Annotated in this window: 44 protein-coding genes, 1 tRNA gene and 1 pseudogene (2 of these 46 only partly in view); 24 read left to right on the plus strand and 22 right to left on the minus strand. The window is 58.1% G+C overall.

The genetic code is table 11. The features are described 5' to 3' along the window. Together PY308_RS05050 and folD are read left to right on the plus strand one after the other, a co-directional pair. On the plus strand, positions 1-904 hold the 3' portion of the coding sequence (locus PY308_RS05050) for a GumC family protein (RefSeq protein WP_275788931.1). 1,169 nt of this gene lie to the left of the window's left edge; only the last 904 of its 2,073 coding nucleotides appear in the window; the start codon falls outside the window, past its left edge; it ends in the stop codon at positions 902-904. Positions 905-1,102: 198 nt separating this feature from the next. Beyond that, on the plus strand, positions 1,103-2,002 hold the full coding sequence (folD, locus tag PY308_RS05055; RefSeq protein WP_275788934.1) for a bifunctional methylenetetrahydrofolate dehydrogenase/methenyltetrahydrofolate cyclohydrolase FolD: 900 nt from the start codon (positions 1,103-1,105) through the stop codon (positions 2,000-2,002). 7 nt (positions 2,003-2,009) lie between these two features. Here folD and PY308_RS05060 read toward each other — a convergent pair whose 3' ends face one another. Continuing rightward, on the minus strand, positions 2,010-3,041 hold the full coding sequence (locus tag PY308_RS05060) for a substrate-binding domain-containing protein (RefSeq protein ID WP_275788937.1): 1,032 nt from the start codon (positions 3,039-3,041) through the stop codon (positions 2,010-2,012). A 310-nt stretch (positions 3,042-3,351) separates the two neighbouring features. Here PY308_RS05060 and PY308_RS05065 point away from each other — a divergent pair, with 310 nt between their 5' ends. The 6 genes from PY308_RS05065 to PY308_RS05090 all read left to right on the plus strand — a co-directional run bounded on the left by PY308_RS05065 (position 3,352) and on the right by PY308_RS05090 (position 10,455). Further along, on the plus strand, positions 3,352-4,692 hold the full coding sequence (locus PY308_RS05065) for an ABC transporter substrate-binding protein (RefSeq protein WP_434064240.1): 1,341 nt from the start codon (positions 3,352-3,354) through the stop codon (positions 4,690-4,692). A gap of 218 nt (positions 4,693-4,910) precedes the next feature. Beyond that, the gene (locus tag PY308_RS05070) at positions 4,911-5,921 is read left to right on the plus strand and encodes a carbohydrate ABC transporter permease (protein ID WP_275788940.1); all 1,011 of its coding nucleotides are present in this window, start codon (positions 4,911-4,913) and stop codon (positions 5,919-5,921) included. 1 nt (position 5,922) lies between these two features. Continuing rightward, positions 5,923-7,071 (plus strand): carbohydrate ABC transporter permease, encoded by a 1,149-nt coding sequence (locus PY308_RS05075; RefSeq protein WP_275788941.1) that lies wholly within the window; start codon positions 5,923-5,925, stop codon positions 7,069-7,071. A 30-nt stretch (positions 7,072-7,101) separates the two neighbouring features. Further along, entirely contained in the window at positions 7,102-8,766 is a 1,665-nt protein-coding gene (gene bglA, locus PY308_RS05080) for a beta-galactosidase BglA (protein WP_275788943.1), read from the plus strand. Positions 8,767-8,818: 52 nt separating this feature from the next. Next, entirely contained in the window at positions 8,819-9,907 is a 1,089-nt protein-coding gene (locus PY308_RS05085) for an ABC transporter ATP-binding protein (protein ID WP_275788946.1), read from the plus strand. Between the two features lie 137 nt (positions 9,908-10,044). Beyond that, a complete protein-coding gene (locus PY308_RS05090) occupies positions 10,045-10,455 on the plus strand; it encodes a hypothetical protein (protein ID WP_275788948.1) in 411 nt (136 codons plus the stop codon). Positions 10,456-10,500: 45 nt separating this feature from the next. Here the strand turns inward: PY308_RS05090 and edd are convergent, their stop codons facing one another. From edd to PY308_RS05115, 5 genes are all read right to left on the minus strand, one after another. Further along, positions 10,501-12,321 (minus strand): phosphogluconate dehydratase, encoded by a 1,821-nt coding sequence (edd, locus tag PY308_RS05095; RefSeq protein WP_275788950.1) that lies wholly within the window; start codon positions 12,319-12,321, stop codon positions 10,501-10,503. A gap of 51 nt (positions 12,322-12,372) precedes the next feature. Further along, the gene (pgl, locus tag PY308_RS05100; RefSeq protein WP_275788952.1) at positions 12,373-13,104 is read right to left on the minus strand and encodes a 6-phosphogluconolactonase; all 732 of its coding nucleotides are present in this window, start codon (positions 13,102-13,104) and stop codon (positions 12,373-12,375) included. A gap of 11 nt (positions 13,105-13,115) precedes the next feature. Then, positions 13,116-14,591: a glucose-6-phosphate dehydrogenase gene (gene zwf / locus PY308_RS05105; RefSeq protein WP_275788953.1), complete on the minus strand. Its 1,476-nt coding sequence runs from the start codon at positions 14,589-14,591 to the stop codon at positions 13,116-13,118. A 130-nt stretch (positions 14,592-14,721) separates the two neighbouring features. Further along, entirely contained in the window at positions 14,722-16,008 is a 1,287-nt protein-coding gene (locus PY308_RS05110; RefSeq protein ID WP_275788955.1) for an NAD(P)/FAD-dependent oxidoreductase, read from the minus strand. Between the two features lie 17 nt (positions 16,009-16,025). Continuing rightward, positions 16,026-17,459: a glutamine synthetase family protein gene (locus PY308_RS05115; protein WP_275788957.1), complete on the minus strand. Its 1,434-nt coding sequence runs from the start codon at positions 17,457-17,459 to the stop codon at positions 16,026-16,028. Between the two features lie 158 nt (positions 17,460-17,617). Here PY308_RS05115 and PY308_RS05120 point away from each other — a divergent pair, with 158 nt between their 5' ends. From PY308_RS05120 to PY308_RS05135, 4 genes are all read left to right on the plus strand, one after another. Continuing rightward, positions 17,618-18,802 carry a BaiN/RdsA family NAD(P)/FAD-dependent oxidoreductase gene (locus tag PY308_RS05120; RefSeq protein WP_275788959.1) on the plus strand — a complete coding sequence of 395 codons (1,185 nt, stop codon included), beginning with the start codon at positions 17,618-17,620 and terminating at the stop codon, positions 18,800-18,802. 185 nt (positions 18,803-18,987) lie between these two features. After that, entirely contained in the window at positions 18,988-19,137 is a 150-nt protein-coding gene (locus tag PY308_RS05125; protein WP_275788962.1) for a hypothetical protein, read from the plus strand. Positions 19,138-19,414: 277 nt separating this feature from the next. Beyond that, on the plus strand, positions 19,415-21,940 hold the full coding sequence (locus PY308_RS05130) for a methyl-accepting chemotaxis protein (protein ID WP_275788964.1): 2,526 nt from the start codon (positions 19,415-19,417) through the stop codon (positions 21,938-21,940). 230 nt (positions 21,941-22,170) lie between these two features. Next, positions 22,171-24,012, plus strand: coding sequence for a methyl-accepting chemotaxis protein (locus PY308_RS05135; protein WP_275788967.1), 1,842 nt, complete (start codon positions 22,171-22,173; stop codon positions 24,010-24,012). A 69-nt stretch (positions 24,013-24,081) separates the two neighbouring features. Here PY308_RS05135 and PY308_RS05140 read toward each other — a convergent pair whose 3' ends face one another. Then, entirely contained in the window at positions 24,082-24,333 is a 252-nt protein-coding gene (locus tag PY308_RS05140) for an SMc00767 family acetate metabolism repressor (protein ID WP_275788968.1), read from the minus strand. 101 nt (positions 24,334-24,434) lie between these two features. Further along, positions 24,435-25,724 (minus strand): isocitrate lyase, encoded by a 1,290-nt coding sequence (gene aceA / locus PY308_RS05145; RefSeq protein ID WP_275788969.1) that lies wholly within the window; start codon positions 25,722-25,724, stop codon positions 24,435-24,437. A 226-nt stretch (positions 25,725-25,950) separates the two neighbouring features. Between aceA and PY308_RS05150 the strand changes: the two genes are divergently transcribed. From PY308_RS05150 to PY308_RS05175, 6 genes are all read left to right on the plus strand, one after another. Further along, on the plus strand, positions 25,951-27,360 hold the full coding sequence (locus PY308_RS05150; RefSeq protein ID WP_275788971.1) for a helix-turn-helix domain-containing protein: 1,410 nt from the start codon (positions 25,951-25,953) through the stop codon (positions 27,358-27,360). A 221-nt stretch (positions 27,361-27,581) separates the two neighbouring features. After that, positions 27,582-28,676: a polyamine ABC transporter substrate-binding protein gene (locus tag PY308_RS05155; protein WP_275788973.1), complete on the plus strand. Its 1,095-nt coding sequence runs from the start codon at positions 27,582-27,584 to the stop codon at positions 28,674-28,676. Between the two features lie 98 nt (positions 28,677-28,774). Continuing rightward, positions 28,775-29,917, plus strand: a complete 1,143-nt coding sequence (locus tag PY308_RS05160) for an ABC transporter ATP-binding protein (RefSeq protein WP_275791020.1) — start codon at positions 28,775-28,777, stop codon at positions 29,915-29,917. A 4-nt stretch (positions 29,918-29,921) separates the two neighbouring features. Then, the gene (locus PY308_RS05165) at positions 29,922-30,833 is read left to right on the plus strand and encodes an ABC transporter permease subunit (protein WP_275788975.1); all 912 of its coding nucleotides are present in this window, start codon (positions 29,922-29,924) and stop codon (positions 30,831-30,833) included. A 2-nt stretch (positions 30,834-30,835) separates the two neighbouring features. Next, positions 30,836-31,651 carry an ABC transporter permease gene (locus PY308_RS05170; RefSeq protein ID WP_275788977.1) on the plus strand — a complete coding sequence of 272 codons (816 nt, stop codon included), beginning with the start codon at positions 30,836-30,838 and terminating at the stop codon, positions 31,649-31,651. A gap of 449 nt (positions 31,652-32,100) precedes the next feature. After that, positions 32,101-34,053, plus strand: a complete 1,953-nt coding sequence (locus PY308_RS05175) for an acetoacetate--CoA ligase (protein ID WP_275788979.1) — start codon at positions 32,101-32,103, stop codon at positions 34,051-34,053. Positions 34,054-34,338: 285 nt separating this feature from the next. Here PY308_RS05175 and PY308_RS05180 read toward each other — a convergent pair whose 3' ends face one another. Then, positions 34,339-38,151 (minus strand): PAS domain S-box protein, encoded by a 3,813-nt coding sequence (locus PY308_RS05180; RefSeq protein ID WP_275788981.1) that lies wholly within the window; start codon positions 38,149-38,151, stop codon positions 34,339-34,341. 248 nt (positions 38,152-38,399) lie between these two features. Between PY308_RS05180 and PY308_RS05185 the strand changes: the two genes are divergently transcribed. The 3 genes and pseudogenes from PY308_RS05185 to PY308_RS22950 form a co-directional block, all read left to right on the plus strand. Beyond that, positions 38,400-38,849 (plus strand): phasin, encoded by a 450-nt coding sequence (locus tag PY308_RS05185; protein ID WP_275788983.1) that lies wholly within the window; start codon positions 38,400-38,402, stop codon positions 38,847-38,849. A gap of 166 nt (positions 38,850-39,015) precedes the next feature. Then, positions 39,016-39,092 (plus strand) — tRNA-His (locus tag PY308_RS05190). A 162-nt stretch (positions 39,093-39,254) separates the two neighbouring features. After that, positions 39,255-39,368 (plus strand): annotated as a pseudogene (locus tag PY308_RS22950) (DUF6538 domain-containing protein); the annotation flags it as partial. Between the two features lie 210 nt (positions 39,369-39,578). Here the strand turns inward: PY308_RS22950 and PY308_RS05195 are convergent. From PY308_RS05195 to PY308_RS05225, 7 genes are all read right to left on the minus strand, one after another. Further along, positions 39,579-41,099 (minus strand): type 2 periplasmic-binding domain-containing protein, encoded by a 1,521-nt coding sequence (locus tag PY308_RS05195; protein ID WP_275788984.1) that lies wholly within the window; start codon positions 41,097-41,099, stop codon positions 39,579-39,581. Next, a complete protein-coding gene (locus PY308_RS05200; protein WP_275788986.1) occupies positions 40,996-43,680 on the minus strand; it encodes a tape measure protein in 2,685 nt (894 codons plus the stop codon). The genes PY308_RS05195 and PY308_RS05200 overlap by 104 nt, the downstream gene beginning before the upstream one ends. Positions 43,681-43,692: 12 nt before the next feature. Further along, positions 43,693-44,112 carry a hypothetical protein gene (locus tag PY308_RS05205; protein WP_275788988.1) on the minus strand — a complete coding sequence of 140 codons (420 nt, stop codon included), beginning with the start codon at positions 44,110-44,112 and terminating at the stop codon, positions 43,693-43,695. 99 nt (positions 44,113-44,211) lie between these two features. Then, positions 44,212-46,677, minus strand: coding sequence for a DUF5906 domain-containing protein (locus PY308_RS05210; protein WP_275788989.1), 2,466 nt, complete (start codon positions 46,675-46,677; stop codon positions 44,212-44,214). 891 nt (positions 46,678-47,568) lie between these two features. Then, a complete protein-coding gene (locus tag PY308_RS05215) occupies positions 47,569-48,609 on the minus strand; it encodes a hypothetical protein (RefSeq protein WP_275788991.1) in 1,041 nt (346 codons plus the stop codon). Between the two features lie 158 nt (positions 48,610-48,767). Continuing rightward, complete coding sequence (locus tag PY308_RS05220) at positions 48,768-49,826, minus strand: hypothetical protein (protein ID WP_275788992.1); 1,059 nt, start codon at positions 49,824-49,826, stop codon at positions 48,768-48,770. A gap of 111 nt (positions 49,827-49,937) precedes the next feature. Then, positions 49,938-50,288 carry a hypothetical protein gene (locus tag PY308_RS05225; protein WP_275788994.1) on the minus strand — a complete coding sequence of 117 codons (351 nt, stop codon included), beginning with the start codon at positions 50,286-50,288 and terminating at the stop codon, positions 49,938-49,940. Positions 50,289-50,399: 111 nt separating this feature from the next. Here PY308_RS05225 and PY308_RS05230 point away from each other — a divergent pair, with 111 nt between their 5' ends. Beyond that, positions 50,400-50,573: a hypothetical protein gene (locus PY308_RS05230; protein WP_275788996.1), complete on the plus strand. Its 174-nt coding sequence runs from the start codon at positions 50,400-50,402 to the stop codon at positions 50,571-50,573. A 30-nt stretch (positions 50,574-50,603) separates the two neighbouring features. Here PY308_RS05230 and PY308_RS05235 read toward each other — a convergent pair whose 3' ends face one another. Both PY308_RS05235 and PY308_RS05240 read right to left on the minus strand, forming a co-directional pair. Further along, positions 50,604-51,212, minus strand: coding sequence for a hypothetical protein (locus PY308_RS05235; RefSeq protein WP_275788997.1), 609 nt, complete (start codon positions 51,210-51,212; stop codon positions 50,604-50,606). A gap of 720 nt (positions 51,213-51,932) precedes the next feature. After that, positions 51,933-52,880 (minus strand): glycoside hydrolase family protein, encoded by a 948-nt coding sequence (locus PY308_RS05240; protein WP_275788999.1) that lies wholly within the window; start codon positions 52,878-52,880, stop codon positions 51,933-51,935. 154 nt (positions 52,881-53,034) lie between these two features. Between PY308_RS05240 and PY308_RS05245 the strand changes: the two genes are divergently transcribed. Beyond that, positions 53,035-53,238 carry a hypothetical protein gene (locus PY308_RS05245; RefSeq protein ID WP_275789001.1) on the plus strand — a complete coding sequence of 68 codons (204 nt, stop codon included), beginning with the start codon at positions 53,035-53,037 and terminating at the stop codon, positions 53,236-53,238. A gap of 98 nt (positions 53,239-53,336) precedes the next feature. Here the strand turns inward: PY308_RS05245 and PY308_RS05250 are convergent, their stop codons facing one another. The 4 genes from PY308_RS05250 to PY308_RS05270 all read right to left on the minus strand — a co-directional run bounded on the left by PY308_RS05250 (position 53,337) and on the right by PY308_RS05270 (position 55,080). Further along, positions 53,337-53,621, minus strand: coding sequence for a MerR family transcriptional regulator (locus PY308_RS05250; protein ID WP_275789002.1), 285 nt, complete (start codon positions 53,619-53,621; stop codon positions 53,337-53,339). Further along, a complete protein-coding gene (locus tag PY308_RS23060) occupies positions 53,614-54,168 on the minus strand; it encodes a helix-turn-helix transcriptional regulator (protein ID WP_434064201.1) in 555 nt (184 codons plus the stop codon). Before PY308_RS23060 ends, PY308_RS05250 begins: the two co-directional genes overlap by 8 nt. Positions 54,169-54,319: 151 nt before the next feature. Continuing rightward, complete coding sequence (locus tag PY308_RS05265; RefSeq protein WP_275789003.1) at positions 54,320-54,532, minus strand: hypothetical protein; 213 nt, start codon at positions 54,530-54,532, stop codon at positions 54,320-54,322. 164 nt (positions 54,533-54,696) lie between these two features. Then, positions 54,697-55,080 carry a translation initiation factor 2 gene (locus PY308_RS05270; RefSeq protein ID WP_275789004.1) on the minus strand — a complete coding sequence of 128 codons (384 nt, stop codon included), beginning with the start codon at positions 55,078-55,080 and terminating at the stop codon, positions 54,697-54,699. Between the two features lie 466 nt (positions 55,081-55,546). Between PY308_RS05270 and PY308_RS05275 the strand changes: the two genes are divergently transcribed. Next, positions 55,547-57,671: the 5' portion of an RHS repeat-associated core domain-containing protein gene (locus tag PY308_RS05275; protein WP_275789005.1), read on the plus strand. It continues 4,163 nt past the right edge of the window; only the first 2,125 of its 6,288 coding nucleotides appear in the window; it begins with the start codon at positions 55,547-55,549; its stop codon lies off the right edge, out of view.

Below are 57,671 nucleotides of genomic sequence, written 5' to 3' on the forward strand. Positions count from 1 at the left end.
GACGGGGTCATTTCCCGAAGAACTGAGTTCGATGACGCTGCAGGAACTGCGCAAGCAATATTCGGAGGCGCGCGCGCAATTGGGCGCGCTCGACACCAGCCTTGGACCCCGCCATCCGCAGAGAATGGCGGCATCGCAGGCGCTCGAGGTCGCGCGCGCCGAAATCGGCAACGAACTGCGTCGTATCGAGGCCGCGGCGCAGACCGAGTTGAAGCGCGCCGTGGATACGGAGAAGGACCTTGTCCAGCAACTGGCTATCCGCAAGGCCAATCAGGTGAATTTCTCCGGCAACTTCATTACGCTGCGCGAGCTTGAGCGCAAGGCAAATGCCACGCAGGCGATTTACGAGTCCTTCCTGAAGCGCGCGAGCGAAACCGGCGAGGAAGGAAAGTTGACGAACAGGAACATCCGCGTCATTTCCCGGGCAGAGCCACCGCTGCAGGCCAACGGCCCGTCGCGAAAGCTGATTGCAATCGGCGGCATGATGGCAGGTTTGATGGCGGGCATTGGGCTGGGTGTCATGCTCGGCGCCTATCGCAGCCTGATTCATCGCCTGCAACGCCCGGAGCGCCGTGATGAACCCCCCGTTGAAGACGTGCCGTCGGACGGCAGCGACCCCCATCCCGACGGCCCAGGACGCTCCCCGCGTCTGCCGGAACATGTTCCATCCATGGTTCGTCAGCCGCGCCGGGAACCGGCCGCGCATCATGCCTCCGCGACCGCTGCCGCACTCTCCGCATTGCAGGCGGGCAAACGTGACGAGCCATCAGAGTTGCGTTCCTATCTTCGCGAAATGCAGGAAAAGGACCGTGAAACCGAAGGTTTCGAACAGGTGCAGGCCGAGATGCGCGCGCTCCGCTCCCGCGTTGAAGATTATGCAAGATTGCGCGCCGGCGGACGGTAGCCTTCCAGTTCGGCAATCCCCGGCTCTGTTGTCGGGATCCCCAGCCTCACGGTACAAGCTGTCACTCCTGCCGGTTTTGTATTTGCTTTCTCCTGCCGGGCTTGAATTTGTCTGTTCTGGACAGCATAGGACGCATTGAGGCTATTGCGCCTGCGTGCCGCAATTAAAGTGAACGAAAACAGATATTGGGAGAACACCGTGACGACCGTGATTGATGGCAAGCAGATTGCCGCGTCGATTATCGAAACCGTGAAAGTCGCCTCAAGGGACCTCATGGAGCAAACGGGTGTCAGAACCGGTCTGGCGGTCGTCATCGTCGGGGACGATCCTGCAAGCCATGCCTATGTTTCCGCAAAGAGCCGGACAGCCAAGGAATGCGGCTTTAACTCCGTACAGCATACATTGCCCGAAAGCACGTCGCAGGCAGATCTTGCAGCTTTGGTGCAGAGCCTGAACGCGGACGACAGCCTGCACGGTATTCTGGTACAGCTTCCCTTGCCCAAACATCTCCAATCCGAGCCGATCATCCAGTCGATCCTGCCGGAAAAGGATGTCGATGGGCTCAACATCGTCAATGCCGGAAAGGTCGCCACCGGCGATCTGGCAGGCGGACTGATTTCCTGCACCCCGGCCGGGGCGATGGTGTTCGTCAGGCGATTGCACGGCGAGGATCTGTCGGGGCTGAATGCCGTGGTGATCGGCCGCTCGAACCTCTTCGGCAAACCGATGGGCGCTCTTCTTTTGAATGCCAATGCGACGGTGACGATTGCCCATTCGCGGACAAAGGATCTGGCCGCGGTCTGCCGTGGCGCAGATATCCTTGTCGCCGCCGTCGGGCGGCCCGGCATGGTCAAGGCCGACTGGGTGAAGCCCGGTGCCACAGTGATTGATGTCGGCATCAACCGCGTGGCAGCCCCCGAAAAGGGGGAGGGTAAATTCCGTCTTGTCGGCGATGTCGCCTTCGAGGAATGCGCTGAAGTTGCCGGCGCCATCACACCGGTGCCGGGCGGAGTGGGGCCGATGACCATTGCCATGCTGATGGCCAATACCGTGATCGCCGCTCATCGTAAGGCCGGTCGTACGCCGCCGACGTTCTGAACGCGGCTTATCGCCTCGGGGCGGGGCCGGTAGAGGCCCTTACGATCAGTTCGGCCCGCCAGAGCTCCTGTTCGGGATAATCGCCCGTCTTGAGGATGTGGGAAATCAGCCGCGCCGCGATGCGCGAGCCTGCCGCCCTGAGCGAGGATCGCGTTGTTGTCAGCGGCACCATGAAGTTTTCCGGTTTCAGCATCGGCAGCACGTCGTCATGGGCGATGAGCGAGATATCCTTGCCAAGTTCAAGGCCCGCCCTGTTGATTGCCCGGACCGCTCCGAGCGCCATCACGGTGCTCGAGCAAAGCACGGCAGTCGGCGGTGCCGGATGGCCGAGAAAGCGCTGCATCGCGCTGTATCCGTATTCATCCGTCATGATCGAGTGATGGGCGAGGTCGTTGTCGAAAACCAGCCCGTTTTCTTCCATTACCCGCTGCATTCCCCTGCGGCGTCGAAACGCGAATGTCAGATTCTCCGGGCCGTTGATCAGTGCAATGCGCCTGTGGCCGAGCTGGATGAGAAACCGGGCCGCATCGTAGAAGGCGGCTGTGTTGTCGATATCGAGAAAGGGATAGGTTGCCGGCTGATCGATGCTGCGGCCGTGCACGACGAAGGGGATGGGGAGCGATTTCAGCATGGAGATGCGCGGATCGCCGACACGGATATAGGCGAGGAAAAGCGCATCCACATTGCCGCTTGCCGCCAGTCGCTGGAATGTCGCCTCCTCGTCGTCTGGCGCGCTGGGATTGATGACGAAATGAAAATCATGGCGGACGGCTTCCTCCCCCAGTCCGGCGAGGAACTCGCCGAAATGCACGTCGGAATCGATCCCCTGGGCGATTGGCATGACAAGGCCGATCGATCCGGCGCGGCCCGTTGCCAGCCGTTGAGCTGCGCGGTTGGGCCTGTAGCCGGTGTCGCGCACCGCCCGCAACACCCGCTGACGGGTCTCGTGGTTGACTTCGGGATATCCGTTGAGGGCCCTGCTGACGGTCGTCTGCGAAAGACCGAGCATTTCGGCAAGCTTTTTGAGATTAACGTTCATTCCGCAACGCTCCTCCCAAAGCGCTTTGAATTCTGGACGGCTCGACGTCGCATTGGAGCCTGCGGTAAAGGTTTTGTAACATTGGTACAACTGAGCAGCCACAGGAAATCGTTCTGCCGCAGCGCAAAACTTGTGTTGCACTGCGGGCGGTTGAGGATTCGCGCGTGAGTGGAAAGCTCTTGACTCGACGCCGGGCGAAATGATTTGTTAGCAAACTCAAAGCGCTTTGAATTCGAGCGTGTTGTCATGCGCCCGGCCTTGTCGCGCCGGGAATTTCTTGGGAGGAGATGACGTGAAAAAGACGTTCCTGATGGGGGTAGCGGCGCTTGCGCTCGTTGCCGGTCCCGCAACTTCGGCTGAGCTGAAATTCAAGCCCGGGGAAGACGGGAAATTCAACTGGGCAAGCCTTGATGATTTCAAGAAAGGTCACGACCTGAAAGGTCAGACGTTGACGATTTTCGGTCCATGGCGTGGCGAAGACCAGGTTCTGGTCGAATCGGTCCTCGATTATTTCCGCGATGCGACCGGCGCCGAAGTGAAGTATTCCTCATCCGAAAATTACGAACAGCAGATCGTCATCGATACGCAGGCAGGCAGCCCGCCGGATGTCGCCATCCTGCCGCAGCCGGGCCTGATCGCCGATCTCGCGTCGAAAGGCTATCTGACGCCCCTGGGTGAAGAAACCCAGAAATGGCTTCTCGAAAATTACGCCGCCGGTCAGTCCTGGGTCGATCTCTCGACCTATGCAGGCAAGGACGGCGCGAAGGCGCTTTACGCCTTTCCCTACAAGATCGACGTGAAGTCGCTCGTCTGGTACGTGCCCGAAAACTTCGAGGATTCGGGCTATGACGTTCCGAAGACGATGGAGGACTTGAAGGCGCTGACCGAAAAGATCGTCGCCGACGGCGGGACGCCCTGGTGCATCGGTCTCGGTTCCGGCGGTGCGACAGGCTGGCCGGCGACGGACTGGGTCGAAGACATGATGCTGCGGACCCAGCCGGCCGATGTCTACGACAAATGGGTAACCAACCAGATTCCGTTCACGGATGCGGCCGTCACCGGCGCGATCGATGAGTTCGGTTTCTTCGCCAAGACCGACAAATTCGTCGATGGCGGTGCTGCGGCTGTTGCCTCCAGCGATTTCCGCGACAGTCCGAAAGGTCTCTTCGCCTCGCCGCCGAAATGCTACCTGCACCACCAGGCATCCTTCATTCCATCCTTCTTCCCTGAAGGAACGGTTGTCGGCGAGGATGCGGATTTCTTCTACATGCCGCCCTATGCGAGCAAGCCTGACCTCGGCAATCCCGTCCTTGGCGCCGGCACGCTGGCTATGATCACCAAGGACACACCGGCATCGCGAGCCTTCATCGCGTTTCTGCAGACGCCGATCGCCCATGAAGTCTGGATGGCGCAGTCGAGCTTCCTGACGCCTTACAAGGGTGTCAACCAAGATACTTATGCCAATGGTCCGATGAAGAAGCAGGGCGAAATTCTCATCAATGCCACGACCTTCCGGTTCGACGGATCGGACCTGATGCCGGGCAAGATCGGCGCCGGTGCGTTCTGGACGGGCATGGTCGATTATGTCGGGGGCAAATCGGCCGCTGATGTTGCCACCGGTATTCAGACTGCCTGGGACTCGATCAAGTAAGGATGCATGGCAAGTAAGGATGCCGGGCGGCCACCGCCCCTGTCCTCCGGGATATCTCCCCTCACAGGGGGAGGTTGGCGGCGAGCTTTTTTGCGCTCGTGACAGTTGAGGACAGGCGGCGGAAAAGAACGATCTTCCCCTTGTGGGGGAGATGTCACGAAGTGACAGGGAGGAGTAAAGCTCTCCTCCAATAATGACCCCTGGGGAGGGACGTTTCCATGCAGCAGTTGCTTTTCGCTATCGTGACGATGGCAGCGGGCGTTCTCGCCTGCGCTGCCTATTTCTTCGGGACCAACTGGCTTCTGGACAGGATCTTTCCCTCCAAGGGCCGGTCGGGTCCTCTTGCATCGCGCAACCTGCGCATCACCAACGCGGTCAGACCCTGGCTTTTTCTCGGCCCGGCCATGATCTCGCTCACTGTCTATCTGATTTATCCAGTGATTGAATCCGTCTGGCTCAGCCTGCACGACAAGTCCGGTCAGGCCTTTGTCGGCCTGCGGAATTTCCAGTGGATGTTCGGCGACGGCGAGTTTCGCCAATCCATCTACAACAATTTCCTCTGGCTGCTCGTTGTTCCCGCCGCCGCCACCTTCTTCGGGCTGATCATCGCGGCGCTGACCGACCGCATCTGGTGGGGTAATATCGCCAAGACGCTGATCTTCATGCCCATGGCGATCTCCTTCGTCGGCGCTTCCGTCATCTGGAAGTTTATCTATGACTTCCGGCCCGAAGGCTCCGAGCAGATCGGTCTTTTGAACGCGCTGGTGGTCTATTTCGGCGGATCGCCCGAAGCCTGGGTGACCCTGCCGTTCTGGAACAATTTTTTCCTGATGGTGATCCTCATCTGGATCCAGACCGGGTTCGCGATGGTCATCCTGTCGGCTGCATTGCGCGGTATCCCCGAGGAGACGATCGAAGCCGCCGTCATCGACGGCGCCAACGGTCTTCAGATCTTTTTCAAGATCATGATCCCGCAGATGTGGGGCACGATCGCCGTGGTCTGGACGACGATCACGATCCTGGTACTCAAGGTCTTCGATATCGTGCTCGCCATGACCAATGGCCAATGGCAGAGCCAGGTTCTCGCCAACCTGATGTTCGACTGGATGTTCCGTGGTGGCGGCGACTTCGGACGGGGCGCCGCAATCGCCGTCGTCATCATGGTGCTGGTCGTTCCGATCATGATCTGGAACATCCGCAATGCTGCCAAGGAAATGGAGGGCCATTGAGATGATTGCTTCCGCCCGCTCCCCGCTCATCTGGGTCGTCCATCTCTCCGTCGCGCTGCTTGTGCTTCTCTGGACGTTGCCGACCGCAGGTCTTCTGATTTCATCGCTGCGCGACAAGGACCAGTTGGCCGTCTCCGGCTGGTGGACGGCGCTTTCCACTTCGACGCAGACATTGGTCTTCAGGGCGCCAACAGCTGACAAACAGGTCGAGAAGAACGGCAAATTCGTCATCTCCGGCAATATGCTCGAAGGTCAGTCCGCCGGCCAGGTATCCGCTTTTGGCTTCAACAGCCGCGAGCCGGCGGCTTTCCAGCCCGGGCAGACGGCAGACCTGAACGGCGGCGAGAAGCTGACAGTTCAGGCCGATGGTTCGTTCGAGATCATTTCGGACAAGGCGATGGAGGGCACACGCGGCCAGCGCATCTTTTTCACGGCCGCCGTTCCGCCGCGCTTCACGTTCGACAACTACCGCGAGGTCATGCGCGCCGAAGGGATCGGTGCCTCCTTCATCAATTCGCTGACGGTTGCCATTCCGGCGACCATCATTCCGATCCTTGTCGCGGCTTTTGCGGCCTACGCGCTCGCCTGGATGAAGTTTCCGGGTCGTGCGATCCTGATCGCCGTCGTTGTCGGCCTCCTCGTCGTGCCGCTGCAGATGTCGCTCATTCCGTTGCTCAAGCTCTATAACGGGGTAGGCGCCTTCCTCGGCGTACCCGCCAAGACCTATGTCGGCATCTGGCTTGCCCATATGGGCTTCGGTCTGCCGCTCGCCATCTATCTCCTGCGCAATTACATGGCAGGCCTCCCGCGCGAGATCATGGAATCGGCGCGGGTGGATGGCGCCAGCGATTTCGACATCTTCATCAAGATCATTCTGCCGCTGTCCTTCCCGGCGCTTGCCTCCTTCGCAATCTTCCAGTTTCTGTGGACCTGGAACGATCTTCTGGTCGCAATGGTCTTTCTGGGCGCTGGTAACAACGAACTGGTGCTGACGGGCCGTCTCGTCAATCTGCTCGGCTCGCGCGGCGGCAACTGGGAAATTCTGACGGCCTCGGCCTTCATCACCATCATCGTCCCTCTGATCGTCTTCTTCAGCCTGCAGCGCTATCTGGTGCGCGGCCTGCTTGCCGGCTCGGTCAAGGGCGGCTGATTTTCTTCACGCATAGGAATTTGAATATCTATGACCAAGAGCATGACCCAGACGGGCAGTTCCGCCCTTGTGGCAGACCGGGACTGGTGGCGCGGCGCGGTGATCTACCAGATCTATCCGCGTTCCTATCAGGATTCCAACGGTGACGGCATCGGCGACCTCAAGGGCATCACAGCGAGGCTGCCCTATGTCGCCTCTCTGGGCGTGGACGCAATCTGGATCTCGCCGTTCTTCACCTCGCCGATGAAGGATTTCGGCTATGACGTGTCGAACTACAAGGGCGTCGATCCCATTTTCGGTCTGCTTGTCGATTTTGACGACCTGATCGCTGAGGCCCATCGTCTTGGCATCCGCGTCATGATCGACCTCGTGTTGTCGCACACGTCGGACCAGCATCCCTGGTTCGTGGAAAGCCGCTCAAGCCGTTTCAATCCCAAGGCCGACTGGTACGTCTGGTCGGACTCCAAGCCCGACGGAACGCCGCCGAACAACTGGCTGTCGATCTTCGGCGGTTCGGCATGGCAGTGGGATCCGACGCGCCTGCAATATTACATGCACAATTTCCTGACGTCGCAGCCCGATCTCAATCTGCACAATCCGGAGATTCAGGACGCGCTTCTTGCGGTCGAGCGCTTCTGGCTCGAACGCGGCGTCGACGGCTTCCGGCTGGACACGATCAACTTCTATTTTCACGATCTGGAACTGCGCGACAACCCGGCGCTTGCCCCGGAACGCCGCAATGCCAACACCGCGCCGGCGGTGAACCCCTATAACTACCAGGAACATCTCTACGACAAGAACCGGCCGGAAAACCTCGCTTTCCTCAGGCGCTTCCGGGCCGTCATGGACGAGTTTCCGGCAATTGCGGCCGTTGGCGAGGTCGGGGACAGCCAGATCGGTCTTGAAATCGCCGGGCAATATACCTCCGGCAACGACAAGATGCATATGTGCTACGCCTTCGAATTCCTGGCGCCCGATCCGCTGACGCCGGCCGGCGTCGCCAAGGTGCTGCATGATTTCGCCCGCGCGGCACCCGAAGGCTGGGCCTGCTGGGCCTTTTCAAACCATGACGTGGTGCGCCATGTCAGCCGCTGGGGCTTCGACATCGCCGACCATGAGGCGCACGCAAAGTTTCTGGCAAGCCTGCTCATGACGCTGCGGGGGTCCGTCTGCATCTATCAGGGCGAAGAACTCGGGCTGACGGAAGCCGATCTGGCCTATGAAGATCTGCAGGATCCCTATGGCATCCAGTTCTGGCCGGACTTTAAGGGCCGTGACGGCTGCCGCACGCCCATGGTTTGGGATGACAAGTCGGTCAATGGCGGCTTCAGCGACGGCAGGCCCTGGCTGCCCGTGTCGCCGGACCATCTCGGCCGCGCGGTTTCGGTGCAGGAACAGGACCAGCGTTCGGTGCTGACCCATTATCGGCGCTTCCTGAACTTCCGAAAGCAATATCCGGCTTTCGCCAAGGGCGAGATCGAGTTTCGGCCCTACGAGGCGCCGGTTCTGGGCTATGAGCGCATCTTCGGCAATGAGACGATCCTGTGCCTGTTCAACATGAGCGGCGCACCGGTCACTGTCGAGCGGCCGATCGAGAGGCTCGAAGTCCTGGAAGGGCACGGGTTTGATTCGCATCTGGGCGACGACAGGATTTTCTTGCCGGCCTGGGGCGGCTTTTTTGCCCGCGTTGAATGATTGGATGAGCCCGCGCGGGCTCACGGAATGAGAAAATGAAGGGGAGGGCGACATGACAGGTCTGCAGCTAAAGAATATCCGCAAGTCCTATGGCGCGGTCGATGTCATCCACGGCATCGACCTGGAGATCAAGCAGGGCGAATTCGTGGTTTTCGTCGGTCCTTCAGGCTGCGGCAAGTCCACGCTGCTGCGCATGATCGCCGGGCTTGAGGAGATTTCCGGGGGCGAAATGTTCATCGAGGATCGCCTCGTCAACGATGTGCCGCCGTCGCAGCGCGGCATTGCCATGGTCTTCCAGTCCTACGCGCTCTATCCGCACATGACCGTCTACGACAACATGGCCTTCGGCATGCGCATCGCCAAGGAATCCAAGGAGGAGATCGACCGCCGCGTCCGCTCCGCCGCCGACATCCTGCAACTCACCCAATATCTCGACCGGTTGCCCAAGGCACTGTCCGGCGGCCAGCGCCAGCGCGTCGCCATCGGCCGCGCCATCTGCCGCAACCCACGGGTCTTCCTCTTCGACGAACCGCTGTCGAACCTTGATGCCGCGCTGCGTGTTGCGACCCGCATCGAGATCGCCAAGCTCAGCGAATCCATGGCCGACACGACGATGGTCTATGTGACGCATGACCAGGTCGAGGCCATGACACTGGCCGACCGCATCGTCGTTCTGTCGGCAGGGCACATCGAGCAGGTCGGTCCGCCACTGGAACTCTATGAGCGCCCGGCCAATCTCTTCGTAGCCCGCTTCATCGGTTCCCCGGCCATGAACATCATTCCCGCGAAAATCGTTGGAACGGGCGCTCAAACTGCGGTCGAACTGACGGGCGGCACCCGCGATGTTCTGGATATCCAGACGGCAGCCACGGAAAATGGCAAGACGGCCAGCTTCGGCGTCCGCCCGGAGGATCTGCGCGTTTCCACTGGCGAGGATTTCCTGTTCGAGGGAACGGTGTCGATCATAGAGGCCCTCGGCGAAGTCACGTTGCTTTATATCGAGGGTCTGGTCGCCAACGAGCCGATCATCGCCAAGATTCCCGGCATTCTCAGCATCGAGCGCGGCCAGAAGGTACGGTTCACGGCCGACAGGGCGAAGTTGCACCTGTTCGACAGCGAGGGGAAGACGTACCGGACTTGATCGGATTGGGCTTGAGATCGATCTGATCAGGCATTGTTGAGGCGGATTTTCCCCATGCTGGCGTGACCATTCCACCCTCTGTTAACCACCTTTGGTTACAATTCAGAGCAGAGAAGCGGGGACTGAGGACCGAGACTATGCGCAGCGCCGATGCTTTTGACCGTCCGACCTATCTCAGTCGCGAAGAGTCCTTCATGTATGATCGGGAAACACTTTTTCCGATGGAGGAGACGCGCAACGAGGCGCGGATCGAATATACCGAAAAAGGCATGCTGAACCTCTCGTCACGCCGTTGTCAGATTTTGCAGATATCGAAAAGCCGTGCGTTGATCGGCATCCTCACGCAGTTCAAGCTTCCGCAGACCTTCTACCTCGATATTCCCGGTGCCCGCATCGGAATGATCGGCTGCATCGTCCGGCGCGTCTACCCCAACGATACGATGGAGGCCCGGTTCCTGCGTCTCGTACCGGACGCCGATCTCAACCGGATTTTCGTTTACAGCACCCACCCGAACCACCGCAACCGCGTGCTCGACATCTATCGCTGACCCTCGCGGCGGCGATGTCTATCTCGACACTGGCGGACGCGCACTTCAATGAAAGAACACACTCGCCCCATGCTCAGCCGCTCCGACGGCGGCGCGGAAAGGAGCGAACATTTCCCTGCCCATGCCGTACTCGTTGGCGGACAGATCGGCTTCGACCGGGGTGCGGCGGGCAAGCTCGGCGGGGTCGACCAGAAGTTCTATCGTGCCGTGGATGGCATCGAGACGAATAAGATCGCCTTCTCGAATGAGGGCGATCGGCCCGCCATCCTTGGCCTCCGGCGTCATGTGGATGGCAGAGGGTACCTTGCCCGATGCGCCGGACATGCGGCCGTCGGTGACGAGGGCGACTGTCTGGCCGCGATCCTGGAGAATGCCGAGAACGGTGGTCAGCTTGTGCAGTTCCGGCATGCCGTTGGCCTTCGGTCCCTGGAAGCGCACGACGGCGATGAAGTCGCCTTCCAGCTTGCCGTCCTTGAAGGCGGACTGCAATTCCGACTGGTCGTGAAAGATCTTCGCCGGCGCCTGGATCACATGGCGCTCCGGCTTGACGGCCGAGATCTTGATGACGGCTTTGCCGAGATTGCCCGACAGCATCTTGAGCCCGCCCGTCGCCTGGAACGGATGCTCGACGGTCGACAGGACCTTCGGATCATGGCTCTGCTCTGGCGCGGGTTCGCGGTGCACGGTGCCGTTTACGCCGAGCTTCACGTCGATAGCATAGGCATCGAGGCCCTGGCCGAAGACGGTGCGCACGTCGTCATGCAACAGGCCCTTCTTGAGAAGCTGGCTGATCAGATAGCCCATGCCGCCCGCCGCGTGGAAATGGTTCACGTCAGCGAGACCGTTCGGATAGACGCGGGCGAGAAGCGGGATGATGTCGGACAGCTCCGAAATATCCTGCCAGGTGAGCACGATACCGGCTGCGCGGGCCATGGCGAGGAGATGCAGGGTGTGGTTGGTCGAGCCGCCGGTTGCATGCAGTCCGACGACGCCGTTGACGATCGAGCGCTCGTCGATCATTTCACCGGCCGGCGTGAACTCATTGCCAAGCGCTGTGATGGCCAGCGCCCGCTTGGTCGCTTCCTTCGTCAGCGCGTCACGCAACGGCGTGCCGGGATTGATGAAGGACGCCCCGGGCAGATGGAAGCCCATGATTTCCATCAGCATCTGGTTGGAATTGGCGGTGCCGTAGAAGGTGCAGGTGCCAGGGCCGTGATAGGACTTCGATTCCGCCTCCAGCAACTCGTCGCGGCCGATCTTGCCCTCGGCAAAGAGTTGGCGCACGCGCGACTTCTCGTCGTTCGGCAGGCCGGAGGTCATCGGGCCGGCAGGAATGAAGACAGCGGGAAGATGGCCGAATGTCATGGCGGCAATCATCAGGCCGGGGACGATCTTGTCGCAGACGCCGAGATAGACGGTGCTGTCGAACATGTTGTGCGACAAACCGATACCCGCCGCCATGGCGATCAGATCTCTGGAAAACAAGGACAATTCCATGCCGGGCTGGCCTTGGGTCACGCCGTCGCACATCGCTGGCACGGCGCCTGCCACCTGCGCCACGCCGCCCGCCTCATGGGCAGCCTCGCGGATAAGGGCTGGATAGGTCTCGAACGGCTGATGCGCGGAGAGCATATCGTTGTAAGAGGTGATGATGCCGAGATTGGGCACCACATCGCCCGAAAGGGCGAGTTTCTCGGAGGGGGAACAGACCGCGAAGCCATGGGCGAGGTTGCCGCAGCCGAGAACCGAACGGTGCACACCTGTGGCGGTCGCCTTGCGGACACGGTGGAGATAGAGTTCGCGGGAGGGTTTCGAGCGCTCGACGATGCGGGCGGTGATGGCGGCGATGCGGGAATCGGCGGACATGGCTATCCTGTTCCGGGGTCTCGTGACCCCTTGAGTTCAGCGTGTTTGCGATCATCCGGGTCTTTTGACGACCGGATCGGGCGTCAGGGGGGCCCAGTAAATCTGCAGCGGTGACGAGGTCCTGCGCAACATCGCCCGGATCGGCATCTCCGTCTCGTCGCCCGGTGCTTCAGCCTTGGCAAGAACGTCCCTCTTGGCGGTCCCTTCGATATGAAGAACCAGAAGTCCGGCATCCTCAAGGCTTGAGAATGTAAATGTCAGACGCGGCTCGCCGGCACCATCAGCCTCCATCGTCATTATGCCGCGTGGCGTCTTCGGATCAAGCGCTTCCAAAAGGCGCGATCCGCCCGGAAAGAACGATGCCGTGTGCCCGTCGCCGCCCATGCCGAGAATGGCGACGTCGAAAGGCGTGCCGATGCAGGCCATCTGCTTCGTCGCGGTCGCTGCGGCTTCCTCCGCCGTCGGCGTCGGATAATAGAGCGGCTGGAAGGCCGCCGCGGAAGCGGCAGCGGTCAGAAGGTTATCCCGGACAAGCTTCTCGTTCGAGCGGTCGCTGTCCGGCTCGACGAACCGCTCATCGACAAGCGTCACCATTACCTTTGGCCAGTCGATCGGCCGGGCGGAAAGAGCCTTGAAGAAAGCCTTGGGTGTCGAGCCTCCGGATACGGCGATCGTCGCTTTGCCGCGCACCGCAATCGCCGTGGTCAGGGCCGATGCGACGGCATCGGCCAGACCTTCAGCAAGCGCTGCGCCAGTGTCGAAAACATGCATCGCGGCTGCCATTTCCTCGTCCTTCAGATAACTTCGTGCCAGGTCCGGCCGTCGCGCTCGATCAGTGCGATCGCCTGACTGGGCCCCCAGGTACCGGCGGTATAGGGCTGAACCATCTGGCTGACGGCGTCCCAGCTTTTGAGAATGGGATCGACCCATTTCCAGGCCGCCTCGACCTCGTCGCGGCGCATGAACAGCGTCTGGTTGTTGCGTACCACGTCGAGCAACAGCCGCTCATAGGCGTCGGCGCTGCGGGCATTGAAGGCCTCCGCGAAGGTCATGTCGAGCGACACGTTGCGCAGGCGCATCCCGCCCGGGCCCGGATCCTTGATCATCAGCGACTGCTTGACACCTTCGTCCGGCTGGAGGCGGATGATCAACTGGTTGGCTGCGATGCGGCCGGCGGCATCGTCGAAGATAGAATGCGGAATGGGTTTGAAGGCGACGACGATTTCCGACATGCGGCCCGCCATGCGCTTGCCGGTGCGGATGTAGAAGGGCACGCCCGCCCAGCGCCAGTTGCCGATCTCGGCCTTGATCGCGACGAAGGTTTCCGTGTTGGAAACGCCACCTTCGAGCTCTTCCAGATAGCCCTTCACCGGACCGCCGGCAGAGGCGCCGGCCTTGTACTGGCCGCGCACCGTCAGTTTTTCGACATTGCCCGGGTTGATGGGCTTCAGAGCCCTTAGAACCTTGAGCTTTTCGTCGCGCACGGCTTCCGCGTTCATCGACGGCGGCACTTCCATGGCGACCAGGCAGAGCAGCTGCAGGATGTGGTTCTGCACCATGTCGCGTAGCGCACCGGCCTTGTCGTAATAGCCGGCGCGGCTCTCCAGGCCGACGGATTCGGCCACCGTGATCTGCACGTGGTCGATATACTGCGCGTTCCAGAGCGGCTCGTAGAGTGTGTTGGCAAACCGCAGAGCCATCAGGTTCTGAACCGTTTCCTTGCCGAGATAATGGTCGATGCGGAAGATCTGCTCTTCCTTGAAGACCTTGCCGATCGTGTCGTTAAGCTCGAGCGCGGACGCCAGATCGCGGCCGATCGGCTTTTCGACGACGATGCGCGTCATCTTGGTGATCAGCTTGTGATCCCGGATCTTTTCCGAGATGTCGCCGAAGATGGCCGGAGCGACGGCGAGATAGAAGGCGCGGACACGGTCCTTGTTTTCGTCCAAAAGCTGCTTCAGCTTGTCCCAGCCCTGATCTGACTTCGCATCGACGGGAACATAGAAAATCCGGTCGGTGAAAATCTTCACTTGGGCTTCGTCATACTCACCGGGCTTCAAATGCTCCTTGAGGGCATCCGCCGCGAATTTGCGGTAATCCTCGTGTGTCAGCGTGCTGCGGGACGCACCGATGATCCGTGTGGGATCGGTGAGCTGACCATCCAGCTGGCGATGATAAAGCGCGGGAAGCAATTTCCGCTCCGCAAGGTCGCCGGTGCCCCCGAAAACCACATAATCGAAAGGCTCGACAGGAATGATCTGGCTGCTCATCAGAAATCTCTATCTTCAACGGTTAGAGGCCGTTCTAATCTAATCGATTTAAAAAGGCCAGAGTGCGGTGCGATAAAAGTCATTTTATAGACGTGCCCGCCGCCAAGGGATAGCCTCTCTTCTGTGTTTCTCAGAAGCGGTCGCGCAGCGCGTACCAACTGAGGGCAAGGAACAGCAAAGCCGGGCGGAACCGGGCGCCGCCGGGAAAAGCCGGGATGTTCAGGTCGCGGAAAAGATCGAGATCGGAGCGGTTGCCGGTGATAAGCTGGGCATAGAGCTTGCCGCAGTAGTTCGACAGCATCACGCCATGGCCGGAATAGCCGCCGATCGAGGTGACGCCGGGCATGACCTCGCGCACGAAAGGCTGGCGCGGCAGCGTAATGCCGACGGAACCGCCCCAGGCATGGGTCATTTCGACAGTGGCAAGCGATGGATAGATTTCGCTGATCTGCCGGCGGATATGATCGGAAATATCCCGGGGATTGTCCGCCGTATAAGCTTCACGACCGCCGAACAGCAGACGTCCGTCCTTCGACTTGCGGAAGTAGCGCACGACGAAGCGGGAATCCGCGACAGCCTCGCCATCCGGCAGAATTGCTGGGAAATCGGAAAGAATCCGGGTCGCTCCAATGAAGGATCGGATCGGCATTACATGCCGCGCGGTCACCGGTTCGAGATCACCGATATAGGCGTTGCAGGCGATCAACGCGCGCTCGGCGCGGATCGTACCCCGGTTTGTTTCGATGACAATCCGGCCACCGGTACGATTGATCTTAAGGGCTCGGGTCTGCTCGTGCAATGCAGCGCCAGCAAGCGCCGCCTGCCTGGCAAGTCCGACGAGCAATTTCATCGGCTGGATATGGCCGGTTCCGGTGTCGCGGATACCGAACAGGTAGCGGGTGGAACCGAGCCGTGAGACGATTTCCTCAAGCTCCATGAAGCTCTGGTGCGGATAGCCGTAGCGTGTCGCGGCGATCTCGACGCTGTTGCGATAGTCCTTCTCGTAGCTCTTTTTGTGCGAGACGTTGAGCTGACCGGGCACATATTCGATATCTATGTCGTGGGTCGTGGCAAAGTCGAGAAGATAGGCCTTGGCGTCCTCTGCGAGATCGAACAACGCTTTCGAGCGTTCGAAGCCGAGTGTGTGTTCCAGGTCTTCGGGAGACCAGCGCTGGCCGGTGCCGAGCTGCCCGCCATTGCGGCCCGAGGCGCCGTCGCCGAAGCGGCAGGCATCGATCAGCGTCACGCCCACCCCTGCTAGAGCCAGATTATAAGCGGCCTGTAGGCCCGTGAAACCGCCGCCGATGATTGCCACATCGGTATCGGTAGAACCTGACAGCGGCACATAGTCGGGCCTCTCCGTCATCATGTCTTCGTACCAGGAAACTCCCGGCGAGATAGGGCTTTGCCAGGGCATGGCCATCACCTTTCGGGTCAGACGTTGAGAAGCAGATATTCGCGTTCCCAGGGACTGATCACCTGCATGAAGGTCTCGAACTCGCCGCGCTTCACGCCGGCATAGATGGCGATGAATTCCGGACTGAAGACCTCGGCGAAGCGCGGCTCGGCTTCCAGCAGCGACACAGCCTCCAGCAGTCCTCGGGGCAGGTCGATCGTGCCACCATTGACGGTGTCGTCCGAGGGGGCGGACGGTTCCAGTGCCTCCACGATACCGAGATAGCCGCAGCCGAGCGAGGCCGCGAGCGCAAGGTAGGGGTTGGCATCCGAACTTGGCAGCCGGTTCTCGACCCGCCGTGCGACGGGTTCGGAAACCGGAACACGGAACGCCGTGGTGCGGTTGTCGTAACCCCAGGCATTGTTGACCGGCGCCGACATGTCCGGCGTCAGGCGGCGGTAGGAATTCACATAGGGCGCCATCATCGACAGCGCCTTCGGAACGTATTTCTGCATGCCGCCGATGAAGGAGAAGAATTCCTTGGAGGCCGAACCGTCGGCATTGGAAAACAGGTTCCGCCCCGTGTTGATCTCGATCAGCGACTGGTGGATATGCATGGCCGAGCCTGCCTGTCCCTGCATGGGCTTGGCCATGAAAGTGGCATAAATTCCGTGCTTCAGCGCCGCTTCGCGGATCGTCCGTTTGAACATGAACACCTGATCGGCCAGTTCGATCGGGTCGCCGTGGCGCAGGTTGATCTCGAGCTGCGCCGGACCTTCCTCGTGGATCAGCGTATCGATCTCGAGACCCTGCTTTTCAGAGAAATGATAGATGTCGTCGATCAGCTCGTCGAATTCGTTGACGCCGGCGATCGAGTAGCCCTGGCCTCCCTGGATCGCTCGGCCCGAACGGCCCTTCGGCGGATGCAGCGGATAATCCGGATCCTCGTTCTTGGCGACGAGATAGAACTCGATCTCCGGTGCCACCACCGGCATCCAGCCCTTCAGCCGGTAGAGTTCGAGGACATGCTTCAGCACGTTTCGCGGTGTGTAGGGAACCTGTTCGCCTTGCGAGCCCGCGATGTCGCAGATCACCTGCGCCGTCGGATCGCTTTCCCAGGGAACGATGGAGAGGGTCGAAAGATCGGGAACCAGCTTGATATCGCTGTCGCGGCTGTCATAGCGGAAATTGCCGGTTTCCTCCGGATACTCGCCGGAAATCGTGTGGCGATAAATCGCGGAGGGAAGTGCGAGCGACGTGTTGGAGGTGAATTTCGAAGACGGCATCATCTTGCCGCGCGGCACGCCGGCTATATCGGGGGTGATGCATTCGATATCTTCGATACCCCGGACCTTGAGCCAGTCGGCGGCTTCCTTCCACGTCTTGACCCCTCGAGGGGCTTCCAATGCTGCAGGTATTTTTGGAGGTCTGCTCTTCGTTATTTTTTGGGTAACGCTTCTTCTGGCAGGCATAAATCACCGGTTTTGGGTTCGGATGGCGGCCATCATAGCCGGAGTTTGACAATTGGCTAGGCGCAGCCTGGCACTTTTGCGCCGTGTCCGTCCATTTCTCTTCGGCGATTGACAAGCAAGGCTGCTGCTAGGAAAGGAGGGAGAAACGGGATTTTGACGTGGCCGAACAGTTTGACACAGTGATCATCGGCGCCGGCGCTGCCGGCATGATGGCAGCAATCGAGGCCGGCAAGCGAGGGCGTCGCGTCCTTGTGCTCGACCACGCCAAGGCACCCGGCGAAAAAATCCGCATCTCCGGCGGCGGCCGCTGCAACTTCACCAATCTTCATACGGCGCCAAGAAATTTTCTCTCCGAAAATCCCCATTTCTGTAAGTCGGCGCTGGCGCGTTATACGCCGCAGGATTTTATCGCGCTGATCGAGCGGCATGGCATAGCATGGCATGAAAAGACGCTTGGCCAGCTTTTCTGCGACGACAGCGCCAAGGATATCGTCCGGATGCTGTTGACCGAAATGAAGAACGCCGGCGTGGTGCTGCGGCTTGGCACCGAAGTTCGATCCGTCGAAAAGTCACTGTCGGGTTTTCGCACGGCAACAGTCGAGGGGGACGTCGAAAGCCGGTCGCTGGTCATCGCCACCGGTGGCAAATCGATCCCGAAGATGGGCGCAACGGGTTTTGCCTACAGGATTGCCGAACAGTTCTCGTTGCCCCTCGTGGAAACCCGCCCCGGACTTGTGCCCTTGACCGTCGATCCCGCTCAACTCGAAAGTTTGAGCGCCCTGTCGGGCGTCGCCGTCGAGGCCGAGGTGCGCTCAGGCAAAACTGCGTTTGAGGAGGCCATTCTCATAACGCATCGCGGCTTGAGCGGGCCGGCTATCCTGCAGATTTCGTCCTATTGGCGCGAAGGCGGCGTCATCCGGCTCAGCCTTCTGCCCGGGAGCGACATTGCGGCGCACCTGAAGGCGGCCCGCCGCGAAAACGGCCGGCAGGCGCTGCAGAAACCACTTGGCGAGCATTTGCCCAAAAGATTGGCGCAGTTCTTCGTGGAGGCTGCAGGCATGAGCAACCGCCCGCTGGCAGACCTCTCAGACAAGGCGATCGACGCATTCTGTCTGCGGATCAAGGACTGGACGATCACGCCTGCAGGCTCGGAAGGATACCGCACCGCGGAGGTCACGCTCGGCGGCATCGACACGCGAGCGCTGGATAGCCGGACCATGCAGGCCCGCGACATGCCCGGCCTCTTTTTTATCGGTGAATGCGTCGATGTCACCGGCTGGCTCGGCGGTTATAATTTCCAATGGGCCTGGGCGTCCGGATATTCTGCGGGGCAGGCGGCCTGAAGCAAGGCGAAAGCGGTATGAGCCTTCAGCCATTCTTAAGATATCTGGCGGAACTTGCTCAAGGGAACACATGATCGACGCAGCCCGACATCGAATATTCTTCCTCGACAGAATTATGACATGAATTGGCTGGCAGTTGGGATGGACCTGAACTATCGTTGCTTTGGTCAGAAGGACATGATGCCATGAACCAGAATCGCAGCCATTCCAAAAGCCCTGCTGTCGCGATTGCGAAGGCAGAAGAGAGCAAAGCTTCGCTGGCGGTCAAGTTCAGCGTCATCGCGATGTGTGCTTTGACGGCGCTCGCCGCGCTGCCGGCGTTTTGGTCGTTCTGACGCTCGCCGATCCGACCTCGTTCCTGTCCTTTCCGGATTGACCGGGCCGCTGTCCGGTTCAATCGATTTATACAAATATTAAGCGTTGCGGGTGGAGAATGCACGGCAACGGAGTCTGCCGTGATTTCGCCCCTGGCAGGGCGGTCATGCAATGAATGCCTGGCAGGCTGACGGCGAGACGCCGTATGTTTCAGTCGAAATCCATCAGCCTGTTTGCGCGCCGGGGGAGCCTTTGCGGCTCGAGAGCGTAAACGCGGCTGCGAGCCGAGGTGCGTATATGTTCATCGACAAGATTCTTGCCCGCTTCAAGATCCAGACCAAGGTGCTGCTGTTCATCCTGCCCTTCGTCGTCAGCATCTGCGCTGTCGGCATCACTGGCCTTTACGCATCGGGCCTGCTGCAGGGACGCATGGAGATTTCCAACAGCGTTCTCCAGTCGCTGAGCGGCTTCAAGGATGTCTATGCAGGCATGAACGCCTTTCTCCAGGATGCGAGCGAGAAGAGCCGCGAGGATGTGCTGCGCAAGATCGTCGATCAGCGTGCCGTTCTCGAAGCTACCCGCGCCCAGATGGAAAGTGCCGAGGGCGCCAGCGAGCTCGACAGCGCCATTGACGGAACCGCCAGGATCGGAGATCGCGTCACCGGACTCTGGAAGCTCAACGAGGACGAAAAAGGCCTGCGCAAGGCGATCAACGCCAGCCTGCGCATCCTCTTGTCGACGCAGATGAAGCTGGTCGACGAGGCAATGTCGATGGAACGCACTGTCCGCAACGACGAGAATGCAGCAAAGAAGCTTCTCCGCGAGGCCGAACGGCTGACGGCGGCCAGCGAAAGTCTCGTGACGGTCAGTTCCGCATTCGCTCGCGCGGCCACCCCCGAAGACAAGATCAGGGTGGCAAAGGATAGCCTGGCCGAGTTGCAAAAACTGCAGGTGCGTATGGCGTCCGGACTGCCGTCCAGCCAGAAGGCCGTGATCGAAACGTTCAAAAATACTGTCGGCGAGATCGCCTCGCTACTGGGCAACGGCGATTTCAGTGACGAGAACGCAAAGACGATTGGCCGGCTGCTTGCACGCTTCCGCCAGACGAGCATTCAACTCAACGCCGCAGCCGGTATCAAGATGCGCGACGCAACCACCACCTTCGGCAAGCTTGATGCGCCGCTGGTCAAGGCCAATGCCGTGCTTGATAACACGCGGTTGATGGTCAGCGCCGTCTATTCCATCCGGCTCGCCGCTGCAAGTTTCCTCGAAACATCCGATGAGACGAGTCACACGCGTCTTCAGCGCGAACTCAGTGTCCTAATGCAAGAGGCGCAGTCTCTCTCTCATTCCGCGCCGGAACTCGATCTTTTCGCGACACTCGCGGAAAAGATCAAGCCGCTGACGGAGAAGATCGAGAGCGACAGCCAGTCGCTGATCGCTGTAAGCGCCGGACGGCAAAAGGAATTTGCCACCGCTGCAGCAACGATCGACAGCATCTGGGCACAACTCGTTACCTTCGCGGAAAACCAGAAGACAAACGCCGCCGTCGAGCGCGAGCGGGCAAACCGGGTCTCGGTGATAGCCACCATTGGCGGCGTTCTGATTGCGCTGGTTGCCGGCGGCGCGCTGGTCCTCACGCTGAAAGGCCCGATCGGCCGTATCACCGCGGCGATGCGCGGACTGGCGGACGGAGCGCTCGATACCACGATCGATGGCAATGGACGCCGCGACGAAATCGGCGACATGGCCCGCGCGCTCGGAGTGTTCAAGGAAAACGCCCTGTCGAAGGTCCGGATCGAAGTCGAGAGCGAAGAACAGCGCACCAAGGCGGAAGCCGACCGGAGGCGCAACGACGACGAAAAGCACGCTCTTGACCAGCAGATCGATTTTGCTGTCAGCCAGCTTGCCGCAGGCCTCGGCCGGTTGGCGCAAGGAGACTTGTCGCAGCAGATCGACACACCTTTTACAGGTCGGCTTGAACAGTTGCGCATGGATTTCAACGGCTCGATTATCCGTTTGCAGGATACGCTTCTGCAGATCCGCAACAATGCCCTGTCGATCCAGCGCAGCGGCAGCGAAATGCATGCTTCCGCGGACTCGCTGTCCAAGCGCACCGAAGCGCAGGCGGCCTCGCTTGAGGAAACCGCGGCAGCCGTCGATCAGATCACCGTCACGGTCCGCTCGTCCGCCGAGCGTGCCCATGAGGCCAATGTGGCCGTGAGCCATACGAAGAAGAGCGCCGATAGCTCGGCGGTCGTGGTGACCAGCGCCATCGCCGCTATGGGCCGTATCGAGGATGCCTCGCGCCAGATCGAGCAGATCATCGAGGTCATCGACGAGATCGCCTTCCAGACCAATCTTCTCGCTCTGAATGCCGGCATCGAGGCCGCACGCGCCGGCGATGCGGGCAAGGGGTTTGCCGTCGTCGCCCAGGAAGTGCGCGAACTGGCGCAGCGATCGGCGGGTGCCGCGCGCGAAATCAAGGAACTGATCAACAAATCGACGTCGGAAGTCAGTTCTGGTTCGCAGCTTGTTCAGGAAACCGGGGCCGTCCTCGCTTCCATCAGCCAGCAGATCGTTGCCGTCAGCGGCCATGTCGAGATGATCGCGACCGCCAGCCGGGACCAGGCTGCCGCGCTGCATGAGGTCAATGGCTCGGTTAACCAGATGGATCAGATGACTCAGCAGAATGCCGGCATGGTCGAGCAGGCGACGATGGCCAGTCGCGAGCTGGCCAATCAGGCGGATACTCTGATGATGCTGGTCGAGCAGTTCCGCCTAGAGCCGGTCAATGCCGACCGCAGGCTTCGCGCAGCCTGATGAACTCTTCCTGACGGCCGCTCGCCGGTCGAGATGAGCAATGCTTTCGACCCGCGCCTTTGCGGGTCGAAAGCATTTTAGCTCGATATCGCTGGCGCCTCACCTGATATGGTTTCGAGGGACAACGCGATATTCATGTCGAAGCTGCGAATGTTGGGCTTGGTTCTCATCTTTTTTTAAAGTTTTTAATTCAAATTTATTATTGATATTAGGTCCACGAAAGTTGCGCTATGTTCCGTTTTTTCCATTCTTCCGTCGTTACGCAGTTGGTCATCATCACGCTCGGTCTGATCTTCCTCAGCATTGCGACGATCGCAGTCTCCCTGAATTATAACTTGCGCAGCAATGTCATGACAGACGCGTCGCAGGATGCCCGCGATGCCAGTCTTGCCATGGCCGAGCTTTATACCTTGAAAATTTCCGATGCGAAAATCGAGGTGAGGGACGGCGTGCTTTCTAAGGTCACGCAGGACAGGATTGCCGCCCTTCCTGATCATGAGCTTGTAGATCGCACGGCGGAAACGATTGGCGGTGTTGCAACGATTTTTGACAAGCAGGGAGCCGACTATGTTCGTGTCTCGACGAATGTGAAAAAGGAAAACGGTGATCGCGCCGTCGGCACCAAGCTCGCCGTTGATCACCCGGCGCAGGCGGCCCTTGCGAAGGGAGAGGCCTATTACGGCCCAGCAGTGCTGTTTGGGCGTGATTTCATCACCGGTTATTTCCCGGTCAAGGATGCTGCGGGCGTCAATGTCGGCATGCTGTTCATCGGCATCCCAACGGAAGTTTATTTCACCAAGATCAATGACTTGCAGTATCTGATCCTGGCCATCGGAACGGGCGTGATGATCGTTATGGGCATTCTTGCCTATATCGCCGTGCGCGCATCGATGCGGCCGCTGAGCATTCTCACCGGCTCGGTCGAGACCATTTCCGCTGGAAATCTCGACGTCTCCGTGCCGTATCTCGTCAAGAAGAACGAGTTCGGCGGCATCGCCCGTGCGCTTGCCGTCTTCCGCGAAAATGCCTTGTCGAAGCGGCATATGGAGGTCGAAGGCGAAAAGCACCGGCTTGAAACAGACCAGGAACGCACACGCCGGGATGTGGAAAAACGTGAGATGGATGGCCAGATCGAGTTTGCGGTGAACGCGCTTGCAGATGGCCTTGGCCGCCTGTCCAAGGGCGATCTGACACGCCAGATCGATACGCCCTTCGTTGGCCGCCTTGAGCAGTTGCGCACCGACTTCAACAGCTCACTGACGCGCCTGCGAGAAACCTTGTCCCACATTCGCGACAATGCCCAGGAAATCCAGCGCAATGGCGGCCGCATGCTGTCGTCTGCAGACGCCCTGTCGAAACGCACTGAAGCGCAGGCTGCGTCGCTTGAAGAAACGGCGGCAGCCGTTGAAGAGATTACGGTTACCGTCAAATCCTCCTCGGGACGTGCGCAGGAAACCAACCGCGCTGTCGCTGAGACCAAGAGGAGCGCGGACAGTTCGGCCGGTGTCGTCTCCAACGCCATTGCAGCGATGGGCAGAATCGAGGACGCCTCGCGTGAGATTGAGCAGATCATCGAGGTTATCGACGATATTGCCTTTCAGACAAACCTTCTGGCGTTGAATGCTGGGATCGAGGCTGCCCGCGCCGGCGATGCAGGCAAGGGTTTTGCCGTCGTTGCGCAGGAAGTTCGCGAACTGGCGCAGCGTTCGGCTACGGCCGCCCGTGAAATCAAGACGCTGATCGAGAAATCCACCAGCGAAGTCAGCACCGGTTCGGCCCTCGTGCAGGAAACCGGAACCGTGCTTGCCTCGATCAGCACGCAAATCATGGCTATCAGCCAGAATGTTGAAATGATCGCGACTGCAAGCCGCGATCAGTCCGCCGCGCTGCAGGAGGTCAACACATCTGTCAACCAGATGGATCAGATGACTCAGCAGAATGCCGCCATGGTGGCCGATACGACCAATGCCAGCCGTGAACTGGCAGGTGAGGCCGATATGCTGATGAGCCTGGTGGAGCAGTTCAAGATCAGCGCGGACAGAGGCAACGATCGCCTGTCGAGAGCTGCCTGATCTTGATGAAGTGATGAAAAGCCGGCGGGACGGGCGTTCCGCCGGCTTTTATTTGCGAATGATCTTTCGTCAGCCGCGGCCCTGCGTCACAATGACGGGGATCAGCAGATCGCCCCAGTTTCCCTCGCCACCATGGTGTCGTGCCGAACGCACAAGCTCGACGGAAACGCCTGCATCCACGGCCTTCATGACCGCATGATTGAGTCTGTGCAGATCATTGGCCACCATGCGGATCATCGCCTGCTGTTCCGGTGTCATGGCGGAGGACTGTTCCTCGGCGCGTTCCTTGACCTGGGTCTTGATAGGGGCCTGGACTGTCATCGTATTTCTCCTCTTGTTCTATTCGGGGTTCTTGAATGTGTCGGTTTAAGGCCCCTCCCTAACACTCCCCCTTTTGGGGAGGGGTTGGGGAGGGGTTTTCTTTACTCCGCCGCAGGGCGGAACTGGTCGTGCTCGGTCGATTCGTGCATGGCTGTCGTCGAGGACTTGCCGCCGGTGATCGCCATCGAGACTGCATCGAAATAGCCGGTGCCGACTTCGCGCTGATGCTTGGTCGCCGTGTAGCCGTTGACCTCGGCGGCGAATTCCGCTTCCTGCAGCTCCGAATAGGCCGCCATTTGGCGATCCTTGTAGCCGCGCGCCAATTCGAACATGCCGAAGTTCAGCTGGTGGAAGCCGGCAAGCGTGATGAACTGGAACTTGTAGCCCATGGCGCCCAGCTCGCGCTGGAACTTGGCGATCGTCGCATCGTCGAGGTTCTTCTTCCAGTTGAACGACGGCGAGCAATTATAGGCGAGCAGCTTGCCCGGATGGACCTTATGGACGCCTTCGGCGAATTTGCGGGCCTGTTCCAGGTCGGGCTTCGAGGTTTCGCACCAGATCAGGTCGCAGTTCGGTGCATAGGCGACGGCACGGGCGATGCAGGGCTCGATGCCGTTCTTCACCTGATAAAAGCCCTCCACCGTGCGGCCGGCATCGTAATCGACGAAAGGCTGGTCGCGCTCGTCGATGTCAGAGGTCAAAAGCTTGGCGGCTTCCGCGTCGGTGCGGGCGATGACCAATGTCGGCGTACCCATGACGTCGGCTGCCAGGCGCGCGGCGTTGAGGTTGCGGATATGCGCCGCCGTCGGGATCAGAACCTTGCCGCCGAGATGGCCGCATTTCTTCTCCGAAGCGAGCTGATCCTCGTAGTGAACGCCGGCAGCGCCCGCCTCGATGAAGGCCTTCATGATCTCGAAAGCGTTGAGCGGCCCGCCAAAGCCTGCCTCGGCATCGGCGACGATCGGCGCGAACCATGTCTCGACGGAGAGGCCCTTGCCTTCCGAAGTTTCGATCTGGTCGGCGCGCTGGAGTGTGCGGTTGATGCGCTTGGCAAGTTCCGGTGCGGCGTTCGCGGGATAAAGCGACTGGTCCGGATACATGGCGGACGCCGTATTGGCATCGGCGGCGACCTGCCAGCCGGACAAATAAATCGCCTTCAGCCCGGCGCGGACCATCTGCATCGCCTGGTTACCGGAGAGCGCGCCCAGCGCATTCACGAAATCCTCCTCGTGAATGAGCTGCCAAAGCCGGATCGCGCCCATTTCCGCCAACGTGTGATTGATCTGGACAGAGCCGCGCAAGCGCGTGACATCGTCGGCTGTATAGGGACGATCAATGCCGTCGAAACGGCCCTGCGGTGCCTTAGGAACCAGTTTGTAAAAATCAGTCATGAATATACTCCTGCGCTTTTCAGACTGGCATGCGACCTTAATTCGATGCTTCATCCTGTTACTAATGCTGTCATGAGTTTTACAATGCACTGCAAAAATCTACCAGAGAAAACACGCATTCTTATTTTTAAAGAGGTTATCTTGTCTTTTGTTTTACAGGCGCCTTTGTCATTTTGTAAATTATGTAAACAATGCTATCGGTCGAAAATTGTAAAAGGAATGACAAATGGCCGAAAACAAAATATTTGCCGGCCCGCGTGTCCGGCGTATTCGCAACACTCTTTCCCTGACCCAGACGGCGATGGCGGAGGCGCTTGGCATTTCTCCCTCCTACCTCAATCTGATCGAACGCAATCAGCGACCCCTGACGGTACAGTTGCTGCTCAAGCTCGCTTCCGTTTACAAGGTGGATCTTGACGAGCTTCAGGGCGAAGCGTCCGGCAGCGTGGCTCAGTTGCGCGAAATGTTTTCCGATCCGCTGCTGGCAGGGGAGCTGCCCGGCGATCAGGAACTGATCGAGGTGGCCGAGGCAGCGCCCAATGCCGCATCGGGTGTCTTGAAACTCTATCGTGCCTATCGCGAGCAATCCGCGCGCCTGAAGGATCTCAGCAGTCTTCTGTCGGGCGAAGGCCATATTGCGGCCTTGTCGGATGCCCGTCTGCCGATGGATGAGGTGCGCGAATGCCTGGAGGCACGGCCCGGTCACTTCGCCCGGATCGATGAGGAGGCCGAAGCCCTCCATGTGCGGCTGTCACCCGGCGACGAACCTGCCGGTGCGTTGAAGGGCTGGCTGCGCCGCGAACACGGGCTCTTTGTCCGCACACTTCCCGTGCATGTCATGCCCGGACTGCGCCGCCGCTTCGACCGGCACTCCATGCGGCTGTTCCTGTCCGAAAGGCTGTCGCAACAGGATCAACTGCGTGAAATCGCAATCGAGGTGGCGCAGATCGCATTCCCGGAGGCAATCGCCGCTGAACTTGCGGATCTGGCATTGTCTTCGAATGAAGCGCGGCGGATCGCCCGGTTCGAACTCACACGCTACGCCGCCCATGCGATTATGATGCCCTATGCCGCTTTTCTGTCGGCCGCCCAGCGGGCAAAATACGATCTGGACGTTCTGGCCGCCCGGTTCCAGGTCTCTTTCGAGCAGGTGGCGAGCCGGCTGGTGACGCTGCAGCGGCCGGGCGCCGTCGGTGTGCCCTTTTTCCTGATGGAGATCGATCATGCCGGAAACCGGCTGCGCAAGGCAGGCGCGCAGGGCTTTCCGCAAGCACGTTTCGCGGGCAACTGTCCAAAGCTGAACATTCATGCGGCCTTTCTGCAGGCCGGGCAGATTCTGGCCGATCATTTCGAAATCTTCGGGGGTGGGGAGTTTCTGGTGATCGCCCGAACCGCCAATGGCCCACGCGCCGATTTTCAGGAGCGGATCCGGCGCACGGCCATTCTTTTGGGCTGCGATGCTGTCCATGCGGCGGAGACCGTCTATGGAGCGGCGTCTTTACCGCATGTGGCCGGCGGTACGGCCTGCAGGTTATGTGAACGCCGGAGCTGTCTGGCGCGGGCCGAGCCGCCGGTGACGCGTCCCCTGGGACTTGACGAAATGGTCGCCGGTCTGAGTGCTTTCGATTTTCAGTAGGAAACGGCCTCCATTTAACGTTGCATTCCGGCTCTGAAAAGATTGGATATTCGCTGCCTGGGCGTCATGGCAGGATCTCTTGCGCATGTACGCGGATTTCACAGGAAAGCGCTTGTGGTTGCCCGAAAACCTGCCTAACTTCCCCAGGCATACAGGCGGAACCGGTAGGCGCGCAGCGCTGAAGCGCCACGATGGGCTTTATAATAATAAAGGGGAATGCGATGTCGAGAATGATTACTGCCGCTTTTGCCACACTTCTCCTCAGCGGTGCGGCTACTGTGGCTTTCGCTCAGGAGCGGGTGGTCAATGTCTACAATTGGTCGGACTATATCGACGCCACCGTCCTTGAGGATTTTACCAAAGAAACCGGCATCAAGGTCGTCTACGACGTGTTCGATTCCAACGAAATTCTCGAAACCAAGCTTCTGGCCGGCGGAACGGGTTATGACGTTGTCGTGCCCACGGCCACGTTTCTGCAGCGGCAGATCGCCGCCGGCGTGTTCCAGAAGCTCGACAAGTCGAAGCTGCCGAACCTGTCCAATATGTGGGACGAAATCACCACGCGCGTTGGCACCTACGATCCGGGCAACGAATATGCAATCGACTATATGTGGGGCACGACCGGCGTCGGCTATAATGTCGAGAAGGTGAAGCAGATCCTCGGCACGGACGAGAAGCCGACCTGGGACGTTCTCTTCAAGCCGGAGATCGCCGCCAAATTCAAGGATTGCGGTATCCATATTCTTGATTCGCCGACAGATGTCCTCCCCAGCGTGCTCGCCTATCTCGGCCTTAATCCGGACAGCCATGCGCCGGAAGATCTGGCCAAGGCCGAGGAAGCGCTGACGGCGGTACGGCCCTATATCCGCAAGTTCCATTCGTCCGAATATATCAACGCGCTGGCAAACGGCGATATTTGCCTGGCGCTTGGCTATTCCGGCGATGTTTTCCAGGCGCGCGACCGGGCTGCAGAAGCCAAGGCAGGCGTGACGGTCGACTATTCCATCCCGGCGTCCGGCGCGCAGATGTGGTTCGACGTCATGGCCATCCCGGCAGATGCGCCCCATGTCGCCGAAGCCCATGAGTTTCTAAACTACATGATGAAACCGGAAGTCATCGCCAAGGCAAGCGACGTGGTGTTCTACGCCAATGGCAACAAGGCCTCGCAACAGTTCATCAGCAAGGAAGTGATGGATGACACGGCCATCTATCCGCCTGAAGATGTGATGAAGAAGCTCTTCACCGTCACGCCATTCGACGCCAAGTCGCAGCGCGTCCTGACGCGCATGTGGACCAAGGTGGTCACCGGCCAGTAAGTCAAAAGAAAGTTGCCCGGATCTTAAAAATCCGGGCAAATTTTTTATGGGCGTGGTCCAGACGGTCCATGCTTTTGCACATCATTCGGGGATAGATGATGAAGTCACTCGGCAGTATCCGGCGTTCCTTTGCCCCCTGGGCGGACCCGGCCTCGGTACCTTATATTTCATTCAGGAACGTCACGAAGAAGTTCGGCGATTTCGTCGCTGTTGATGATCTCTCGCTGAATATCTACCCGAGGGAATTCTTCGCCCTGCTTGGGGCGTCCGGCTGCGGAAAATCGACCCTGCTCAGGATGCTGGCCGGCTTCGAGCAGCCGACCTCCGGCGACATCGTCCTCGACGGGCAGAGCCTCGCGGGTATTCCGCCGTACCGGCGGCCGGTCAATATGATGTTCCAGTCCTATGCCCTGTTCCCGCATATGACGGTGGAGAACAACATTGCCTTCGGCCTGAAGCAGGATGGGATGCCGAAATCGGATATTGCCGAGCGCGTCGATCAGATGCTGAAGCTCGTGAAGCTCGACAAATTCGCCAAGCGCAAGCCGCACCAGCTGTCCGGCGGCCAGCGGCAGCGCGTGGCGCTGGCCCGCTCGCTTGCCAAGCGGCCGAAGGTGCTTCTGCTCGACGAACCGCTCGGCGCGCTCGACAAGAAGCTGCGCGAGGAGACGCAGTTCGAGCTGATGGACCTGCAGCAGCAGCTCGGCCTCACCTTCGTCGTCGTCACGCACGATCAGGAAGAGGCCATGACCATGGCCGACCGTATCGCTGTCATGGCACATGGCAAGGTGATCCAGGTCGCGACACCGCCGGAAATTTATGAGGCGCCGAATTCGCGCTTCGTTGCCGATTTCATCGGGGACGTGAACATCTTCGATGGAACCGTCGCGGCGGCTGGAAACGGCACGGTCGATATCGCCACGCAGGCCGGGTTCACCGTCCGTGTCGCCACCACCGAGGCTCCGGCCGTCGGTGCCAAGGCAGGCTTTGCCGTTCGTCCGGAAAAGATCCGGATTAGCCGCGACCAGCCCGCCGGTGCGCCCCTCAATGCGGTGGAGGGCGAGATCTGGGATATCGGTTATCTCGGCGACATGACGGTCTTCCATGTCAGGCTGACGGACGGGACGGTGATCAAGGCATCGTCGCTGAACGCGGTGCGCGCCGTCGATGATCCGCTGGGCTACGAGCAGCAGGTCTGGGTTTCCTTCGATGAAAATGCCGGCGTCGTTTTGAAGGATTGAGATCATGACGAAACTCGGTTCCGCACTCTTCAACCGGCTGGTCATCGTCATCCCCTATGCCTGGCTGACGATTTTCTTTCTGCTTCCGTTCATCATCGTCCTCAGAATTTCGCTGTCCGAAACGGCGATCGCCATGCCGCCTTACGTGCCGGTTTTCAATGTGGCGGATGGAATTTCGGGGCTCCTGGACAAGATTGGCCAGTTGTCGATCTCGAACTATCTCTTTCTCGCCAGCGATTCGCTTTACACGAACGCCTATATTTCCAGTCTTAAAATCGCGATCATCTCCACGATCGTCACGTTGATGATCGCCTATCCGGTTGCCTATGGCATGGCCAAGGCACCGGGCTCGATCCGCCCGACCTTGCTGATGCTGGTGATCCTGCCGTTCTGGACCAGCTTCCTCATTCGCGTCTATGCCTGGATCGCCATTCTCAAGCCGGAGGGCCTGCTCAATCAGCTTCTCCTGACGCTGGGTCTGATCGACCAGCCGCTGATCATCCTCAACACCAACTGGGCGATCTATATCGGCATCGTCTATTCCTATCTGCCCTTCATGGTTCTGCCGATCTATTCGTCGCTCGAAAAGATGGATCACAGCCTGACTGAGGCTGCGCAGGATCTCGGCTGCACGCCGGCACGCGCCTTCTGGCGCGTGACCTTTCCGCTGTCGATGCCGGGTGTGATCGCAGGCTGCATGCTCGTCTTCATCCCGGCCGTCGGCGAATTCGTCATTCCGGATCTGCTCGGCGGATCGGAAACGCTGATGATCGGCAAGACGCTCTGGAACGAGTTCAATTCCAACCGCGACTGGCCGGTTTCAGCCGCGGTGGCGACGATCCTGCTGCTCATTCTCGTGGTGCCGATCATGTTTTTCCAGCACGCCCAAGCCAAGGCCGACGGGGAGGGTAGATAATCATGGTCAAATGGTCCCGCTTCAACATTGCCTCGATCGTCTTCGGCTTCGCCTTTCTCTACTTCCCGATCGTGCTGCTCGTCATTTTCTCCTTCAATGAGTCCAAGCTGGTCACCGTCTGGGCCGGGTTCTCGACCAAATGGTACGTGCAGTTGCTTCACAATCAGGCCCTGCTCGATGCCGCCTGGGTGACGGTACGCGTCGGCCTGATTTCGGCAACGATCGCCACGGTGCTGGGAACGCTGGCTGCCCTTGCGATGACGCGCTACACGCAGTTTCGGGGCCGCATGCTGTTTTCGGGAATGATCTACGCGCCGCTTGTCATGCCGGAGGTCATCACTGGTTTGTCGATGTTGCTGCTTTTTGTCGCCATCGGCTTTGATCGCGGCTTCTGGACGCTGACGCTTGCCCACATAACTTTCACCATGTGCTTCGTTGCCGTCGTCGTTCAGTCCCGTCTTTTAAGCTTTGACCGGTCGATCGAGGAGGCGGCCATGGATCTCGGCGCAACACCGGTGACCACGTTTCTGCATGTGACCCTTCCGGTCATCGCTCCCGCGGTCTTTTCCGGCTGGGTGCTCGCCTTCACCCTGTCGCTGGACGATCTGGTCATCTCGAACTTTACCTCTGGGCCGGGCGCGACCACCCTGCCGATGAAAATCTACAGCCAGGTCAGGTTGGGCGTCACGCCGGAAATAAACGCCGTCTGCACCATCCTGATCGGCATCGTCGCCCTCGGCGTGCTGATTGCATCCATCGTCACCCGCCGCCGCGAATTGCAGCGCGTCAAGGATGAGCAGGCGGCATTCGCTCACTGAACTGGCGAACTGCTCGATGTCTGGGGTGAAAGGGACCGGGAGCGGCGATATGATCGCACTCGGCCACGAACCGCCGACAAAAAGCGGGCAGGCGGTTTTCTGTCTTCGTCCGGCTGGTGCAGGGCTCCGCAAGGGTAAGGCTCATATCGCGGATGGGCGATCCGCCCCGTCAGCGACAGCGTGCCGTCTTCGCAGCGTGGCTGCAATATCTGCGACAGCGAACAGGAATGCGCCATCGCTTGCCTGGCCTGTTTTCCGCTTGCGATTGTGTCGTTCGGTTTCATTGCGACCGGTGCGTTCTGAGACTTGTCGGCAGAGGACGGGCTGACCACCGGAAAAAATCAAACCATTGAAAAGCCGAAGTGGCGCGGGCAGTATGCTGCGTGCTGCCCGACGGTATTTTCCTGGTGCCGCAGCATGATTTAGAGGCCTGATAAGCGGAGGAATACGTGCAAATTGACCGGCCTCTTTGGACGCCATCGTCCGAATTTATCGCGCAGACACCGATGAAGGCGTTCATCGACTGGTGCGAGCAGCGCTTCTCGAAAAACTTTTCCGACTATGATGCTTTCCACGCCTGGTCGGTGGCGGAGCGGGGCGATTTCTGGACCGCGGTCTGGGAGCATTGTGGCGTCATCGGTGACCGTGGCGAGCCTGCGCTCATTCACGGCGACCGGATGCTGGAGGCACGTTTTTTCCCGGATGCGACGTTGAATTTCGCGGAAAACCTCCTTTACCACACTGGAGCCGTCGATGCGCTTGTGTTCCGCGGCGAGGACAGGGCGCAGTCGCGCATGTCGCGGGATGAACTGAGGACGCTGGTTTCCCGTTTGCAGCAGGCCATGACATCTGCCGGAATCGGCAAGGGCGACCGTGTGGCTGCGATGATGCCGAACATGCCCGAAACGATCGCTCTGATGCTCGCAACCGCGTCGATCGGAGCGATCTGGTCTTCCTGCTCTCCTGATTTCGGCGAGCAAGGCGTGCTGGACCGTTTCGGACAGATCGAGCCGAAGCTGTTCATTGCCTGCGACGCCTACTGGTATGCCGGCAAGCGGCAGGATGTTTCCTCCAAGGTTCAGGCCGTGGCGAAGCGGCTTGGTGTGCCTGCCCTGATCATTCCCTATGCCGGCGATGCGGATGCCCTGGCCGCATCAATCGACGGCGGCAAGACCCTCCAATCCTTCATTGCGTCCTTCACCGGAAAATCCCTCGACTTCGTCCGCCTGCCATTCGCGCATCCGCTCTGTGTTCTCTTCTCTTCGGGAACCACCGGCGTTCCGAAATGCATCGTGCATTCAGCCGGCGGCACCCTGTTGCAGCATCTGAAGGAGCATCGGTTCCATTGCGGTCTGAGAGAGGGCGAAAAGCTCTTCTATTTCACCACCTGCGGCTGGATGATGTGGAACTGGCTGGTCTCCGGCCTGGCGCTGGGGACAACGCTTTGCCTGTACGATGGCTCGCCGTTCCACCCTGATGGCAATGTCCTGTTCGACTACGCCCGGGACGAGCAGTTTGCGGTTTTCGGCACCTCCGCCAAATATATAGACAGCCTGCGCAAGGGTGGGTTTACGCCGGTGTCAACGCACGACCTGACCGCGCTCCGGCTTCTGACATCGACAGGCTCGCCCCTTTCGCCTGAAGGCTTTTCCTTTGTCTATGAGGGCATCAAGCCGGATATCCATCTGGCTTCGGTTTCAGGCGGGACGGATATCGTCTCCTGCTTCGTCCTCGGCAATCCGCTGAAGCCGGTCTGGCGAGGTGAAATACAGGGGCCGGGCCTTGGCCTCGCCATGGACGTCTGGAACGATGAGGGGGATCCCGTGCGTCAGGAAAAGGGCGAACTCGTTTGTACGAAGGCCTTTCCCTCGATGCCTGTCATGTTCTGGAATGATCCGGACGGCGCCAAATACACGGCCGCCTATTTCGAGCGCTTCGACAATGTCTGGTGTCACGGCGATTTCGCAGAATGGACCGAGCATGGCGGCATCGTCATACACGGGCGGTCCGACGCGACGCTTAATCCCGGCGGCGTACGCATCGGCACTGCGGAAATCTACAACCAGGTCGAGCAGATGGACGAGGTGGAAGAGGCCATCTGTATCGGTCAGGACTGGAACGATGACGTCCGCGTCATCCTCTTCGTGCGCCTGCCGAACGGTGGTCAGTTGACCGACGATCTCGTCAAGGCGATTAAGACGCGGATCCGCACGGGTGCCTCGCCGCGTCATGTGCCGGCAAAGATCATCGCCGTCGCCGACATTCCGCGCACCAAGTCCGGGAAAATCGTGGAACTGGCCGTCCGCGAGATGGTGCATGGCCGTGCGGTGAAGAACAAGGAGGTCCTGGCCAATCCCGAAGCGCTCGATCTCTATGCCAACCTTCCGGAACTGAGACTGTGACGATGGCGCGTTAACGATTTCGAGACGGTCGAATTAACCATCGCCACCGTCTTTGCTGCAGATAAGTCAAATCTGCGGGTGCGCTGGCAAGGTTTCGTTTACGAATGACACGCATGGTGGTCTCAACTTCAAGCCATCCGGAGCACCGGGCGGCTTTCGGCAGAGATGCCGGAGTAAACGTGACGTGCTTCCTTACTCGTTCATTCGTTCAGGCATTCAACTCCCGGGGCAGCCTCAAGCTGCCCCTTTTTTTAAGCTTATTCCATGCTGCTTAAGGAACCGTTGCTAATTTGCAAGGACGCGCTGCGAGGGAAATGAAATCTCCACAAGCGTCCCTTCGTTCGGTGCCGAATTGATCGAGAACTGGGCCCGGTTCGCCTCCGCTATTGCCTTCGTCAGGGGCAGGCCAAGACCTGTTCCTTCGCCGCGTTTGCGTGCTCCGGTTGCAACCTGCCGGAAGGGCTTCATCGCCTGTTCGAGTTCCGTGCGGGTCATGCCGGCGCCCGTGTCGCGGATGCGCAGGATGACGCTGCCATTCGCCTCATAGGCGGTGGACACGACGATCTGCCCCCCGGATGGCGTGAAGCGGATGGCGTTGGCGAGAATATTGAGCGCGATCTGCTTGATCGACCGGTTGTCGGCCACGATGGCAGGCACCGAGCCCGACAGCGATGTGCGAATGATCACCCGCTGGCTATTCGCCTGGGGCTGCACCAGGGCCACGGCTTCCGATACCGCGTCATTGATTTCGACGGCCGTGAATTCGAGATCCATTTCCCCGGCCTCGATCTTCGAAATATCGAGCAGATCGTTGACGATGTCGAGAACGTGACGGCCGGAGCGACCAATGTCGCTGGCATATTCCACATAGCGGGGATTGCCGATCGGGCCGAAATGCTCACTCGCCATCATGTCGGAAAAGCCGATGATCGCATTCAGCGGCGTGCGAATCTCGTGGCTGACACGGGCCAGAAAGTCGCTCTTATGGGCATTCGCTGTCTCGGCGGCGCGTTTGGCATTGCGCAGTTCCTCTTCCGTCCTCTTCCACTGCGTGATGTCGCGAATGACGGCGCAGAAGCCTTGGGAGGACGACAGGCGGCCCATGGTCATGAACAGCGGAATGAAGCCGCCCGAGGCCTCGCGGCCAATTACCTCCCGACCATCGTTGAGCACGCTGGCGACCCCATGGCCCGACAGGCCTGAAAGATAGTCAAGCACCGACTTCTGGCTTTCATGCGCAAACAGCATGGCGAAGGGTTTGCCGCGCACCTCATTGTCGTCGTAATTGAACAGGGCGCTTGCCGACCGGTTCACGGACCTGATCTCGCCTTCGGCACCGACGACAACCACGCCATCCGTGGCTGTCTCCAGGATGGAACGGAGTTCCTCCGCTTCCCTGCGCAGTGCTTCCACCGCGGGAAGTTCAGCCGGTTCCGGCTCGACGATATCTTCCGCCGGAGGCAGGAGAGGAGGGATTGCCTCGCCCTGCTGTTCCGCTGCCGACAATGCCATCATCAATGCGCTTTTGTCGTCCCAGCGGATGGACTGCAAACGAGCCTTGACCGGTATCAGACGGCCGTCCTTGCGGATCAGCATCAGCGTTCCATCCGGCACGTCGAACACATCGTCCTCGTCGCTGGCAAACAGCGCGTCGATGCCGCCTTCCTCACTGAATTCGTCGAGATCGGAATAACCCGTGAGTTTCAGGAATTCGGAATTGGCATGGAACAGCCGCTCGCCGCTATGGACCAGAAGCGCCAGCGGCAGGTTGTCGAGCAGGTCTGGCGTTAGGCTGCTGCTGCCGGGCGGCGAAAGAACCGCCGCCTCGGCAACGATTTCGGTTACGGCCGGCGTGAAGTCTTCGGCTTGGTTCGCGTCTTCAATGGCCTCGGAGGGAACCGGGTTTTCGTGCTCCGGCTCTACGATAGCCTCACTCGGTTGATCGGGCGCGGTCACCTGTTCATTGGGGCGCTTGCCGAAAGTCTCGCCGAGCTGGCGTGCAATTTCCCGAAACGCGGCCTGCTCGCTGCGGCTCAGTGTTTCCGAAGCGCCGGGCCGATGATTGTCAAGCCGTATGACTTTTTCGGACGGCGACCGCTCCGGCGATTCCACCAGCTTAAGGGCCGGCCGCTCGCCGCGGAACGGGTCATCGCCCGGTGCGTCGGTTTCAGGCTGCACCGCTGAATCATCTTCATTATCGGCTGTGCCTTCGGCCGGCGGTGCTTCCGCGTTTTCGACGGATTCCTGGCTCGGCTCTTCCAGTCCAGTGACGGTCTCGTCCGCATCTTCAACCACCCGACCGTCCGCCGCGGGTTCGAAAATACTGTCGTTCGCAGGCTCAAGTGCGCTCTCCTCCGGGGGCAGGAGGGCAGGCTGCTCGCCGAACGTCAGTCCCATGGTATGCGCATCCTCGATCGCATCGGTGATGCGCACGATGCCGAAGCCGCGGAAGCCGTCGAATTCGCGGTTGCGCGAATAGGTGGGCAGGGCGGCGAGATCGACTGGAACCTGAAGACGCGTGCCCTCCACCGGCCAGAAGATCGTCTTGCCGGACCAGGTGTCGCGTTTCTGCAGCAAGTCTCCGATCGTGTTGCCGGGATCGAGATGGTAGCGTTCCGCGAGATCGACAAAGCGCTCGCCGGTGATCGCCGCCGATTTCGGGCCGACGGCGGTTGCGAATTCATCGGAGATTTCCCTGAAACACCCGGCGGCATCGATTTTCCAGACGAAGCGGATGGCGCGTCCGGCCGGATTGAAGACGAAGCCCTTTTCTTCGCCCTCCAGATCCGCCAGTTCGGCCGGCAGTTCGGCTTGCACCGCAGGCGCGATATCCTGCTGGATGTCAGCCGTCGTTTCAACCGGCGTACCCTGATCTTCATCCGCAGCGCCGTCCCCGACGATTGACGAGGACATTTCGTCCTCCGGCACTTGCACAGGCGCACTTTCGGATGGCGCGTCCTCGGGGTAAGCGTCGCTGGCCGGTTCACCGGCTACCGGGGGCAGGACGTCTGCCGGTTCGGCCATCGCCGCTGTCTGATGCGCAATCTCCCCGTCCGCGGGCAAAACCGGCTCGGATTCCGGCACGTCTGCACGGTGCGCTGGCACATCCTCGCTTTCCTGCCTGAGCGCGGGCGAATCCTCCGCAATGTTCAGATCGGTCACGTCCTCAGGCCGTTGGGCGGTCAGCGACCCGTCGGGTTGCTTCAGCGGAAGCTCTTGCTGTGCGGTGTCGCCGGACATCTCCGCGACCGGAGCTTGCCCCGAGACGACAAAATCCTCCGCCTCGGCAGGGATTTCCTCGATCGCTTCGATCTGTGCAGAAATTTCGGCCGGCAGGCTGGCCGCAGGTTCCATCGCCGGCGCTGCAGACTGAACCTCTGTTTCGGCAGGGGTCTCCGCCTCTTCGAAGTCCGCGCCCGGATCGAGATGCCCGAGAATGGTTTCGACGGCAAAGAGCAGGTGCAGGGCCGGGTCTTCCGAAAGCTTGCCGATTGCCGCGGGCAGATGGCCCTTGCCCGTTGCGACGGGCCTTTTCAGCAGCCAGTCGCTGTCACGCCCGACGGCGCCCACAAGCGCTCGGCAGGTCTGCGTCGTCATGGCAAGCGCCTCGAAGCCCGGCGAAGCAGCAAGCAGCAATCCTTCCCCATCGAGCACCGCCATGTGCGTATCCGGATCGTCGAAGCCGGAAATCATGCGTTCGGCGCGCTGCCGCTCGGAAAGCGGCTTTCCTGCAAGGGGGGCGGTAAAAAGGATAGCGGTTTCGCCCGGCCGCACCGTGATCATTTCAACGGCACCGTTGACGGGAACGCGCTGGAAACCGGCGGCAATCCGCATGAGGAAGGACCGTTTGTCGCCGCTCACCGCAAGCTGCCGCGCCGCTGCCTCCAACTGCCGGAACGCGGCATCGCTGCGGTTTGCGCCGCTGTCGATAAAATCATAGATCGATGGCTGGGAAAAAAGCGCGGCTCCCTCGCCGTTCGACCAGAGAACCGTGTCCATGTCGGGGGAAAACAGCACGGCCGCATCGCCTTTGGCGAAATGCTCCCGCACCCGCTCGTGGACGGCGATATCGATAAAGGGATACGACTTTGCGGGCATTGGCTGACCTGTCTGAACCGCCGCGCGGACGGCATTGTTAACAGTGTATTAATAACCGCAGCAACGCCGGGGGTCCAGCAGGCAAGGGGAGGGAGCGGGTTGTTTCGCCACGCAAGGTTAACGTGCAGGATCCTGATTATTATAGTGCGGTGCACAATCATGTTGCAATGCACAATAAAATCGCCTATATAAGCACCAACGCAGCAAGGGGCGCCTCTGGAGAGGGCCCAAAACAAGGAGCGCTTATCATGGCTACCAAGAAAATCGACGACGCCTTTTCCATGGCTTCATTCGACCCGGCAAAGGTCACCGAAACCTTCCGTGACTTCGCTGAAAAGGGCGCAGCCCAGTCGAAGGAAGCCTATTCCAAGATGAAGACGGCCGCCGAAGATGCGACCAAGACGGTCGAAGCGACGCTGGAAAGCGCCCAGTCCGCCAGCGTGGAGCTTGGCCTGAAAGCCATCGAAGCCTTGCGAACCAATGCGGAAAGCTCCCTGTCGCACATGGAGGCCCTTCTCGGCGTCAAGTCGGTTTCCGAACTGTTCGAACTGCAGACGTCCTTCGTCCGCAAGCAGGCCGAACTGGCTCTCGAACAGGCCAAGTCGATGCAGGAAACGACCCGCAAGATCGCTGAAAACGTGACGAAGCCTGGCAAGGACGCCGCTGAAAAGCTGGTTTCCGGCTTCAAGAAGAGCTGATTGAAGCCTGCGCCGCGTCTGCCGATGCGCCTGCTGAAAAGGAACCGGGTAAGACATCGCCCGGTTTTTTCACGTCAAATGACAAGTTATGTCTTGCAAAAAATACGGACTGCCCGTATTTGACCCGGCAAGCGGCGCGCGGCTCTGTTTCGTGCCGGTCTAATGTGCGGTTGTAGCTCAGTTGGTTAGAGCGCAGGTTTGTGGCACCTGAGGTCGGAGGTTCGAGACCCCCCAACCGTACCATTTGTTTTCTGCCTAAGTGTTTGATTTCATTGTTGAATTTAGCGTTGTCCACCGGCGCTGGTTGACTTTTCCCCTAAATTTGCACTACTTATTGCACAACTGAGCCCTTCGGATGTGCATTTGGCCCGTAAACTCATTGATTTGAAATTCGCTCTTGATCCTATGCGCTATCTTAAGCGTCGGGGTGATAAATGGCATTATGTCCGGCGTGTGCCAAAGCATCTTTCAGTGCTCGATTCTCGCGGGCTGATTCAAACATCTCTGAAAACACGGTCACTCGACGTGGCACAGTTGCGCCGGGATGCGGCTGAACGGGCCGACGATCTTTACTGGCAGGGAATAGCCACAGAAGACGACGCCGATGCCACCATGACCATCTACAAAGCTGCTCGTGCCCGTGCTGTGGCGATGGGGTTTGAATACAAAGCTATGTCCGACTTGACCGCGTCGGCACCATTTGAGGAAATTCTACGGCGTCTTGAGGCCCTACCAGCTCGGCCGCCGCTTCGCGACGTGATGGCATTGACCGGGAATTCCGATGAACCGGCGTTGACGGTCCGTAAGGCGATGGCGCTCTATCTGAGTGATATCGCGATCGGCGACACCAAGGGTACCCTCGTCGAAATCCTCCTGCTTGGTCTTGCCGCCCGCCATGATCTGCGAGCCACCGCCCATCTTCTGGTTGGCCCAATTGATCAGATCCTGGACAGAGGTATTGTCCTTGATGACGGTCGGGTTCGCGGCTGTAGACGCCGGCTGAATGATGTTCTTCGCCAGTTCTTCAGGGTTGGCGAGCAGCACCTTGATCGCATCGTTCGAACCGAGGAAATGAGCGAGATACGTGTTGCCGGGATCAGGAGCCACGCCTGCGGCAGCAAGCCTGCTCTGGTTCTGCTTGGTCAGTTCCTCCAGGACCGGGCGTGCATAGTCCTCGTTGTAACGGTAGGCCAGTTTCTGTGCGTCGGTCAGTTGCGTGAGCGCCGGGAACAGACGGTTGAAGATCGGCAACCAGGTGCTGCCAATAAACTGGCCGATACCTTGCGCGCTCGAACCCGGCTTGTTGGTGTCGGTTTCAGGTGTCCGGCCGCCTTCGATACGAATGATGCGATCAACCACGGTCTTGCTGCTGTCCGGCAACGAGTCGAAACGCTGGCGATCAAAGGCGGTCTGCGCTGCGTTGCCAGCCGTCGCCCATAGACCGACGATCTTGGCGATCGCCTGGATATCCCCGCTGTTGAATGCAGCAACGAGACCTTCCCAGGCCGTCTTGTTGATCTCTGTGATCTCCTTAAGCTTCTTCAACTCTTCGGCGAGACCCGGGATTTTCGATTTCAGATCGTCGATCGCGTCCGTATAGGTCTTGACCGCGGCATTCTTGTCGAAGGTGCCGGTCACTTCTTCCACGGACTTCTGTAGTCCAAGCAGCACCTTGTCCGCATCGGTCGCAGTACCGGAATAAAGGCGCAGTTTGGCTTCGGAAACGGTAACGGCCTGCCCCAACTCCTCAAAACTCGGACTACCATCCTTGGCGGTGTTGATCATCCCGAGCAGTTCGAGCGCAATACTCTTGAACTGCTCGTCTGTCGGGTTGAGCGCGATCTCGTTCAACGTCTTAGCAAGATCCTTGATCGCAGGCGCACCACGCTTCTCGACATCGTCGAGTGCAGCCGTCAACTGGTTGAGTTGTTTAATCTCAGCGGTATCGGGACCAAAATCCGAAAAGGCATATTTGAGAACGCGGCTGACGCCCTGCATGTCACCAAGCATGGCCTTGAACTGCGTGCGCAGATCCTCGGTGCTTTGGATGGCTTGAGCCAGGGTGACACTGTTGACAGCTTTCGCCCAATCGCCGGCCTTGTCCTTGGCGTTCTGATAGCCGGTTACCGTCGCCTGCAGCTGGCGCTCATGCTCGGTCAGCGCCTTCGTGGCCTGATCGACGCTCAGGAGCCAACTGCCAACGGCGAACGTGATGCCCGTGGCGATGATGCCTGGGATACCACCGAACACTGCCAGGAAGCCACGGGCGAGCGTGCCGACGCTCAGGAGCACCGTGCGCAGCAAACCTATGCTGTTCGCCAGGCCCACGACGCCGACATGAGCAAGAGCCGTCTGACTGGTGGATGCAAGCAGACCTTGGCGATAGGTGCCGAGAGCCCCAGATACCTGACCAAGGCCACGGGCAAGAACCGTTTGTGACTGCGCGGCTGCCTGCGTCATTGGCCCGATGAGCGTGACCTGACGATTGAAAGCGCCCATCTGCCGACTGGTGGCTACGACGCGCACCGATACCGACGAAGATTTCCCCGAGTTTGATCGCAGCGAACAGCTTGGCCGCAAACGTCATCTCGTCGAAATACTCAGGCACCTCCGCCAGGATCTGCAGGAACTTGCCGATCAGCACCCCGAGATTGGTAAAAGTCTCCTGACCCTCAATGCTCTTCGAGAACTCGTCGAAGGATTGCAGCGCGAGACGCAGACCGGGCACCAAGCCGTTGGCAATCGTAAGATTGGCGCTGAAGATATTGTTCTCGAAACGACCAAGGTCTGTTGTGGCAGTATCGAGCGCGGCCGGCAACTGCGAGCCGTAGATCGACGTCATCTGCCGCGCAACTTTTAGGAAATTGTCACGGGTGGAGAAAACTTCACCCGCTTCCATCAACTTCAGAAACTCAGATGTACTTTTGCCAAGTGCGTCGGAGAACAGTTTCAAAGCACCTGGGAACGCCTCACCAAGCTGTTGAACAACCTCCTGACTCTGGATCTTCCCCTTATTCAACATTTGCGTGAATGCGAGGAAGACGCGCGATGTCTGTTCAGTCGAAAGCTTGTTAACGCGCGCCGCCTCGGCGATGGACAGGAACACTTCCCGCGTTTCACCCGTCGCGAAATCGCTGGCCTTGGCGGCCACAGCAAACTTACCGTATTCCTCACCAAGCGTTGCGAAGCTCACACCGAGGCGGTCAGCCTGTTCGCGCAGGAATCCAATCTCGATCGCAACCTTGGCAGTGTCTTGCTGGAAGACGGAACCGAGTCGGCTCTGCACGGCTTCCAGGGTCTTGTAAGCATCGATTGCGCCACCGACCTGACCAATCACAGCCTGAAAGCCGATATAACTGGCCGTCAGCGACAGCACCTCGCCGCGCAGGCGCTGGATCAGCGACAACGACTGCCGCGAGTTCGATGCCATGGTGAGCAGCGAGGTGTTGAAAGCATTCGTCTGTCCGGCAGCCGATCCCGCGGCCTGACCTGTGCCGCGGACGGCCGGCGCCAGTTGCCGTTGTGCGTTCGAGGCGTTGGCGGCCGAGGAAGCGATCTGGCTGTTGGCTGCTGCCATTGACGACGCGCCGGCACGCATGGCCGTTGCACCCTGACTGAATGCAAGGAAGGTGGACTTCGAAGATCCCTGCAGCTTCTGCAGCGCCGCGCGCTGAGCCTCGTAGGCATCAGACGCCTGTCGAGCGCGTGCCTGAGCACGACCGAACTCGGCACCCAGTTCCTCGGTCGGCGCGTCAGCCGCCTTGATCTCTTGCGCGAGCGTCTTGACGGCAGCCTGAGACGTCACCCATTCCTTACGCGCTTCAAGCATCGCACGGCGCTGACCCTCGATCGTTTTCGTGTCGATCGGCAAGCCTGCAGAAGTGGTGCGTGGTCCGGCCGTTGCTGTATTGCTGGACGCAAGCGCGTCGATACGGGCCTTTGCAGCCGCCAGGTTCGCAGCCATGCGGATCGCCGTGGCACTGACCTGTTCCTGCGTCAGACCAACAGTGCCAAGGGCCTTCGAGGCGTTGTCCGCGCCGACCTTCATATCTGTCAAGGCGGCTGAAGCGCGTGCAGTCGTTTCGCGTTCTTCGGCAAGAGCGGCTGTCGCGCGCTCAGTCTCGTGGGCAAGAGAACGCTGAAGGGATCCGGCTTCCGAGACTTGGGGTTTCAATTCCTTGACTGCTGCGGTCGATTCCTTGACGACAGTCTCGTATTTCGCAACCTCGGCATTCACCTGAGCCTGAATGGTTTTCGCTGAAACCAATGCGGAAGCAATACCCGCGCCTTCTGTCGCTTGCTCGGCAGTCGGCACGGTGTGAATCGAAACACGATTTTTACCACGTCCCTGAGTGAAGAGAGCTTTGTTGTACCGTTCTTGCGCAACTTCTGCGTCACGAACCAGTTTATTCGCGATCTGCTGCTGAGCGTTGTTGTCTTTCAGCGATGCCTTGTTTGCAGCCAGGGCGGCTTCTTCGGCAGCCAGGGCAGCTTTGAGCCGGTTGGCGGCTGCAGCAGCCTCGTCGCTGCGTTTCGTCAGTTTCTGGACTTCATCCGTGCTGTCGGCAACGGACTTCTCCATGCGCGTGACAGCGGCTGACGCCTTGTCGAGTTCTGCGGCGATCTTGCCAACAGACTTGAGGCGATCAACCTCGCGCTGGAATTTCGTGACATCATCGGTCAGACCACCAAGGGCAGCCGAGGTTTTTCCGGCACCCTTGGCGAGTTCATCCTGTTCGACCTTGTATTTGCGAATCGCCTTGGCGACGTCGTCGATCTGCTTCGACGCCTTGTCTCTGGCCTTAATGACGACGTCGATATCTTTACCCATCAGAGTTTTCCATTAATTTCGAGAAAGATTGCCTGACGCAGAAGCGCTGGTCGGTGCGGCCACTGCTATGACCCGTTCAATGATGTGATTGCCGATTTCCAGGAAATTCCAGCCGGGGTACGTTTTCGCGGCAACCTGTTGAATCCCGACTGCGAGCTGAAAAAATCCCCAATTTTCGACGGTCTCACGAGGCCGATCAGTCCCGGTGGCGACGAAAGCAACCACCAGAGGGCGAGCGTTGCCGAGCAACAGTTCGGTGATCTTCTCAGCTGCGCGTTCCTTCACTTTGAGGCCGGAAGGATCGACAATAAAGCATTCGTCCAGGATGTTCGCAATTGATTCTGGATCGAATTCCTGAATTAGCCCATCGAGTTCATCTTGAGTTATGGCTCGTGCAGATAATTCCGCTTTTTTCTCATGTAGTTCGTTCATTTCTATTCAACCTTTTGTTGACACAGTGCAGGTAATTCGTAAATGGAGATTACAAGACTTCATATAGTTAGTGGAGTCCGGATTATGCTGTTTCGTAGTTCATATTTCCAGGTCGCTGTGCTGTGCGACTGGAGCGGCAACCATGGCGAAATCTCGTGAGTCGTCTGGCCAGATGAGCTGCGATCCAAGCATCTGTTCGAACTCAGCGCGGGCCGTGCCGAGGGATGGGATGACAAATGTGTTGCTGCGCCTGATACCGTCCCGAGGACGGCTTACCGCCAAGCTGGAGAGCATCAATCTGAGGCGCCTACTGAACTCGATCGAATTCAGCTCTTGCCCGTCGAACCGACGGGAGTGCAACCAACGGCTATAGCCATCGCGGAATTCGATTTTGTCGACATTTACGGAGCTGAATGCCCACTGCTCTTCGGTGACGCCAGCAAATTTCATCGAACCATGCTGCAGCACCCCATGCCACCAGCGCTCTACATTCTTCAGTCCCTCGATCTTCTGCTCGGCCAGGGCGTCGGTGTTCGGCACGTCGCGCACCTGGAAACCGGTAAGGTCGTAGTTCATCAGGAAGTCGAGCAGGGCCTCACGGCCGCCGTGGGTCATCTCGTGTCGCAGGGCGGCGAAATACTTGTGGTCGTTACGGCGTCTGTCGGAGACATTGACGACGAAAAACCGCCCTTCGTCCTCGGTCGCTGGAATCACCCAACGCTCGTTCGATGACATGAATAGGCGCAGGACGGACTTGATTGGGAAGGCGTTCATGCCCTTGGGCTCGATCATCACGTCGTTCGAGGTAATGAGGTACTTGAGCGCGCCTTCCTGGCGCTTGTCGCCGGCCCAAAAACCTTCCTGCATGTGGACCAGTAGGCATCGCTCCTGGTGGCCGTTGAACTTGCCCGTAAGCTGCTCCTGGTTGCCCACGGTTATGTAGTGATTGAAGAAAAGGCCACCGACGTATTCGAAAACGGTGTCCTTGCCGATTCGCTTCTTGCCCTTGGCGATTATCGCCACACCCGGCTTTTCCTCCGGTTTCTGGATCATGTGCGCGAGCCATCCGAGGATATAGAGGTAGTGCTCTTCGTTCCCGGCACAGAAAATCTCGAACAGGTGCTTCAGGAACAGCCTGCACGACTTGGTTCCGTCCGGTTGGACCGAGAACCCTTGCCAGTGGTTATAGGCGCCCTCGACAACCTTGTTCGGTGCGAAAACGATGCCGTTAGGGTACTGGCGTCGTGCTTTATGCTGCATCCACAACTTAGTGATTGGGACAGTCGTATCGTCTTTCGGCCGACGATCGTTCTCATAGTAATTGTGGAGATCGTTGACCGAACCGTATGTCACGCTGCCGTTGGGATGGATGTCGATCACCACGGTCTTGCTGCTCACGCGCGCCACAGCATGCAGCTTGTTCAAGCGCACGACCCATTTTGGCGCATCGACCCCGAGCTCGAACTCGATCTCCGCTTGTTTCAATCGAATCTGTGATTTTGACGGTTTGCGAAGGACAACTGGCCCACCGAAAATGTCATCAAACATTCCAGTGGAGTAGGAACCGTCTCCGAGTTCAAGATCGTCTACCTCGGGCATTTCTTCGAAGTCGGACAGGATGCGTTCATCCCGCACTACCGCAACGAGAGACGCAAATCTAAACGGCTTTTTGTTTTGCTTATCCTTGAAAGATTTCCACGTGCGTTCCTGGTCTTGAAAATCAAATTTTTCGCTCGTGCGTGAGTAGTAATTCCACGTTTCCAGACCCCAGATAGACCCACCAGTCTCATGGTGGATGGCCATACCTACGAGCAGCCATTGATTTCGATCTTCAAACCATTCCGCAGGGTCAAGTTGATCAAGAATCGCAATGATTTGCTCAGGGGTGTACCCTAATGGTTGAGTACGATTGGGATCAATCTCACCTTCTTCGTCAGCGTGACCGACGACACGCTCGACGGCTTCCGAGGAAACGATTGGGCCGAAACCCAACTCCAGCATGTCGAAATCGAATTGGCGCTGCCAGGTGTAGGGAAGACTTGTGTCGGGGTGAATCGACGGTGGAATTGCGGCCTGCGAGCCGGTTCCGAGCAGGTGAAGTTCCCAATCCCACTTCTTAACTTCCCGATCCTTGACCTCGTCATGGACCATCTGAAAGCCCGTGCTGTGGGCGAACTTGCGCGGGGAAAAATGTTTGTCGGTGAGGAAATAGAAATGCCGGCTGGCGCCACCTGAGCCTGATATAACGGTGGGGAATGTATTGACGTCGATCTCGGGGAAGATCTCCTTCAACCTGGCGAGCGCTTCGTCTCGGGTCGCCGGATTGCGCACGTCGAAATCTATGATGTGGAGGAATAGATCAGCGACAACTGACCACTTACCCAAGCGGACGCCAATGTTATTGCCATCGCGGTAGTCGCGCTTCAATTGTTCAAGTGTCGATACAGGTTTTGCGGCCCAATCGTTTCCGATCGGCCTCTTGGATTTCGGGTGCAACCAATGGAGAGCGAACCCGGCCGTGACCAGACGCTCGATTTGGCTGGAAATGTCTTTTGGCATCAACATCGGCTTCATTTCTTATGATGTGCAAAATCCGGCCCACGTCAGCCGCGGCTGACATTTCCAAGATTGACTCGAACTGCGAAGTTCAGAGCGTTGGTCGCCTAGGTTTGCGGTTTTTCCCAAATAACTGAAAAGCCCGTTCCGCTCGGCACTTCAGTTTGGCATCATAGTAAATGCCACCGCCGGCTTGGGGTTGGGCAGAGTTCCTTGAAGCCGCTTGATCGCCGGACAACCTTTTCAGCTTCCCGGCCAGGTCGAAGGCACGGTCGGACCGACTTTCGATTGGTGCTTTAGATAGGAATGCGATAGCTTTCTCGACGCTCACATCCGTTTCGAGAGCTAAGACCTTAGCGGTGCGGGGACGCTGGAGACCCTCAGGTGAACTAATGATTGCGTTAACTCGGTCGATTGCACTCATCTCCAATCCCCTTTATGCTTGCGGGCATGTATCAGTTTGGTTTTATTGGATATTTTCCACGGGCCGCTACTCATCAATTTCTCCTTCTTGCCCAAATTCCGGGCAGAGTTTTGCTGCACTGAGCGGGACATTTGTCTCGCTCAGCTGAGTTATTTTCTGTCGTTATTCAGATGCTTAGTGGAACTGCTCTGCGGTTCTTCCGGCCGCGCACCATGCTTGTGCAGCCGGAAGCAAGTTTGGTGGGATCTGCGACTCCCGAAGCTTGGCGTAGACTGAGAAGCTCCCATCGGGCCGGATTTCCACAACGAAGCCCGCGTTGGCCGCGGCCTCGTCACCTGAGATGCGTGCAATCCAAACGCGCTTGCGGGTTTCCTCAGAGGCAAGTGACATTGCGTCGGGCTTCGTCATCCCGTCAGCAATCAGCTGCCGCGTGCGCTGCTTCCTGAACCGTGTCCAAAACGGTGTTAACTGGGAACTCATGACTGGTCCCCGATTGCATTTAATTCCGCGTCCAATGCCGCAGATGCCGCAGAGAAGCCGGGGAAGGCGGGTGGATGAGATGTGTGCTTCCAGTCGGGAAACAACGGGCTAGCCGGGACCTCCTCACGCATCATTACCAAAAATCTCCAGGCACGATCGATCATGCCGTCGCGAGAGGGAAAATTTCGGGCGCTTTCTACAGCGAGCGCCTTTGAAAGGGGTTCCCATGCTTTGTGCAGCGCTAGTCTTGCTTCATCTAAGTGATGAGCTTGGCGAGCCAATAGCCAAGCGGCCTCAGCCCGCCCTTCGTCAGATCGAAGGGTGACCATGACCTTCTCGATCCTGGTGGCATCATCTTCCAGGATCTTAATGGCCGCCTTGGCGCCTTGTGCCGTCTTCGCGCTTTCGCTGATGGAAGCGTCGACTGCTGTAAGTCGTGCTTTCGCATCGGAGGTTTCGGGCGCGACATCGGAGATAAAGGCCAAGGCCTCGGCGGCGTTAAGCTCAGCTCGAATTTGATCGCGCTGTTCAAGGAGGCTTTGATAGCGCGCGACCTCTGCTTTCGCAGCGCCTAATTTATAGGAGGTTCTTGTTTGCCGCTCAACTAGTTGGGAGATAGATTCCCTAGTGTGCCTGAGAAGAGTATACAGTGGCCCGAGGTCCGGTAACGCCGAACTGATGAATTCAGTAGATCGCTCGCGATGTGTCGGGCGGTCGACCGTATACCGAGACAACAGCACAAAAGTTTTGCGTTCCGCATCGCATACGTGCCAAATTTGATCGGTCGGCCCGCCGCTCGCGACGCCAACTAGAATGCCAGGTTGCGTGAAATAGCCTTCCAGAGATGCTACATCGGTGGTGGCACCTGCCCAAGGGTTTACACCCATGGCAGTGGGTATTGGAATGCTTACCCAGTCGTCAAACCCGTCCTGAACCGGTCCTACCCTGAAGCCCTGCGCAGAAATATACTTCGCTAACTCGTACGAGGGTAGGCTACTCGCGTTTGCTGGAAAGTTGACGTTCGGTGTAATGTTCATGGCTGCTCGCTCGGTTGGTGCAACCACAGCAAAGCCGATTTCTACACAACCTCAAAGCGATTCTGGCGGGCTAACCTAAATGGCCTAGTTCAGATTCCGAAGAGGGTTAGCCCGCCAGAATCGCTTGACTGATGTTCCGAGGAACCAGCGAGAGCCGTCTACGGTAAATCAGGAATATCATCGAAGTCGCGTTGTAGTTGCGCTTCTTTCAGTAATTCTCTCTCCCTCAAATTTTTCTCATAAACTGAAACCAATCTCGCAATGTCTAAATCTCTCTGTTCTGCTCTTTTCTCGGCTTGCTTTAATGTGCGAATTTTATTCCTGATGTCTTCAGGCGTAATATCTTTAATAAATTTCTTATCCTCGGTATCCGTGAATTTTACTTGATCTAGCCAGTACGTCAGAAAGACCGCATTTGATGGTTTCGCCGTACCGATTGACTTAGTATATTCCTTGAATTTCTCCATGAGAACTAGCTCTCTGTCCTCAGTCCAAAAAGTTCTGTCTGTCGGGTTACCGCCCAAATTCCTTTTCAAACGTATTTCGTGCGGGTTTGGGAAGGGATCGTCTGGATCATCCGGATCAGAGAATTTCTCGAATTCCAAATACTCTAGAAGGTCTTCTAAAAGCGCATCCGCGGAAACTGCGACAACCGCGCTAATCCGCGAAACACTAAATTTCTTAAACGTTAGATAAACGGCGCTGTCGATGAGCATTGACCAACGGCTTTTACGACGCAGCCGGCCACGTTCTCTTTTGCGAATTATGTCCTCAAGTTCCGCTTCTACGGCCTCGACTTGCCAGTCCCAAGATGACGGATCCTGCAACGTCTTGTTCCGTCTTTTGGCTCTGATTGGGCCCATGTAGAATTGAGTGCTCTCGTCCGCGCGGAAATCGTCACGCTCATCTTCGATTTCCTTTAGCCTCAACACTTTGGCTTGGGATTCCTGGCTCAGTGATTGAAACACCGTCTTGCGGTCCGTCCGCTGAATCTCAAGCGTCATATGTGCCGCTGCCGAGATTGCGACGTGTTCAACTGATTTCAGCGGGAGGCCCTGCTCAAGGGAAGCCGATGCGACTTGCAAAAGCAAAAATGTCTGAGCGCGCGAGCTGTCACCACACTGTTTTTCGGCGCGTGCCAAACGCCTCAGGCAATGTCTTGTCCGATTTCCGAAAAGGCGCCAGGTCGCCTTCACTCGATCGTCGCAGTAGATCATTGCCGATTCTCCGAACGTGCCCAACCCAAGCATCAGTCATAACGAAAAACGGAAGCTCGACAGGCGCCTTATACGGTCCCTGTCGAGCTTGCGGTGGAAGCGACCCTACAGTCAAACAGAAGCATGCATGCTCGACGTCGGTTGTGAAACCAATCCCAAGGCAAGCAACTCATTAATCAGCTGAGCAGCCAGCGGGCCGTCTCTCGCGTCGTCGTGGAATTCGATAGGCTCGCCGGCTTGGCACCATGAAATTGCCAGCGCCTTCGTTGCGAAGCCTTCCAGTGTCGAGGCCTTCAGTTCACCTATGCGGTCGACGATTTTTGCGGAGGCGTTGTATACCGCATTTGCTCGGTCGGTGCCTTCCTCGTCGTGGCTGGCAAAGAATTGGCGTTCTTCTGCCCAGGCGAGGCGAAGCTTCGAGCCGAGTTCGATCAGTTCGCGGTCTTGATTGTTCGTCGTCATGTTTTCGATCCTTCGAGGTTGTTTACCATATGCGTGGCTTGCCATTGCAGTTATAAGCAATATTGGTTATAAGTCAATAAGCAATATTGCCTATTCCATCGGAGACCAAACATGGGACGCCCGCCGCTCAACGTGACTGCTGTTCACATTCGCTTAAAGAACGACTCGCTTGCCGCGATCGACGAACTCGTTGGTCCCTTCCAGAGGCCGCAATTCATTCGAGAAGCCGTTGAAAACGAAATCGCGCGACGCATTGGCGGGAGCAAGGAGCCCGATCCTGATTGATAGATTGGGTTTGATTGGACAGTGGCTCAACTATGGCCCGGATTTTCGAACGACTTCAAAGAACTCGGCCACGATTTCGTCAGTCAAAAGAAGGTTGGTATAGTCGGGTTGCTCATCGTTGGAAGCGATTGCCTCCTGATCGAACAAGCCTGGTCGCAAGGTGTTGAGCGTCTGCGCTGACGTGCCGCCGCTGTGCTTAGCGACGTTTGATGTCAGCCTTAAAACTTTCAGCCCCAATTCATCAGGAAAAAGCCCACGGCTCTTAAGTAGAGTGATGGCTTTTTTCTCATCATATTGGTTCACTTTAAGCCGTTTATTCATCTCCCTCTCCCAATAGTGACTAAGCGAGATAGTGAAAGCTTCGCGTACAAGTTTTAAAATAGCTTCTACCTCGTGTAGCCTGTCGCTCATGCGGTCGCCATAATCATAAACTACCTGACCACTTTCGTCCTCTTCGTAGAAGGAAGCCTCGCCGGCTCTAACCAGCTCTTCCAGTTCGGCCCATTCCCGTTCCAGAGTTGCCTTGATTTCATCGGACGGATTCCTGGCGCTCCGATATGCTGCCTCTAGTTGGTCGATATCCCTGCGGAAGAGCCAGTGCCACATCACATTCCGTACTTGATTGCTTTCGGTTGCCATTTCCATTCTCCTTCGCCGACACAGCGCTGTCGCGAATTCCGTTCAGCTCAGGCCAGCATTATGTTGACCTTGGTAGAACGGGTCGTGGTCAGGATGGTCGTTGCCTTGGTCAGGATGCCTAAGTTGAAAAAAAGATAACGAAATCAATACCTGGTCGGTATGGTCGGTATGGTCGGGATGAGTTGGCATTACTCTTTATATACGGGATGAAAAAACGTACTGCACAACAAGACAAACGAGACTGCCAGGTAAAATGGGTTGCGCATACACGGTGAATTCATACCGACCATACCGACCACTACTATTTATCTTATTGATTCTATTATAAAAAATATGGTCAGGATGGAGTGGTTTTTGGTCGGTATGGTCAGGATAAATCGGCAAAAGTTGACTCAGCCAGAATGATCTTAGCGAAAATAAAGCAAAAAATTTCCGCTTACCGGGGCTCAGCGCCCCTCCCGAATGGTGCAGTGACGCAGGGAGGACCCATAGCCAGTGCACACTTAGACATTCGGGCTGATCGCACACGCAGACGCTGCATGACTGCACAACAAGACATCAACTAGCGCACAACGGACAATGAAGGCCGAACTTGAAAGCAGGGCAAATCATCGGGATTCCCCTTCGCTGCATACGGTTTACGAGCGGACAATGCACGTTAGCCGAACCGGTCCTGAGAGCTAGTCCTTTGGATGCCTGGAGCTTGTCCGCTGTCGAGGTTCACGCCGCCTGTCGGTACAGCATGAACCTAAGTTCGCCTGAGAGAGCTGCGTCAACACTCAAGTCCTGACGGATCAGTCCATGGCTCCACCGGCGCCGCGACCTTGGAGCATGCCACGGCGGGCAATCGACCATCGGATACCAGCATACCCCGACGATATCAGCGCCCCGTTCGCCCGCTGTGTTCACTTCATCAAGCACATGCCGCATCCACATACCCTTATGAAAACCAGGATGCCGGCGGTGATGCACAGGGTGCCCGTCGTGCCAGCTCGTTTCAGAGACCATGATGGGCTTGCAGTACCGCCGCCAGGTTTTCAGCAATACCTTCGACAAGGCTGTACGAGCGGTATGCGGATAGTAATTCACTCCGATGACATCGACGGGCACTGCCGAAACGATCGCGTCCGTTGCCTCATATTGTCGATCGCCAACGCCCGTGATTGGATCATTGACGAGGATCCCGACATTTGGGTGAGCGTCCAGAGCCGCACGGGTCATCTGGACCGCCATAGCCACTGCATGTTCACGGGATAAGCCCGCAAGCATCGGATAAAGAGATGGTTCGTTCACGGGACAGAGCCACAGCTTTTCAGATCCATCGACGGCCAAAGCTTGCAAGGCGATCGACCGGGAATAGGCCGCGGCATCTTCCACATGGTGGTAGTGCGACAAATCCCAGATCACCTGCATTCCGGTTTCACGCGCCGCCCGCAGCCGCTCTACCGTGTCGTGGCCGGGTACCAGCCCGTCGCGGGCAACGAGGATGCCGTGATCGATCGCAATTCGGAAATGTTCTCGCATCCGATCGCCGGCAAGATGCCGTGTCGTTCTCAGCAGGTCGTGTTTGCCACGGTGCACGATCCCGCACTCGAACCCAGCAACAATCTTGCTTTTGAACAGGGAGCGCTCCGGCGAAAACAGATTGTATTGGTCGAGCCTGAACACCGCCTGCCGAATCCCTTCGAAGATAACAGGAATAACAGTGGCAGGCGCTGAGTGGAATGCAAAACGCTGTCCACTAAACGTACAAGTTACGTGTATTCATCTTGACAATATACAAGTAAATTGTATGATCGGGGTGTGATTAAGGGGACCGACAATGCAAATCAGTTTTGAAACGATGACGAGAGCGGAAATTAAACCCCATCTCGAATTGGCAAAGGAACGGCTGACTTCGTTGCGCGCGATGCTTGATGCTGGCTACGAAATTGGAAACGCGGAGGCGTTTGTGACCCGTGCTGAGATTAAGGTTGCTGCGGAACATTTTTTCGAAATTAGCACTGAATATCAGTGTGCCGCATGACCGCTGAATCCTTCATCCAATGGCTCGCGGAGATGAGATCAAATGGCCTGGCCCGTTCCGATGCCGAGTGCGGTCGTCTGCTCGGTATTTCCGCTAACTCAGTCGTTGCCATAAAGAAGCAGGGCGCCGACGTCAGGACTGCGCTTGCGTGTCGGGCACTGCTTCATCGACTCGATCCTTGGGGGAAGCTTTAATCGGCGGCCTTGACGGAGTTGACTAAAAGGGCCTCGAAAGACCCTTAAATTACCCAGCCGTGGGCGGGGGAAGGTGCCTGCTTTCATACGACCATAAGTCGACGTCGTGCCGAGCTTGGTCATCTGCCGCACTTCAGCGAGCTTCATTAGTGTTTCGATAGGGCTGATATGGGTAACTTCGTCAATCATCCTTGTGCTCCGGCGCGTTCAAGGCGTGCGTTTTAGTCTCTCTCTCAGACAAAAGATCGGCTATCCATTTTTGCACCTCGGACATTCGCCACCTGACGGTGTTGCCTCCCAGATTCCGAGGTAGGGGAAACGTGCCGTCTTTCATCTTGCGATAGATGGTCGCCGTAGCGAGCTTGGTCATTTCTCTGACTTCTTTGATTCGAAGGAGCGTTTCAATGTCCTTATCAAAGACGATCTTTCCCTCACCCTTGCTTTCGACCGACGATGAGGCATGTTCGGGAAACGGCGCTTCCATCCCCCGTGAGGTTCGGTCTATAGGCATGCGTCGTGCCACTGGCGGATTAGAATCTGATACTAACGCGGTAAAAGCGGCGTCGAGGGCATCTCGGTCCCAAATCAGGCGGTCGTCAATCTTCTTTGGCCGCGGCATGCGGCCGTCGTTGACCATAGAGTCGAACGTTGCAGCGCCGAGGCCAATATACCGAACTGCGTCGTCGCGGTTGAGCCCGCGGGGAGGGTAGGCGATATGGTCGCGCTTCTTGTACATTGGCTGCCCTCATCACCCGTAGAAGTGCCCACGCTGAGATGAGTATGAAAAGCGCTCACCCACAACTCTCGCTAAATCATCTTTGGTAAGCGAGAGCGGCTCGACAGCAGAAACAATATTGGCCGATATGTCGATAGTCGCGGGCGGATTTCTATTCGCCAAACTTATCCAGAAGGTCTTGGCGCAATTCCGGCCATTCGTCTCCCATTACCATCTTTACCAATGGGATCGGCAAACAAACCCAACGTGCAACATCAGCGACTGTTCGTCCCGCCTTTCTTTGCTCAAGGGCTTGATCGCGAGCGGAAAGAGGAAACATGATTGCAAGAGCTTGATATATTGCAAGTTTATCTTTTGCTGCCATGAGATCCGCAAAGCCAAAGTCTTCGGTGCTTAGAGGGCCAAGAACCTTGTCGAGAAGAGATTGAACCTCTTCGGGAGTATCGGTTCTCTCTACCAGTGTGTCACATGCGTGGATAAGCTCTTTACAACAAACTATTCGTTGCCACTCGAATGGCTGTGGTTTTCCTACGAGATCGGTTTACCAGCCTTCTTTTCCTTTTGTGGCACGACCACCGGAGCCTGATAGACAGGTGTCTTCGGGTTCTTCGGGTCAATAGGCTCCAGAACGATAAAGGCAGGGTTAGGGAAGTGGTCATAGCTCGACATGTTATAGGCGTCGACACCCATGCCAATAACACCGCCAACAAGGACGTTGCCGGCAAAGCCTGCAGCACCACCGCCGCTGACCTTCGTTCCAATCTGGATCGAGCCCGGCTTATAGCCTTCGCGTTCGGCGAAAGCTGTAAAGCTGTCCCGGCGCTTTACGGGAAATGTGCACGGCGATCGCGGGCAGCCTGGCCCGAGCGACGTGCGGATCGAGGCATCTTCAGGCAGAGCGTTGATCGTCACATCCTCGGTTGTCCCCGAACTACACTGCCGCAAGACGTTAAAGACGCTGCAACGACTGCAACGGCAAAAGAGATCTTAATATTCATGGATATCCCCTCTAACTTACGCTTAGAGAAGATCAGGGGAAAACAATCTTGTCCAGCGGTCGCGTGTGAGAATCACTCTTCGCAACCGTCTATCCCATAGCTATTTACGAGAACTGTGATTTCCGTCCTGCGCAGTTGAAATCTGATATTCAGCCTCGGTGACTGCCAGCTCAATATAGTTACCGTAGCATATCCGGTAATTTGCCGTCCGCAGCCAACTGCCAAGGGGATTTCAACATCACAGTCACGCGCTCCAGATCCGCCATGTCACTCACCCAAATGGCTGATACCATGTTTTCGCCATATTTCCACAACCGCGTATTGCGGATATCATGAAACTCAATTAGCCCTGTTGCAACTTATGGTGTGAGGGGTGATTCATGAAGTTGCGCGGCATTGGTTTCGGACTTGTTGCAGGTCTTTTGGTGTCGGTTGCGACCGGTGCCTCTGCGGACGATCCTCAACTGGACGAAACAGTTCCCGCGATAGAAAGCCCGTTAGAGGTCCCGGCAGAGGTCGGGGAGCCTGTGCCGACGCAGCCGGAGTTGGAGCCGGCACAGCCTGAAAAGACTGAACTGAAGCGGGCACAACCCGTCGAGGAGCCGACGGCGGTCACCGATGCCGCAGGCGGCGTGGTTGTCGAAAACAGCTCCGTCGAGGAGCAACATGGCGGAGCCTGGGGAGCACATCCGACGCTCGGCGACGTCACGAACAACGGCGCCTTTTCCTACACCTATCCTATCGACGTTCCCGCATTCCGCGGTCTCGAACCCAAGCTTGAACTTACCTATAATTCGAGCCGGAAGACCAAAACGGGTGGAAGCTACCAGGGCTGGCTCGGCTTTGGCTGGGGCCTTTCCGGCATTCCCGTCATCGAACGTGTCGGGGCCGACCTTGGCATCCCGCAATATCCGGTTCTCCCGGCGCCGGATACAGATGTTTACACGCTGAACGGTGAGCCGCTGGCTCGCTGCAAGGGCTACGGAGCCTCATGCGTCGCTCAGGATACCGGCGGTGGAACCAACAACACGCCGAACACGTGGGTGTCCGAAGTCGAGAATTATCTGAAAATCAAATATATTCCTGCCAGCAATCTTTGGGAAGTGACCGCCCGCGACGGAACCAAAACCACGTTCACGTCGGTTGGCACAATCGCGAGTGCGGCTGCCAACGACGATACGAGCGAGCATGAAACCCGCTTCGAGTATCGATGGCTGGCTACGGAAACGGCCGACACATACGGCAACAAGATCAAATATTTTTACAGCTGCCCCGAATTACCGGTCTGCTATCCCACCGCCATTGATTATCACAATCGAGCAATCGGGACGCCCGTCAGGACGATCCGGTTCCATTACGACGCCCGGCCGGACTATATCGTGGCAGCCAACGGACACTCGCTGTCCTACACGAAAATGCGCATAAAGGCGGTTGTGGTTCAGACATCAGGCACAAACACGTCGGGTTACAAGCTGTCCTATGATCAGGCGCCTTTCAGCAATGCGTCGCGCCTGACATCGATCCAGCAGTTTGGAAGCGACCTTGTCCTGGATGCTAATTATGCCATCGCCTCCGGCAGTGCGCTGCCGCCGACGACGTTCGCCTATAATGACCCGACCTCAAGCGGTTTTGCGCCAAGCCAGGAAATTGTTGGACTCAACGGCATTCCGATTCAAAAAGTGACAAAGACATATGAAAAAGATGATCCCTACGAGAGCAACACGACGTTAGTCAAAAAGAATTACTTGAGAAGTTCCTACGCCGCCGTAGATGTCGATTCAAATGGTGTCACGGAAATTCTGAAGGCGGAATGGGATGACTACGGAAGTACAACATGCGATTATTTCCTTTACTATAGCCGGCAACGGACAACGGATTATACTGCACTGGATATACACTTTCCGTGCCCTTCTTTTATGTATAGCAGCACCAATTCGGAATCTGCCAAGGTTATTCAGGGGTTATCGGTAGGACGGTTTGGCACCGACAAAACGAAGCCCTATCTGATGACGCTGGTCCCGTCGAGCAATGACAACCCCTTTGACATAGACAAACCACATGTGCGCTGGCAGGCCTCGTTTTCCAAAAGCGGCGAAGATCTCGTTGAAAATCTGAAGGATTGCTATGCGCTTGAAGGCGCAACACGCTTTGTTGCAGATCCGCCGATGAAAGCCCTGTGCAAAAAAGAGCATCCGAACGTCTATGCAGTCGATTGGGATGGTGACGGCCGTGATGCCGTCACCATCGGTGGCAACATCGCAAATTTGTTTGGAGACGGGCGTCAGCAAAGAATCACCGTTAAAGACGATGACACCTACCGTGTCCATCTCGTTGATGGCGCTTTCAAAACCGACAAGCTTGGAAGTTTCCTTTGCAAGGAGGAAAATTGTGCGATTGCGGACGTGAACGGCGACGGGCTGAGTGACGTTGTCAGCATGAAACACAATAACTACGTCGGTATTGGTGTTTCTGAGCTGACGTTTTATTTGTTCACTGGCGACAAGC

The sequence above is a fragment of the Pararhizobium gei genome (genome assembly GCF_029223885.1).
Taxonomy (GTDB): domain Bacteria; phylum Pseudomonadota; class Alphaproteobacteria; order Rhizobiales; family Rhizobiaceae; genus Pararhizobium; species Pararhizobium gei.

Coding starts and splice junctions, on each gene's coding strand:
- PY308_RS05060 (WP_275788937.1), bottom strand. CDS start 3,041: ATGAACGTTAATCTCAAAAAGCTTGCCGAAATGCTCGGTCTTTCGCAG.
- PY308_RS05065 (WP_434064240.1), top strand. CDS start 3,352: ATGGGGGTAGCGGCGCTTGCGCTCGTTGCCGGTCCCGCAACTTCGGCT.
- PY308_RS05070 (WP_275788940.1), top strand. CDS start 4,911: ATGCAGCAGTTGCTTTTCGCTATCGTGACGATGGCAGCGGGCGTTCTC.
- PY308_RS05075 (WP_275788941.1), top strand. CDS start 5,923: ATGATTGCTTCCGCCCGCTCCCCGCTCATCTGGGTCGTCCATCTCTCC.
- bglA (WP_275788943.1), top strand. CDS start 7,102: ATGACCAAGAGCATGACCCAGACGGGCAGTTCCGCCCTTGTGGCAGAC.
- PY308_RS05085 (WP_275788946.1), top strand. CDS start 8,819: ATGACAGGTCTGCAGCTAAAGAATATCCGCAAGTCCTATGGCGCGGTC.
- PY308_RS05090 (WP_275788948.1), top strand. CDS start 10,045: ATGCGCAGCGCCGATGCTTTTGACCGTCCGACCTATCTCAGTCGCGAA.
- edd (WP_275788950.1), bottom strand. CDS start 12,321: ATGTCCGCCGATTCCCGCATCGCCGCCATCACCGCCCGCATCGTCGAG.
- pgl (WP_275788952.1), bottom strand. CDS start 13,104: ATGGCAGCCGCGATGCATGTTTTCGACACTGGCGCAGCGCTTGCTGAA.
- zwf (WP_275788953.1), bottom strand. CDS start 14,591: ATGAGCAGCCAGATCATTCCTGTCGAGCCTTTCGATTATGTGGTTTTC.
- PY308_RS05110 (WP_275788955.1), bottom strand. CDS start 16,008: ATGCCCTGGCAAAGCCCTATCTCGCCGGGAGTTTCCTGGTACGAAGAC.
- PY308_RS05115 (WP_275788957.1), bottom strand. CDS start 17,459: ATGCCTGCCAGAAGAAGCGTTACCCAAAAAATAACGAAGAGCAGACCT.
- PY308_RS05125 (WP_275788962.1), top strand. CDS start 18,988: ATGAACCAGAATCGCAGCCATTCCAAAAGCCCTGCTGTCGCGATTGCG.
- PY308_RS05130 (WP_275788964.1), top strand. CDS start 19,415: ATGTTCATCGACAAGATTCTTGCCCGCTTCAAGATCCAGACCAAGGTG.
- PY308_RS05135 (WP_275788967.1), top strand. CDS start 22,171: ATGTTCCGTTTTTTCCATTCTTCCGTCGTTACGCAGTTGGTCATCATC.
- PY308_RS05140 (WP_275788968.1), bottom strand. CDS start 24,333: ATGACAGTCCAGGCCCCTATCAAGACCCAGGTCAAGGAACGCGCCGAG.
- aceA (WP_275788969.1), bottom strand. CDS start 25,724: ATGACTGATTTTTACAAACTGGTTCCTAAGGCACCGCAGGGCCGTTTC.
- PY308_RS05150 (WP_275788971.1), top strand. CDS start 25,951: ATGGCCGAAAACAAAATATTTGCCGGCCCGCGTGTCCGGCGTATTCGC.
- PY308_RS05155 (WP_275788973.1), top strand. CDS start 27,582: ATGTCGAGAATGATTACTGCCGCTTTTGCCACACTTCTCCTCAGCGGT.
- PY308_RS05160 (WP_275791020.1), top strand. CDS start 28,775: ATGAAGTCACTCGGCAGTATCCGGCGTTCCTTTGCCCCCTGGGCGGAC.
- PY308_RS05165 (WP_275788975.1), top strand. CDS start 29,922: ATGACGAAACTCGGTTCCGCACTCTTCAACCGGCTGGTCATCGTCATC.
- PY308_RS05170 (WP_275788977.1), top strand. CDS start 30,836: ATGGTCAAATGGTCCCGCTTCAACATTGCCTCGATCGTCTTCGGCTTC.
- PY308_RS05180 (WP_275788981.1), bottom strand. CDS start 38,151: ATGCCCGCAAAGTCGTATCCCTTTATCGATATCGCCGTCCACGAGCGG.
- PY308_RS05185 (WP_275788983.1), top strand. CDS start 38,400: ATGGCTACCAAGAAAATCGACGACGCCTTTTCCATGGCTTCATTCGAC.
- PY308_RS05200 (WP_275788986.1), bottom strand. CDS start 43,680: ATGGGTAAAGATATCGACGTCGTCATTAAGGCCAGAGACAAGGCGTCG.
- PY308_RS05205 (WP_275788988.1), bottom strand. CDS start 44,112: ATGAACGAACTACATGAGAAAAAAGCGGAATTATCTGCACGAGCCATA.
- PY308_RS05210 (WP_275788989.1), bottom strand. CDS start 46,677: ATGTTGATGCCAAAAGACATTTCCAGCCAAATCGAGCGTCTGGTCACG.
- PY308_RS05215 (WP_275788991.1), bottom strand. CDS start 48,609: ATGAACATTACACCGAACGTCAACTTTCCAGCAAACGCGAGTAGCCTA.
- PY308_RS05220 (WP_275788992.1), bottom strand. CDS start 49,826: ATGATCTACTGCGACGATCGAGTGAAGGCGACCTGGCGCCTTTTCGGA.
- PY308_RS05225 (WP_275788994.1), bottom strand. CDS start 50,288: ATGACGACGAACAATCAAGACCGCGAACTGATCGAACTCGGCTCGAAG.
- PY308_RS05230 (WP_275788996.1), top strand. CDS start 50,400: ATGGGACGCCCGCCGCTCAACGTGACTGCTGTTCACATTCGCTTAAAG.
- PY308_RS05235 (WP_275788997.1), bottom strand. CDS start 51,212: ATGGCAACCGAAAGCAATCAAGTACGGAATGTGATGTGGCACTGGCTC.
- PY308_RS05245 (WP_275789001.1), top strand. CDS start 53,035: ATGCAAATCAGTTTTGAAACGATGACGAGAGCGGAAATTAAACCCCAT.
- PY308_RS05250 (WP_275789002.1), bottom strand. CDS start 53,621: ATGATTGACGAAGTTACCCATATCAGCCCTATCGAAACACTAATGAAG.
- PY308_RS23060 (WP_434064201.1), bottom strand. CDS start 54,168: ATGTACAAGAAGCGCGACCATATCGCCTACCCTCCCCGCGGGCTCAAC.
- PY308_RS05265 (WP_275789003.1), bottom strand. CDS start 54,532: ATGGCAGCAAAAGATAAACTTGCAATATATCAAGCTCTTGCAATCATG.